47 protein-coding genes and 3 pseudogenes (1 of these 50 running past the window's edge) are annotated in these 57,671 nt (G+C 60.3%); 32 read left to right on the top strand and 18 right to left on the bottom strand.

Annotated features, from left to right (window positions below):
- Window positions 1-133: 133 nt before the first annotated feature.
- A pseudogene (chrA, locus tag P3T40_RS37310) lies at window positions 134-1,359 on the bottom strand (chromate efflux transporter).
- A gap of 285 nt (window positions 1,360-1,644) precedes the next feature.
- Between chrA and P3T40_RS37315 the strand changes: the two are divergent.
- The 10 genes from P3T40_RS37315 (at window position 1,645) to P3T40_RS37360 (ending at window position 12,366) form a co-directional block, all read left to right on the top strand.
- On the top strand, window positions 1,645-2,232 hold the full coding sequence (locus tag P3T40_RS37315; RefSeq protein ID WP_429272712.1) for a cytochrome b: 588 nt from the start codon (window positions 1,645-1,647) through the stop codon (window positions 2,230-2,232).
- A 480-nt stretch (window positions 2,233-2,712) separates the two neighbouring features.
- Entirely contained in the window at window positions 2,713-3,927 is a 1,215-nt protein-coding gene (locus P3T40_RS37320; RefSeq protein WP_429272713.1) for a phenylacetate--CoA ligase family protein, read from the top strand.
- Window positions 3,927-4,685: an enoyl-CoA hydratase/isomerase family protein gene (locus P3T40_RS37325; protein WP_429272714.1), complete on the top strand. Its 759-nt coding sequence runs from the start codon at window positions 3,927-3,929 to the stop codon at window positions 4,683-4,685. The genes P3T40_RS37320 and P3T40_RS37325 overlap by 1 nt, the downstream gene beginning before the upstream one ends.
- Window positions 4,686-4,687: 2 nt before the next feature.
- Window positions 4,688-5,386 (top strand): HAD family hydrolase, encoded by a 699-nt coding sequence (locus P3T40_RS37330; RefSeq protein WP_429272715.1) that lies wholly within the window; start codon window positions 4,688-4,690, stop codon window positions 5,384-5,386.
- 18 nt (window positions 5,387-5,404) lie between these two features.
- Window positions 5,405-6,544: a branched-chain amino acid ABC transporter substrate-binding protein gene (locus tag P3T40_RS37335; RefSeq protein WP_429272716.1), complete on the top strand. Its 1,140-nt coding sequence runs from the start codon at window positions 5,405-5,407 to the stop codon at window positions 6,542-6,544.
- An 18-nt stretch (window positions 6,545-6,562) separates the two neighbouring features.
- Window positions 6,563-6,961, top strand: a complete 399-nt coding sequence (locus P3T40_RS37340; RefSeq protein ID WP_429272717.1) for a thioesterase family protein — start codon at window positions 6,563-6,565, stop codon at window positions 6,959-6,961.
- Between the two features lie 144 nt (window positions 6,962-7,105).
- Window positions 7,106-8,935, top strand: coding sequence for a sigma-54 interaction domain-containing protein (locus P3T40_RS37345; RefSeq protein ID WP_429272718.1), 1,830 nt, complete (start codon window positions 7,106-7,108; stop codon window positions 8,933-8,935).
- Between the two features lie 518 nt (window positions 8,936-9,453).
- Window positions 9,454-10,197, top strand: coding sequence for an acetoacetyl-CoA reductase (gene phbB, locus P3T40_RS37350; protein WP_429272719.1), 744 nt, complete (start codon window positions 9,454-9,456; stop codon window positions 10,195-10,197).
- 618 nt (window positions 10,198-10,815) lie between these two features.
- Window positions 10,816-11,301: an adenosine-specific kinase gene (locus P3T40_RS37355; protein WP_429272720.1), complete on the top strand. Its 486-nt coding sequence runs from the start codon at window positions 10,816-10,818 to the stop codon at window positions 11,299-11,301.
- A gap of 111 nt (window positions 11,302-11,412) precedes the next feature.
- A complete protein-coding gene (locus tag P3T40_RS37360; RefSeq protein ID WP_429272721.1) occupies window positions 11,413-12,366 on the top strand; it encodes an ATP adenylyltransferase family protein in 954 nt (317 codons plus the stop codon).
- Window positions 12,367-12,395: 29 nt separating this feature from the next.
- Here P3T40_RS37360 and P3T40_RS37365 read toward each other — a convergent pair whose 3' ends face one another.
- The 5 genes from P3T40_RS37365 to P3T40_RS37385 form a co-directional block, all read right to left on the bottom strand.
- Complete coding sequence (locus tag P3T40_RS37365) at window positions 12,396-13,127, bottom strand: ABC transporter ATP-binding protein (protein WP_429272722.1); 732 nt, start codon at window positions 13,125-13,127, stop codon at window positions 12,396-12,398.
- On the bottom strand, window positions 13,115-14,923 hold the full coding sequence (locus P3T40_RS37370) for an ABC transporter permease subunit (RefSeq protein WP_429272723.1): 1,809 nt from the start codon (window positions 14,921-14,923) through the stop codon (window positions 13,115-13,117). Before P3T40_RS37370 ends, P3T40_RS37365 begins: the two co-directional genes overlap by 13 nt.
- A 3-nt stretch (window positions 14,924-14,926) precedes the next feature.
- Window positions 14,927-15,826 carry a branched-chain amino acid ABC transporter permease gene (locus tag P3T40_RS37375; RefSeq protein ID WP_429272724.1) on the bottom strand — a complete coding sequence of 300 codons (900 nt, stop codon included), beginning with the start codon at window positions 15,824-15,826 and terminating at the stop codon, window positions 14,927-14,929.
- Window positions 15,827-15,851: 25 nt separating this feature from the next.
- Window positions 15,852-17,045: a branched-chain amino acid ABC transporter substrate-binding protein gene (locus P3T40_RS37380; protein WP_429272725.1), complete on the bottom strand. Its 1,194-nt coding sequence runs from the start codon at window positions 17,043-17,045 to the stop codon at window positions 15,852-15,854.
- A 264-nt stretch (window positions 17,046-17,309) separates the two neighbouring features.
- Window positions 17,310-18,155 carry an urea carboxylase-associated family protein gene (locus P3T40_RS37385; RefSeq protein ID WP_429272726.1) on the bottom strand — a complete coding sequence of 282 codons (846 nt, stop codon included), beginning with the start codon at window positions 18,153-18,155 and terminating at the stop codon, window positions 17,310-17,312.
- A 235-nt stretch (window positions 18,156-18,390) separates the two neighbouring features.
- On the opposite strand from P3T40_RS37385, the gene P3T40_RS37390 reads away from it, so the two are divergent.
- From P3T40_RS37390 to P3T40_RS37450, 13 genes are all read left to right on the top strand, one after another.
- Window positions 18,391-18,615 carry a CDGSH iron-sulfur domain-containing protein gene (locus P3T40_RS37390; RefSeq protein WP_429272727.1) on the top strand — a complete coding sequence of 75 codons (225 nt, stop codon included), beginning with the start codon at window positions 18,391-18,393 and terminating at the stop codon, window positions 18,613-18,615.
- A 181-nt stretch (window positions 18,616-18,796) separates the two neighbouring features.
- Window positions 18,797-19,297 (top strand): universal stress protein, encoded by a 501-nt coding sequence (locus tag P3T40_RS37395; protein WP_429272728.1) that lies wholly within the window; start codon window positions 18,797-18,799, stop codon window positions 19,295-19,297.
- Window positions 19,298-19,950: 653 nt separating this feature from the next.
- Complete coding sequence (locus P3T40_RS37400; RefSeq protein WP_429272729.1) at window positions 19,951-20,310, top strand: hypothetical protein; 360 nt, start codon at window positions 19,951-19,953, stop codon at window positions 20,308-20,310.
- A 211-nt stretch (window positions 20,311-20,521) separates the two neighbouring features.
- Complete coding sequence (locus P3T40_RS37405) at window positions 20,522-20,890, top strand: hypothetical protein (RefSeq protein ID WP_429272730.1); 369 nt, start codon at window positions 20,522-20,524, stop codon at window positions 20,888-20,890.
- Window positions 20,887-21,213: a hypothetical protein gene (locus P3T40_RS37410; protein WP_429272731.1), complete on the top strand. Its 327-nt coding sequence runs from the start codon at window positions 20,887-20,889 to the stop codon at window positions 21,211-21,213. Before P3T40_RS37405 ends, P3T40_RS37410 begins: the two co-directional genes overlap by 4 nt.
- 686 nt (window positions 21,214-21,899) lie before the next feature.
- Window positions 21,900-22,187, top strand: coding sequence for a hypothetical protein (locus P3T40_RS37415; protein WP_429272732.1), 288 nt, complete (start codon window positions 21,900-21,902; stop codon window positions 22,185-22,187).
- A gap of 333 nt (window positions 22,188-22,520) precedes the next feature.
- On the top strand, window positions 22,521-24,251 hold the full coding sequence (locus P3T40_RS37420) for an AAA family ATPase (protein ID WP_429272733.1): 1,731 nt from the start codon (window positions 22,521-22,523) through the stop codon (window positions 24,249-24,251).
- 1,840 nt (window positions 24,252-26,091) lie between these two features.
- On the top strand, window positions 26,092-26,247 hold the full coding sequence (locus P3T40_RS37425; protein ID WP_429272734.1) for a hypothetical protein: 156 nt from the start codon (window positions 26,092-26,094) through the stop codon (window positions 26,245-26,247).
- A 1,770-nt stretch (window positions 26,248-28,017) separates the two neighbouring features.
- A complete protein-coding gene (locus tag P3T40_RS37430; RefSeq protein WP_429272735.1) occupies window positions 28,018-28,617 on the top strand; it encodes a hypothetical protein in 600 nt (199 codons plus the stop codon).
- 469 nt (window positions 28,618-29,086) lie between these two features.
- Window positions 29,087-29,578, top strand: coding sequence for a hypothetical protein (locus tag P3T40_RS37435; RefSeq protein WP_429272736.1), 492 nt, complete (start codon window positions 29,087-29,089; stop codon window positions 29,576-29,578).
- A gap of 459 nt (window positions 29,579-30,037) precedes the next feature.
- Window positions 30,038-30,247: a hypothetical protein gene (locus tag P3T40_RS37440; RefSeq protein ID WP_429272737.1), complete on the top strand. Its 210-nt coding sequence runs from the start codon at window positions 30,038-30,040 to the stop codon at window positions 30,245-30,247.
- 1,417 nt (window positions 30,248-31,664) lie between these two features.
- Complete coding sequence (locus P3T40_RS37445) at window positions 31,665-31,943, top strand: hypothetical protein (protein WP_429272738.1); 279 nt, start codon at window positions 31,665-31,667, stop codon at window positions 31,941-31,943.
- Between the two features lie 600 nt (window positions 31,944-32,543).
- Window positions 32,544-33,074: a hypothetical protein gene (locus P3T40_RS37450; RefSeq protein ID WP_429272739.1), complete on the top strand. Its 531-nt coding sequence runs from the start codon at window positions 32,544-32,546 to the stop codon at window positions 33,072-33,074.
- 741 nt (window positions 33,075-33,815) lie between these two features.
- On the opposite strand, the gene P3T40_RS37455 is transcribed toward P3T40_RS37450, so the two are convergent.
- From P3T40_RS37455 to P3T40_RS37510, 12 genes and pseudogenes are all read right to left on the bottom strand, one after another.
- Entirely contained in the window at window positions 33,816-34,430 is a 615-nt protein-coding gene (locus tag P3T40_RS37455; RefSeq protein WP_429272740.1) for a hypothetical protein, read from the bottom strand.
- 50 nt (window positions 34,431-34,480) lie between these two features.
- The gene (locus tag P3T40_RS37460) at window positions 34,481-35,650 is read right to left on the bottom strand and encodes an integrase domain-containing protein (protein ID WP_429272741.1); all 1,170 of its coding nucleotides are present in this window, start codon (window positions 35,648-35,650) and stop codon (window positions 34,481-34,483) included.
- Between the two features lie 835 nt (window positions 35,651-36,485).
- Window positions 36,486-36,866 (bottom strand): annotated as a pseudogene (locus tag P3T40_RS37465) (NAD-dependent epimerase/dehydratase family protein); the annotation flags it as partial.
- Between the two features lie 434 nt (window positions 36,867-37,300).
- The gene (locus P3T40_RS37470; RefSeq protein WP_429272742.1) at window positions 37,301-37,822 is read right to left on the bottom strand and encodes a hypothetical protein; all 522 of its coding nucleotides are present in this window, start codon (window positions 37,820-37,822) and stop codon (window positions 37,301-37,303) included.
- A gap of 3 nt (window positions 37,823-37,825) precedes the next feature.
- Window positions 37,826-38,173, bottom strand: coding sequence for a hypothetical protein (locus tag P3T40_RS37475; RefSeq protein ID WP_429272743.1), 348 nt, complete (start codon window positions 38,171-38,173; stop codon window positions 37,826-37,828).
- Between the two features lie 810 nt (window positions 38,174-38,983).
- On the bottom strand, window positions 38,984-39,457 hold the full coding sequence (locus tag P3T40_RS37480) for a hypothetical protein (protein ID WP_429272744.1): 474 nt from the start codon (window positions 39,455-39,457) through the stop codon (window positions 38,984-38,986).
- A 158-nt stretch (window positions 39,458-39,615) separates the two neighbouring features.
- Entirely contained in the window at window positions 39,616-40,230 is a 615-nt protein-coding gene (locus P3T40_RS37485; RefSeq protein WP_429272745.1) for a hypothetical protein, read from the bottom strand.
- A gap of 102 nt (window positions 40,231-40,332) precedes the next feature.
- The gene (locus tag P3T40_RS37490) at window positions 40,333-41,451 is read right to left on the bottom strand and encodes an integrase domain-containing protein (RefSeq protein WP_429272746.1); all 1,119 of its coding nucleotides are present in this window, start codon (window positions 41,449-41,451) and stop codon (window positions 40,333-40,335) included.
- A gap of 824 nt (window positions 41,452-42,275) precedes the next feature.
- Window positions 42,276-43,301, bottom strand: coding sequence for a UDP-glucose 4-epimerase GalE (galE, locus tag P3T40_RS37495; RefSeq protein WP_429272747.1), 1,026 nt, complete (start codon window positions 43,299-43,301; stop codon window positions 42,276-42,278).
- A gap of 12 nt (window positions 43,302-43,313) precedes the next feature.
- Window positions 43,314-44,468 (bottom strand): glycosyltransferase family 4 protein, encoded by a 1,155-nt coding sequence (locus P3T40_RS37500; protein ID WP_429272748.1) that lies wholly within the window; start codon window positions 44,466-44,468, stop codon window positions 43,314-43,316.
- Between the two features lie 24 nt (window positions 44,469-44,492).
- Complete coding sequence (locus P3T40_RS37505; protein WP_429272749.1) at window positions 44,493-45,341, bottom strand: glycosyltransferase; 849 nt, start codon at window positions 45,339-45,341, stop codon at window positions 44,493-44,495.
- Window positions 45,338-46,612, bottom strand: coding sequence for an oligosaccharide flippase family protein (locus P3T40_RS37510; RefSeq protein WP_429272750.1), 1,275 nt, complete (start codon window positions 46,610-46,612; stop codon window positions 45,338-45,340). The genes P3T40_RS37505 and P3T40_RS37510 overlap by 4 nt, the downstream gene beginning before the upstream one ends.
- 253 nt (window positions 46,613-46,865) lie before the next feature.
- Between P3T40_RS37510 and P3T40_RS37515 the strand changes: the two genes are divergently transcribed.
- The 9 genes and pseudogenes from P3T40_RS37515 to waaC form a co-directional block, all read left to right on the top strand.
- Complete coding sequence (locus P3T40_RS37515; RefSeq protein ID WP_429272751.1) at window positions 46,866-48,260, top strand: phosphomannomutase/phosphoglucomutase; 1,395 nt, start codon at window positions 46,866-46,868, stop codon at window positions 48,258-48,260.
- Between the two features lie 428 nt (window positions 48,261-48,688).
- Window positions 48,689-50,926 (top strand): TonB-dependent receptor, encoded by a 2,238-nt coding sequence (locus P3T40_RS37520; RefSeq protein ID WP_429272752.1) that lies wholly within the window; start codon window positions 48,689-48,691, stop codon window positions 50,924-50,926.
- A gap of 83 nt (window positions 50,927-51,009) precedes the next feature.
- The gene (locus tag P3T40_RS37525; RefSeq protein WP_429272753.1) at window positions 51,010-51,693 is read left to right on the top strand and encodes a Fe2+-dependent dioxygenase; all 684 of its coding nucleotides are present in this window, start codon (window positions 51,010-51,012) and stop codon (window positions 51,691-51,693) included.
- Window positions 51,690-52,415, top strand: a complete 726-nt coding sequence (locus tag P3T40_RS37530; RefSeq protein ID WP_429272754.1) for a PepSY-associated TM helix domain-containing protein — start codon at window positions 51,690-51,692, stop codon at window positions 52,413-52,415. Before P3T40_RS37525 ends, P3T40_RS37530 begins: the two co-directional genes overlap by 4 nt.
- Window positions 52,416-52,515: 100 nt before the next feature.
- Window positions 52,516-52,759, top strand: a pseudogene (locus P3T40_RS37535) (phosphomannomutase/phosphoglucomutase); the annotation flags it as partial.
- Between the two features lie 1,479 nt (window positions 52,760-54,238).
- Window positions 54,239-55,297, top strand: a complete 1,059-nt coding sequence (locus P3T40_RS37540) for an integrase domain-containing protein (protein ID WP_429272755.1) — start codon at window positions 54,239-54,241, stop codon at window positions 55,295-55,297.
- A gap of 89 nt (window positions 55,298-55,386) precedes the next feature.
- Window positions 55,387-55,776, top strand: coding sequence for a hypothetical protein (locus P3T40_RS37545; RefSeq protein ID WP_429272756.1), 390 nt, complete (start codon window positions 55,387-55,389; stop codon window positions 55,774-55,776).
- Between the two features lie 104 nt (window positions 55,777-55,880).
- Window positions 55,881-56,738 (top strand): hypothetical protein, encoded by an 858-nt coding sequence (locus P3T40_RS37550; RefSeq protein WP_429272757.1) that lies wholly within the window; start codon window positions 55,881-55,883, stop codon window positions 56,736-56,738.
- 185 nt (window positions 56,739-56,923) lie between these two features.
- On the top strand, window positions 56,924-57,671 hold the 5' portion of the coding sequence (waaC, locus tag P3T40_RS37555) for a lipopolysaccharide heptosyltransferase I (protein ID WP_429272758.1). Its footprint extends 254 nt past the window's final position; 748 of the gene's 1,002 nt are visible here — the first part of the coding sequence; it begins with the start codon at window positions 56,924-56,926; the stop codon falls past the right edge of the window.

The following is a 57,671-nucleotide window of genomic DNA, read 5'->3' on the forward strand; positions in this document are numbered from 1 at the left end:
GTACCACGGGGCCTTGATTCCCAAGGCGGCTTCAAAAAGTTGGGTCTGGCTCATCGGTTCAAGTTGTCTTGCAGGGCTGGTTGCCGCATTCTGCCGCAACCAGCCCTCTCTCAGCTTGCTTTTTCAACGCGCGTCAAGTATTCGCTTCGCCGGGCTGGCGCCCGTACTTGACCCGCCAATCCACCCATTGAGAATTTAAAAGAGGCAGAAAAAAGCCGGTGGCTGCGATGGCAAAGTCGAGTTCCGAGAGAACCGCACCAGTCCAGACCGGCGAGTACAGCGCGGTTGCCAGTAGTCCAACAACCGAAGCATTCACCCCTGCAAGCATGGCAGCCATTGACGGGCGAGCGCGCATGGCTTGCCAGTAGGGCAGCGCCGCAACCACGAGCAGCAGACCTGGCAGGAAGATGGCCACAGTGGCGAGCAACGCACCGGTCCAGTGGTTCGGCGCCTCGACCATCATCCAGCCGAGAAATGCTGCGAACGTGAACAAGGGACCGGGGACTGCCTGGGCGGCACCGTAGCCTGCGAGAAAATCATTTGACGAGACCCAGTTGGTTGCGACGGTTTCCTGTTGCAGGAGCGGAAGCACGACGTGCCCACCACCAAACACCAGGGCACCCGAGCGGTAAAAGGCTTCGAAGACCTTGACCGCCTGATCCGCATGGAATCTGACCAGCGTCGGAAGTCCGAACAGCAGGACACAGAAGAGGATCAGCGCGCAGGCGCCCACCGTGCGGGAAGCAGGGAAGTTGTGTGTGTGTTGGGGTAGGCGGCCGTTATCCGGCGACTCACTGTCTGACACAACGCGAGTCCGAGTGCGGCACCGAGAACGATGACAATGAGTTGCGCGTAAACGGTCGTCAGAATGCTGAGTACCGCAATCGCGATGAGCGCGATGGCAGCACGGCGTTGATCCGGACATAGGCGCCGTGCCATATCCCAAACTGCTTGAGCGACGACAGCGACAGCGACAAGCTTCAAACCATGTATCAAGCCGCCACCGACCCGGCCGCCAAGACTCGGGGCGATGGCCGCAAAGCCGAGCAACAGCAGGACCGAAGGCAGCGTGAATCCGGCCCAGGCCGCGAGTCCCCCCAGCCACCCAGCTCGCAAAAGACCAATCGAGAATATCACCTGGCTGCTCGCCGGCCCTGGAAGGAACTGACAGAGTCCGACCAGATCGGTGAAGGTTTCGTCATCGAACCAGCGTCGCCGTTCGACGAATTCCCGGCGAAAGTATCCCAGATGGGCAATGGGACCGCCGAAGCACGTCAGCCCCAATTTGAGAGAAGCCGCAAGAACCTCCGGGGCGGATCCCGACCGGGTCGGGTGTGCGGAGGTGAGCCCAGTTTCAATCATTGCGGTTTTCCAGGTTGAGAAGATCAGCACGCCTGCATGAAAATCCTGGTCATCCATTATATTCGGGCGGCGACAGCATTGAATTTCAATTATGGAGCGATCCTGTCTCACGGTGCGTCGCGCGAAGCGGGGCAGCGGGATCCCTCAGTGCGGCCCATCAGATTTCCTTAAGGTGCGATTGTTATCATTATTTGCTAGCAGCGGCGAGAATTTGCCGGCACTCGATTTGCCTCGCTGGCCGCTCGTCTTATCAAACACAGCGATGTCCGTGAACATTGGGGGATGGGAGTGCGTAATGTCCAGGCAAGTACACGCCCTGCTTATGACGTCACCGCGCGCACGCTGCACTGGTTAACCGTTTTATTGATCGCGATGCAGTTTGTGATCGGTTGGACGATGCCCGACATTCATAAAGGCACGCAACCCGTTGGCCTGATCGCCTGGCATCTCGGCGTAGGTTCGACATTGCTTGCGGTGATGGTGGTCAGGGTGATGTGGCGGCTGACCCATAAGCCCACACCGGACGACTTGCCGCCTGTACTTAGCATCGTCTCGCGTGTCACGCATTTTCTGCTCTACGCCGCCCTGCTTGTTGTGCCGCTGCTCGGCTGGATTAATGCATCCTCACGCGGCTGGACGGTTCGCTTGCTAGGTGTCGTGCCATATCCGTCACTGAGCACGCCAGGCTCGACGTTCGGCCACGCAATGGGCGATGTGCACGGCATCCTCGCATGGGTACTTTTCGCGCTGATCGGTCTGCATGTCGGCGCGGCGTTGTTCCATCGCCTCGTTCTGAAAGACCATGTGTTGCAGCGAATGTTGCCTCGAGCAGCGCCCTCCGGAAAGGGCCCTGCCGACCGGGACTATTGAGGTTCCGCATAAATGCGCGAAGGACATCGAGAACCTCATCGCATCGACTCAATTAGCTGGCTGCGCGGCGCAAACAATGACATCAACTAGACCGCTGCAGACTCCGTTCTGAACGAACGTTAAAAATCTTTACGTTTAAATTCGAAACGGTCCGGCGCCGGAGCAGCCGCGCATCACGCGCAGGGCTGCCAGCAGGGCCACCACCACCATCCCGCTGACCTTGGCACAGACTTTGCGTTTGCTGGGACCAGGGCCAGTCGGGCGCTAGTCAACCACGCGCTGGCCCGAGAACGCTCGAATCTTCTCCATTGACGAAATCAAATATTTTAGACGTACTAAAGGATTGTGGATATGAATACAGCGTCAGGCACTGACAGGAGAACCCCGCTTTTTGACGAAGCATTCGAGACCTTACCTCTGCCACAGGTCCGCAAACATCAGGACGAACTTTGGTCGAGGCAGTGGAACTACGTTCGCTCAATGTCGCCGTTCTACCGGACCAAGCTTGCCCACTGGATCGATCGCGATATCACCCTGGACTCACTGCAGGAACTGCCATTTACCGAGAAGGACGAACTCCGTATCAGCCAGGAAAACTGCTCCCCCTATGGCGACTACGTCTCATGCGGCGAGGCGGCAGTAGCGCGTTTGCACCGCACCTCCGGAACGACCGGACGTCCGCTGATCCTCGCCAACAGCGCGGCGGACGCGGGTCGCATCGCTCGAGTCGGTGCACGTTCCATGTGGGCGGCCGGTCTGCGTCCAACCGACCGCGTGGTTCATTGCCTGAACTACTGTATGTGGACGGGTGGCTTTACGGATCACACGATCCTCGAGGCGACTGGCGCAACCGTGGTGCCATTTGGCGTCGGCAACACCCGACTGCTGATCGACTCCATTGTGGGTCTTGGCATCAACGCCATCTCCTGCACGCCTTCCTACCCCGGCTTGATTGAACAGATCCTTCGCGAAACCGGTGAACTTCGGCCACGTGACCTGAAGCTCACGCTCGGCCTCTTTGGAGGAGAGGCTGGACTTGATAACCCGGACCTTAGAAATGCGATGGAGGAAAAATGGGGATTCAAGGTGCGCAACGCGAACTTTGGTCTCTCCGAGGTTTTGAGCATTCTTGGCGGGCAGACAGACTGGACTCACGACCTTCTGTACCACGCGAGCGATGTCGTGTTCGCGGAGATTCTCGACCCTCTCGCCCTCGAGCGTCTTCCGATTGAAGACGGAACCGTGGGTGAACTTGTCTGCACTCACCTCGCGAAGGAGTGTCAGCCACTGGTTCGCTACCGGACCCGGGACATCGTCACGGTGACCGGCGTCGAGCCGGGACCCGACGGTCGCACCGCCTGGCGGTTCAGGGTCACCGGCCGCACTGACGATATGTTCAACGTCCGGGGAATCAATGTTTTTCCTGGCGCCGTCCGGATTGCGGTCGACTCGGTGCCTCAATGGGCGTCCGGAATGTTTCGGATCGTTTTGAAGGGGGAGGGGCCCTATGACCGCATCACGATGACGGTTGAAGCTGCGCAGGGTCTCCCCGTTACGCGTTGGTCCGAAGCGGCGGAGCGGGTCGAGGCCGCAGTGCGGACGATGGTGGGTTCTACCACCAAGGTCACGATGGTTCCGTTTGAACATTTCCCGCGCACCGAAGGCAAGACGCGCTGGGTCGAGAAGGAGGCTTGATGAGCTACGCAACTGTCGAGAAGTCGGGCGCCGTCTCAACGGTCACGCTAAACCGTCCGGAACGCCTGAACGCAATCAGTGGCGACTTGCTGGACGACCTGCATGGCGCACTCGTGCAGGTCAACGCGGATGAGGACTGCAAGGTGATTGTTTTCACCGGTGCGGGACGTGCATTCTGCGCTGGCGACGATCTGAAGGAATTCGCGCGGCAGACCGAGAGCGACGCGAGCATTCGCAGTCACATCGAACGGATTCAGACGATCACACGCGATCTGATGTTCAACGGCAAGCCCGTTGTGGGTGCGGTCCACGGATTCGCGGTCGGTGGTGGCTTTGAGTGGCTGCTCAATTGCGACCTGGTCGTGGCGTCGGAAGAACTGGTGTGTTTCTTCCCCGAGATGGAGTGGGGGCAGTTTGTGACCGGTGGTGTGACCCAACTGTTGCCTCAAAGCATCGGGCACCAGCGAGCCATGGAGCTTTGGCTGCTTGGCGAGCGCCAGACTGCGGATCAATTGCACGCGCTCGGGCTGGTGAATCGGGTTGTCAAGCGGGAAGACCTGCTCGGTACTGCCAGGGAACTGGCCTCCCGTATCGCCGGGCGCTCGTCGTTCTCCGTTTCGCGACTCAAGCGTCTTCTTACGCAAGAGCTTTCCGGGGATTTGGGCCGCAGCCTTGAGCTGGAGCAGCAGGCAACCATCGCCGCATTTGCGACACCTGATGCTGCCCGGCGCGTGCAGACATTTTTGAAGAGGAAATGACGATGGACATCAAGGCACTGACGTTTGATTATTTCGGAACGCTCGTCGATGTCGACAAAGGTGGGATGGCCGGCATCGCCGAGGTCATGCGCGTCCTCGGGGTTGATTCTTCTCACTCGATTTTCAAGGTCTATCTTGAGTGGGACATGCGCAATGTCCGTTTGTATCGGGGAAGCGCATACCGTAGTTACCGCTCGGTCGCGCAGGAGGCGCTGACCAGCTGCTTCAACGACCTGTTTCCGCAGGCCCTGTACGGTCACGACGTTGAGAAGCTGACCGACACACTGCTCGCGCACCTGGTCGAGTCCTCGCCGCCGCACGCCGATGCGGTCAACTTCCTGGAGTGGGCTGGCTCCCGGTATCCGTTGATGCCGATTACCAACATGGACACTGACCTTTGGCGGCGCAGCCGGCTTGTGAGCTACTTCGAGCACGTCACGACGGCGGAAATGGCGAAGGCCTACAAGCCGTCACCTGTTATTTTCAATCTCGCGCTGGACCGGCTCGGTGTCAATGCCGGCAACGTCATGCATTGTTCGCTTGCCAGTTGGGCCGATGTCGACGGCGCGAAGCCGGTTGGAATGAACGTCGCCTGGATCAACCGGACAGCAGACAAGCTGGGGCCGTGGCAGCCTCGTCCGGATTTTGAGTTCAAAACGCTTTCGCCAGTTCGTGATCTTCTACAACAGTTGGAGTCCTAACGCTTCAGGGGAATTGAAATGAACCGCATTACCTTGATGTTTGCAGCGGGAACAATCGGTCTGGGCGCGCTTGCGGTGTCGTTATGCGCTGGCGCGGAAACAGTTGTGAAGATCGGTGCCGCTGGCCCGCTTACCGGAAGTTCGGCACAAAGCGGGAAGGACGACGAACGCGGTGTTCAGTTGGCGATCAACGAGCTTAACGCGCGGAAGATGATCATTGGCGGGCAGCCGGTCAGGTTCCAGCTTGAATCAGTGGACGACCAGGGCGATCCGAAGGTTGGGGTCAACGTTGCGCAGAAACTCGTGGACGATGGCGTGGCGGTGGTGATCGGCCACTACAACTCGGGCGTCAGTATCCCGGCCGCCCGCATATACAACGATGCGCATATCGTCATGATCACCGGGGCCTCTTCGAACCCGCAACTGACGAAGCTTGGGTTCCCTTATGTGTTCCGCCTCGCGACGAACGACAATGTCATGGGTGGGCGTATGGCCGACTACTCGGCCAAAGTGCTGCACGCAAAGCGCGCGGCGGTCATTGATGATCGAACTGCCTACGGTGCCGGTGTGGCTGACGTCTTCGTTGCGACAGCGCAAAAGGATGGCGTGCAAATCGTGGCGCGGGAATACAGCACTGACAAGACGACCGATTTCAAGGGAATCCTCACGCACATCAAGGCCGAGAATCCGCAGGTGGTCTTCTATGGTGGCTATTACGCCCAGGCGGCCACGCTCGCGCGACAAATGGTCGACCTCGGAATTACCGCGGCGCTCGTTGGCGGCGATGGCATCTGCTCCCCGGAGTTTGCGAAGCTCTCCGACAATGTGATGGACGACAAAATGTTCTGCGCCCAAGGCGGAACACCGCTCGACAGCCTGCCGGATGGCAAGAGCTTCCGTGAGAAGTTCAAGAGCGCTTTCAACGCAGACGTAGACACTTATTCGCCAGCTTTTTTTGCGGCAACCATTGTGGTTGCCGAGGCCATGCAGACGGCGAACTCCACGTCTCCGGAGGTGTATTCCAAGGTGATGCATCGTCAGTCGTTCACGAGCATGCTCGGGCCGGTGAAGTTCGACGAACAGGGCGACTGGGTCGATGCGCCCGTGACTGTGTACAAACTCACGGGTGGCAACCTGACGCCCACGGTCCTCAAGTAGCACGTCTATGGAGTTCATATGATTAATGACGGAGCCAAGGCCACCTTGAAGCGCCTTGTTGGAACATCGGATCTGGCCTCCGCATACGGCAACGATGCCGGGGAGCAATATCCGGAGGTCATGTCCACGCCGGCGATGCTTGCTCTGATGGAGCGTGCGTGCGCCGAAATCATGCGCAGCGAGCTTAAGGATGGACAACTATCGGCGGGGGTAAACACGCAACTGACGCACTCGGCCCCGACTCCGATCGGCGTTGAAGTATCGGCGACCGCCACCTTCAAATCGGTGGACGGGAATCTGTATGTTTTCGAGGTGGTCGCCAACGATCCCAAGGGGCCGGTCGGTCGGGGTACTCACGCTCGAGCGATTGTTGATCGCACAGCTATCGAGAAGCGCGCTGCGTCGCGGCGGGAGTGACGATACGGGAGCAAGGGGCGCGCGCAAGACCGGTATGTTGCAGCGGTGAGGGTGCAAGCTTTCAGCGAGGGGGTGGCAAGGGGTCGACATGACTATTTTGCCGCTGGTAATGTGAACAGATCAGCCACTGTTCTGTGAACGATAATGAACGAGCAAAATCCCTTTGCCGCCTTAACCGTACCGGACTTGCAGTCTGCGATCGACACGGCCTGTTGGCGCGAGGCGAGAAGCGCCGCAGCCCTCCGGTTTCACGCCTACGTGTTTACCTTGAGCGACGAGGGGATTCCCCTGGAATCTTCTGTACGCGAAGCGGACGAGCTCGCCGGCTTATGCGGCATTGATATCGGCACGATCGATTTTGCCAGCATCATTGAAACCGCAACACAGTCGGTTGTGCCCGGCGAGAAAGCGTCAATCGTTGTTCCGTTAGGCCAACACTCCCTGGAGTGCGCTATTACTCCCGTGGCCAGTGGCGCGTTTCAGGTTGTCCTCATTGCCATCCGGCATCGCCAGGCGAATGCACAACCGCTGGACGACCTTCTGGCGCTGTTGCGCGTAACACTGGGCGTTACATTACGAAGTCACCTCGATCTAGTCGCACATCAAATGCTGGTTGAGGAGCAGAAGGCCATCATCGACCACATCGGCGACGGACTGATGGTGCTTGGCCGGGGAGGGGTGGTTCGACATGCCAGCACCATGGCTGGCCGCATTCTCGGAATCGATCCGGTCGCGAGCATTGGCAAGCCGCTTGGTGATCTCATCGATTTCGAACCCATCATTGCCCCGATATTCATTGACGGTGTGGGCTATGTAGACCGGGAACTCATTATTGACTCCCCTGCGCGCCATCTGCACCTGATCGATACGGCCATTCCGATCAAGAACAGTTGCGGGGAGGTCGTTTCTGTCGTCAACACCTTCCGCGAGATAAAGCGCGTTCGCAGGATAGCCGGTAAGTATGCGGGCAACTATGCGCGCTATACCTTCGAGAGCATTGTCGGACAGAGCGAGAGCCTGCGCGATGCGGTGGCCGCTGCGCGCAAGGCGGCTCGCGGATCCGCGAATCTGTTGCTCAGCGGCGAGAGCGGAGTAGGCAAAGAAGTGTTCGCGCAGGCTATCCATAACGGGAGTTCCCGGCAGGCGCAGCCGTTTATCGCAATCAACTGCGCGGCATTGCCGCATGACCTGATCGAGAGTGAACTGTTCGGGCACGCACCAGGCAGCTTTACGGGTGCAACGAAGGAGGGGCGCCCCGGTAAGTTCGAGTCGGCCGACGGCGGGACAGTGTTTCTTGATGAGATATCCGAACTGCCGTTCGACGTCCAGGCCAAGCTCCTCAGGGTCCTTCAGGAGCGTGAGGTCACGAGGCTCGGCGACACCAAGGGCATACCTATCGACGTCAGGATTATCTGCGCGAGCAACCGCAACCTGGAAGTGATGGTGGCAGCGAAGGAGTTCAGGGAGGATCTGTACTACCGCTGCAATGTGATCGAGATATTCATCCCCCCGCTGCGCTCGCGTAAGGAAGACATCGACTCCACCGCGACCTTCTTCCTGCAAAAATATGCCGCCTTGCTCAGCAAGCGGATTTCCGGATTCAGTCAGAAAGCGATTGAGCAGATGAGCGCCTACTCGTGGCCGGGGAATGTTCGGGAACTGGAGAATCTTGTCGAAAGGACCGTCAATATGAACGATGACGGTGTGATCGACGATGTGGCCGCGCTCCTTCGTCCGCAACGTACCGGTAGCGTTGACGCATCAGGGCAGTCGGAGGCCGGACGGCGGGTTGATTCAGGAAGCGAGCAACCGGTTCAATCGCTGAAGGACATCGAGCGCGAGGCCATCAGTCACGCGCTCGCGGCCTGTCATTTCAATGTCACCCGCTGCGCCGCAATACTCGAAATATCAAAGCCGGCGTTGTACGCGAAGGTAAAACGATACAACATCAAGCTGGAGAGACCGCTACACTGAGCCGGCCGCCTCCGGTTTCGCTCTGCCTCGTGTAGGGTATTCCCCTACATTGATGCGTGCTGAATCCCTGTTTCGGTGCGTTAGAATGACTGCTCTAATGATGCGTCGCACAAACTGTCTGTGCCTCGAATCGATCGCGCGGCTGCGTGATCCCAGGTTTCCATCCAGTCTGGTATTTATCAGACATATGTTTAGTTCTGCTATGGAGAACCTGAATGAGCGTATTCATATCTGAACAAATTGTTTCGATGCGGCAAGGCAACGTTACCTGGCCGCTCGGGACTTTAAGGACTTAAGGCAGTGCGTCTGCGTGGCGGATTGTCGTCCGCAGGCGTATCAAACTTCATTCGCGCAATACCACAAGCCTACAAAAACCCGCGCAGTTCGATCAATGCCGAAGCCATCCCTCGCGCCACGCCGGGGATGTGAAGCATTGTGGCAAGCCGATGGCCCGGTTGTGCGGGACGGCCATTGGGTATTCATGATCCTCGCAGATATTACGATCACGGATGGATAGGATGACTAAGCGAATCGCTGTAGTGACGGGCGGCATGGGTGGCCTTGGAGAAGCGATCAGTACGAAACTGCATGACACCGGTTATGCAGTCGTGGTAACGCATTCGCCGAACAATACTGGCTCAGCCGAATGGCTGGCAGGCATGGAAAAGCAGGGCCGGAATTTCCGTGCGTACCCGGTCGATGTGGCGGACTACGACTCGTGCCAGCATTGTGCAGCCAGAATTCAGGCTGAAGTCGGACCTGTCGATATTCTGGTCAACAACGCCGGAATTACTCAGGACATGACCCTCAGGAAGATGGACAAGGTCAACTGGGACGCAGTCATTCGTACCAATCTGGATTCGGTCTTCAATATGACCAAGCCGTTTTGCGAAGAGATGGTCGCGCGCGGCTGGGGGCGCATCATCAACATCTCGTCTGTCAACGGCTCGAAGGGGTCAGTCGGGCAGACCAACTACTCCGCCGCGAAGGCCGGCATGCACGGCTTCACCAAGTCGCTGGCACTGGAGGTGGCACGCAAAGGCATAACCGTCAACACGGTTTCGCCGGGCTACCTCGCCACGAAGATGGTCACCGCGATTCCGCAGGAGATTCTGGACTCGAAGATCCTGCCGCAGATTCCGGCCGGTCGTCTCGGCAAGCCGGACGAAGTTGCAGCGCTGGTCGGCTTTCTGTGCTCGGAAGATGCAGCTTTCGTGACTGGGGCCAATATCGCCATCAATGGCGGCCAGCACATGCATTGATGCGTTGGCCTGTAACAAGGCGCGCGTCAGATCGGGCGTTCCACTACGTACACCGAAACAGAGAGGAAGGATTCGATGGTGCAGACGAAACAGAGCTTGTACCACTGCGCACTGACCACGACAACCGTCGTGATCAGTAAAACCTATGCTACGGAGCTATCAACCGAAAACGGCAATCGCCGCCCTTATCCAGCGCTTGTATTCCAGCAATGCAGCAATGCGAATGCGTGTCCCAAGCTAGAGCGATGTTCGCTTTGAGCAACTTCGGCAATTAAACGCTCGCGCTGCACGCGCACGACGCATCACAATGCGAAGGTTTCATCGGGCGGTTTCTGCGGCAAAAGTCAGCGGATCCCCAGCCGCCCGATTTTTTTTATTTACCTTCAACAAGGTGGCTGGCCATCGTTCATTGAGCCGGGCAGCTTCGCCGTTGCCGCCGGACCCGACTGCCACGACGCCCTATCCCCCGGCCGCGTCACGCTTCCGCTGACCGCCCGTTCGTACTAGTCTATGAAAACCGTCTACGCAGTCGTCCCTTTGAGAAATACGCCGCACCGACGCGGCCCAGCGACGACCGTCTGACTCCCGTGTCCTTACCGCAATAGAGCGAGGCCCACCATGCAATTGCTCACGGTAACAATCGTCAAACCCGAAGCGACCAACTTCGTCCTGGGGCAGTCCCATTTCATCAAGTCAGTCGAGGATCTGCACGAGGCGATGGTCGGCACTGTGCCGGGTATCAAGTTTGGTTTGGCCTTCTGCGAAGCGTCCGGTAAGCGCCTCGTGCGCCGGTCCGGCACCGACACCAGCCTCATCGAACTGGCGTGTCAGAACGCCACGGCCATCGGTGCTGGTCACAGCTTCATCATTTTTCTGGGCGATGGTTTTTACCCAGTCAATGTTCTGAACGCGATCAAGGCCGTGCCGGAGGTCTGCCGGATCTTCTGTGCTACGGCGAACCCCACTCAGGTTTTGCTTGCCGAGACGGACCAGGGGCGCGGAATCCTTGGTGTCGTCGACGGCGCTGGGCCGCTCGGCGTGGAAAACGAAGAGGACGTTCAATGGCGCAAGGATCTGTTACGCGCAATCGGTTACAAGGCATAGGCCCAACTGGTCTCATTCCGGGAGTCGCCCGCCGGCCCACCTGATCCGCAGGGCTCCAGTCGCGGGAAGGCTTCCGCTTTTCATCGTCCTCCGCGGTGCCGCGATCGAACTATGGAACATCTACGTCTTGAGCCCGGCACCCTGTGGCCGGCCATCCTGCGCCAAACGGAGCATGCGCTGCGTTGCGGTGCGCTGCGGCCGATCGAAACCACCCAGGAGCTGGCTGACGAAGGGGGCATGCGCTTTATCGTCCGCCAGGTGTCAAGTCTCGCTTGCAAGGAAGCAACCCGGCAGGCGACCAACGCCAAGCCGGAGGAGCGCAAAGCGGTCAATCCTTTCCTTCCTTATGACCCAGACCTGTTCGTTGCCGATCTGTCGGACACGCACGTTGCCTTGCTCAACAAATTTAACGTCATCGACCATCATCTCCTGATCGTCACCCGTCGTTTCCAGACGCAGGAAGCGCGGCTCGATCTGGCGGACTTTGCATCATTAGCCGCCTGCATGGCTGAGTTCGATGGCTTGGCCTTCTATAACGGTGGTGCGGAGGCTGGAGCGAGTCAACGTCACAAGCATCTGCAGATGGTGCCGCTACCGCTTGAAGGGTCGGGAGCGCCCCTGCCCATAGAGTCCGTTCTTGCTCACGCACGCATGGAAGGTGCGATCGGAGCGGTACCCGCGCTTCCGTTTCGGCACGCGTTTGCCCGTCTGGACCTGAGCCCTGACGCCTCGCAACCTGCAGCCCAGGCTGCTTTTGATTGCTACCGCGCGTTGCTCGATGCGCTCGGCCTGCAGGCGATCGAGGTGAACGACGAACTGCTCCAGCCGGCGCCGTATAACCTGCTTGTCACACGCCGCTGGATGCTGCTCGTGCCGAGGATTGCTGAGTGTGTCGAGGGCATTTCGGTGAACGCGCTGGGGTTCGTGGGATCGCTCTTCGTGCGCAACCCTGCACTGATGCAAGTCGTCAAGACGCTCGGCCCGATGACCGTGCTGCAACGCGCCGCTGTTTCGTCAGCCATGCCAGGCTTTCCGCGTTTATTGGGAGACGGTCAGCCGATTTGACTGCCAGCCCTTCCACATCTGGGCTGACATCACTCGGAGGCGACGGCGCCGCCGCCCAGATACGCTGCGCGAACCCGGCTATCCTGCGCGAGTTCGTGGGCTGGGCCGTTGAGCGCGATCCGGCCGCTTTCCAGCACGTAGGCCCGATGCGCAATGCGGAGCGCCTGACGTGCGTTCTGCTCGACAAGAAGGATCGATGTGCCTTCTTTGCAGATATCGGCAATCATGCCGAAGATCACGCGCACCAGCTTCGGCGCCAGTCCCATGGACGGTTCATCCAGCACGACGAGGCGTGGCCGCAGCATCAGAGCGCGTGCGATGGCCAGCATCTGCTGTTCGCCACCGCTTAGCGTCCCCGCCAACTGGCTGCGCCGTTCACCGAGGCGCGGGAAGGTCTTGTAAACGCCGGCTATCCGCTGTGCCAGCACGGCCCCGTCGCTACGGATCAGGTAGCCGCCGAGGCGCAGATTTTCCTCGACGGAGAGCGACCCGAACATGCGACGGCCTTCCGGCACGTGACCGAGACCCAGCGTAACAATCTGGTGGGCCCGCAGCCCGGTGAGCGGGTGTCCGTTCAGCACGATTTGTCCCGCTCGCGGGCGGACCAGCCCGGAAATGGCGCGTAGCGTCGTTGTCTTGCCCGCTCCGTTGCTGCCGAGCAACGCCACAATCTCACCCTCGGCAACGTCGAGGGATATGCCATGCAGCACCTCCACGTTTCCGTAGCTCACCTGCAGGTCGCGGATTTCTAGGAGTCCCACAACGATTTCTCCCCGCTGGCATCGTCGGCCGCTTCGTCTGGTTCAGCCGTCCCGAGATAGGCGTCGATCACGTGCGGGTCGGCCTGGATCTCGGAGGGCGTTCCCTCGGCGATGATCACGCCATGGTCCATGACGATGATCCGGTCCGACACGCCCATCACCAGCATCATGTCGTGTTCGATCAGCAGCACCGTCACGCCAAGATCGCGGATTCGCCGGATCAACTCCATCAGCGCGTGCTTTTCGGTCGGGTTCATCCCCGCGGCCGGCTCATCCAGCAGCAGGAGCTGCGGGTTGCTGGCGAGGGCACGGGCAATTTCCAGCCGGCGTTGATCGCCATAGGGCAGGTCGGCAGCACGCTCGCCCGCCCTTGCCGCGAGGCCGACGAAACTGAGCCAGCGCAGGCCTTCCGCCGCGTGATCCGCTGCCTCGGCACGCGCCGAGGGCAACGCAAGCAGTTCGGCGAGGAGCAACGTCCGCAGCCGATGATCCATGCCGGTCAAAACGTTCTCGAAGGCCGTCATGTTGGCAAACAGGCGAATGCCCTGGAAGGTGCGCGCCATACCGGCATGCACGATGCGATGCGGTGCGCCTCCGGCGAGCGACGTGCCGCGCCAGAGTACCTGGCCGCCTGTCGGGCGGATCACGCCGGTAAGGCAGTTGAACACCGTTGTCTTCCCGGCCCCGTTGGGGCCGATCAGGCTGAGGATCTCACCGTTGCGCACGGTAAAGCTGATACCGCCGACAGCCAGTACGCCGCCGAAGCGGCGCTGCATGTTGCGTACATCGAGCAGGATTTCGTCGCCGGCCACCGCTCGGGGGGCGCGTGCTTCAGCTCCGCCGGCGCGCTCGCGCGGTGGCGCCACGCGGCGCAGCGGCGCCGGCCACAGTCCTTGCGGCCGCAGCAGCATCAGGATGACAAGCCCTATAGCGAAAGCAAAGATGCGCCAGAGGTTGAGAAAGCGCAGCAACTCGGGCAGGCCCGCCACGATGACGGCGCCGAGTATCACGCCAGGAATGCTGCCCCGGCCGCCGAGCACGACGACAATCAGGATGGTGACGGATTGCAGATACGTGAAGCCGGTCGGGTCGATTGTCCCGAAGCGGGCGGCGAACAGGCTGCCTGCAAAGCCCCCGATCAGTGCACCCATGACGTAGGCGAGCATTTTGACTCGCAAGGTCGGCACGCCGACGGCTTCAGCGGCCGCCTCGTCTTCGCGGATGCTGGTCCAGGCGCGCCCAAGCCGCGACTGACCCAGGCGGATTGCGAACACCAGCACCAACGCGAGGAACGCGATGCCCAATTCGTAGACCGCCCGCGGCGAGCTGATTTCATAACCGAACAGGCTCGGCGGAGAGATGCCATAGATACCGTTCGGGCCGCCCGTGATGTCGAGATTGGTGGCAACAATGCGCGTGATCTCGCCGAACCCAAGCGTGACGATTGCCAGATAGTCGCTGCGCAGACGCAGGGTAGGGTAGCCGATGACGATACCCGAAGCCCCGGCAAACGCCAGGCTGAACGGCAGCGTTTCCCAGAACGAGAAATGCAGCAATGTCTCCAGCAGCGCCGTTGTGTAGGCGCCGATTGCAAAGAAGGCCGCATAGCCGAGATCCAGCAACCCGGCATAACCCACTACGATGTTTAGCCCGAGGCCCAGGATCGAATAGGTGGCGATGGTCAGGCCGACGTCGACGATATAGTTGCTGGCGACCGCTGGCAGCGCCGCGGCGGCAACCAGCAGAGCGATGCCAGTGGGCTGAGACCAACGCGATGACGCTAGCATCGTGCGCATGGGCTACATTCTCTCGACGACGCGTTCGCCGAACAAACCGGTCGGTTTGATCACAAGCACGCCGATCAGCACGCCGAACACGAGCACATCGGTCCACCGCGAGGAGACATAGCCGGCGCCGAAGGCCTCGAGCAGACCAATCAGGATGCCACCGGCCATCGCGCCCGGAATGTTGCCGATACCGCCAAGCACTGCAGCGGTGAATGCGCGCAGGCCGAGCACGAAGCCCATGAAAAAATTGATCTGCGTGTAGTAGAGCCCTTCCATGACGCCTGCCACGGCGGCGAGCGCCGAGCCGATGAAGAAGGTGAGCTGGATCAGCCGTTCGACATCAATACCCATCAGACGCGCCGCGTCCTGATCGATTGCCAGTGCGCGCATCGCGGTGCCGACGAAGGTGCGGTGAACGAAGAAATACAACGCGAGCATTAGCGCAAAGCTGGCCACGATGATGCCGATCTGGGCGAACGTAATCTGCACGCCGTGGAATTCGAGCCCTGCCTGGGTGAGAGCATGGGGATAGGTACTGAAGCCGGCGCCGTAGAGCAGCAGCACGCCGTTTTCCAGCGCTAGTGAGACGCCGAGTGCCGTGATCAGAATCGACAGCCGCGGCGCACGCAGCAGTGGCTGGTAGGCAACACGCTCGATCGCGAGACCCAGTGCGCCGGTGACCGCCATGGCGGCCACGAGAGCAATCAGCAGCGCCAAAGCGAGCGGCATGTGCGCTGCGGCAAGCACCGTCAAACCGGTCCAGCCGATGAACGCGCCGACCATGAACAGGTCGCCGTGAGCGAAGTTGATCAGCCGGATGATCCCGTAGACCATCGTGTAGCCGAGGGCGACGAGGGCATAGAACGAGCCGATTGTCAGCCCTTCGACCACAAACTGAAGGAAGTTGCTCATGGCGGGGAGCGGCGTGCTACAGGGACTATTTCATCGCCACCCAGTGTCCGCCGGCATCTTGCTTCTGGTAAGGCGCGAAATTGTCGCCGCGGACGATGATGGTGATATACACCGCCACGCTGCGGTCACCCTTCGGGTTGAAGCCAATTGTCCCGGTTGCGCCCTGATAGTTCGAGATCTTGTGCAGGGCAGCCGTTATCGCGGCGGGCGTGTCCGACTTGGCGTCTGCGATCGCTTTCGCCGTCACCCCGATAGCATCGTATTCGTAGACGGAATACGGTCCCGGCCCTTGCCCGTAGGCCTTTGTGTAGTCGTCGACGAAGCTGTGCGCGCCGCTCAGGAACTGCGCCAGCGGCGCCGTGGTAATGATCATGCCTTCGGCCGCCGGGCCGGCTGTCTTCATCAGCGTGGGGTCGTTGGTGCCGTCACCGCCCATCAAGGTCATCTTCAGCCCCAGTTGGCGGGCCTCCTTGACGATCAGGCCCGCTTCGGAGAAGTAGCCGGTGTAGTAGATCACGTCTGGATTTAGCGAGGCGACATGGGTCAGGGTTGGTGAGTAGTCCATCTGACCGGGCGTGATCGCATCGTTGTAGACGACATCGACACCGTCCTTTTTCAGGGCTTCCACGGTGTTGTCGGCGAGACCCTTTGCGTAGGTCGTGTTGTCGTTGATCACCGCTGCACGCTTCGCATGTAGCGAATTCTTGATGAAACCGGCGGCAAAGGGACCTTGCTCGTCGTCACGGCCAATCGTGCGGAACACGCCGTCGTACCCCATCTCGGTCAGCTTGGGATTCGTTGACGCATCGAGGACGTAGGGAATCCCGGCGCGATGAAATGTCGTCAGTTCCGGAAGCGCCGCGCTGGAGCAGTAGCCGCCGGCCACTGCGACGACCCCTGCATCGACGAGTTTCTGGGCCGCCTGCACGGCGGTCTGCGCGTCGCAGGCGTCGTCCTCCGGCACCAGTTCGATCTGCTTGCCTAGCACGCCGCCGGCCGCATTGATTCTGGCGGCGGCAAGCTTGGCGCCGTTGACAATGTCAGTGCCGGCATTGGCACTGCTGCCCGACAGCGGTACAGGAACGCCGATCTTGATGGTCTGGCTTTGCGCCGACCCAGGGGCGATGCCCGCGAGCACGGCCAGAGCGGCCAGGGTCGCGATTGTCGTTTGCCGCACGGCGCGAGCTGCGCCGGGCAATCCATTCTTCTGAGCATTCATGTTGAAGACTCCTTATTGTGACCTGCAACCCCGCAACTGGTCTCGTCGCAGCGCTACCATGAAAGCGCTTTTTTCATAATAGATCGCGCTGCACATTTGGGCCGTATAGGGTATGCGCGTATAGAACACGGTACAAAAAGGTTCGACAACGTACTATTTTTGAATGGCGAGCAGCTTTGCATGTGACGGGAGTAAGTGCGCTCGAGACCAGTTTTGCCGACGCCTGGTGGCGCCGGGGCACCTGCGCAAGGCCGCGCCCCAATCTCATTTCCATTGCGGCTGCTGCAGCGTCATCCCATGCTGCCCTTTATACGCAGCCACGGCGGGCGGCGTCCAGCCGTCCAGCATCTGCGGTGCGAGCCGGTAGATCTCGATGCCAAGCGGCCGGCATACCTCCAGCGGATCGCGCGCATCCGGTCCCCACATCGGCAACGAGAGATCGCCGCCCGGACAGGTCGACAGCGCGCAAAGCAGGTCGATTTCCGCGAAAAATTCGAGGTAGTCGCCTTTCTTTGCCGGGCATGCCTTCATGAAGTATTTGTCTTCGAGATTGAGGCCCGTGCACTGGAACACGTTTAGCACGTCGTGTACGTCGTATTCGGTCAGTCCGTACGGAGCGATCGCGCGGGTGAGGTTGGAGTGGCAGTGGAAATGAAAATCCTCGCCAGTCAGCATACGGTTCACGTAGGGATCGCAACGGGTGCCGAGCAGGTCGTGAACACGGCCGCCATGCTCGTCGACGCCGTAACCGGCGAGGCTGTCGTCGGTGATCGTCACCATCGGACGCAGGAACGGGAGCGTCGACCACAGACGGTCGAACGTGCTCACGTGCGCCTGCTGCAGCTGACGTGTGCGTGAGGCCCACATGCGCTCGCGCGGGTTGTGCTGGTTCCACATGTTCAGGTCGGCCACCTGCGGACCCTCGATCGTGACGATGCGGAACACATGGCCGGCTGGCACGGTCCAGGCTTGACCGGACCTGATTGGCACGACGATCGATTCGACCAGCGCGCGGGTGTCGTGCTGCGAGGCGATACGTTGATAGAACGCTTTGTCGACATCGAGTCCGGAACCCTGGGTGGATTGGTAGGCAGCGGGGTAATTCAACATGGCGGAGGCTCCTTTATCTGGCTCGCGGACAGGTCGCGCAGAGGCACGCCGCCGTTTCGCTACGGATCGCTTCGATCCTATCGCAGCGACGCGGTGTCCAAAAGCAGCTCGGCCACATCCGAGACCTGAGAACTCTCCGAAAGTACGCCCCGGCCCTCCGTTATGGGACCAAGATTAGGCGTCGGCCCCGCGAGGTCGAATTGTCAGTGGAATTTCATACTCATTGGAGGCTTAAATGGCGACTGCAACCATCATCCCCCGGAACGACGGTCCATATCACATCAAAGGCGACTTTAAGCTCATGACTCAGGGCGGAACACCTATAGGGGTGGATAAGGATGAGGTGTGGCTATGTCGATGCGGTCACTCGCAAAATAAGCCTTTCTGCGACGGTTCGCACAAGAAGGCCGGGTTTCTGAACAACCTCGACGAAGGGCCACAGGAAGGCCAGACGCCTTGATGCATCGCGCTCACGGCCGGCGTGACGTGCATCGTGTTTGTCACGGGTATGAGCTGCGCACCAGACCGTCGTCAGGGTGACTATACTGAAAGAGGCCGCCTTGATTCAGGTGTGCCTGGCTTGAGCGGCAAGCCTCGAACAGGATGTCAAGGCGTACTCGCCTGGCCGCGGGGAGAAACGTATGTTCAAGCATCTGCTAGTGCCGACCGACGGCTCGGCGCTCTCCGAAGCCGCCATTCAGATGGCGGTGACGCTCGCCATGGAAAGTGGCGCCAAAGTCACGGGGCTCCATGTCATACCGGAATTTCATGTCCTCGCGTACGGCACCGAAATGATCGCCGACGAAGAGGAGCGAGTCGTTCAGTCCAGCCGAAAGCGCGCGGATGACCACCTCGCGGTCATCGCCAGAGCGGCCGCGCAAGCCGGTGTCGAGTGCGATACGGTGGCGACGAATCGCGCCCACCCGTACGAGGCGATTATCAGCGTCGCGATGCAACGAAACTGTGATCTCATCGTCATGGCGTCCCATGGACGAAGCGGTATGCGCGCGTTGTTGCTCGGCAGCGAAACTCAGAAGGTCCTGACGCACAGTCAGATCCCGGTCCTTGTCGTCCGGCAGTCGACGCAGGCCGGCGTGCACGGTGGAACGGAATCCACCGAGCCGGAGTCGTACAGTCCTTGATTCGAGGCTGAAGCCGGAGAGTGCGGCAGATTCAGGCGACGAACGTCGAAGACTCGCCTCAGCGTCCTAGCCACTCCGCAGGGGTCACTCCGGGTGCGCCGCTCATTCGCTTCCGAGCCGCCCGCAGGGCTTGCGTCGGGTAGTGTATCGGGCCGACACGTGAACAGCTGCCCTGACGTTGGTCGAATCCTCCCAGAATCGACTCCGGGATTTACTGAACCATGCTGAGCCGATAGCACCGGGTACCCGAGGGTGTTGAAGGCGTCGACGAGTCACTTTCGCTCCCGCGTGGACAAATTCCTCTGCGAGCGCTTGACCCTCCCTATCGATCGCGCCTGTCCGCCTATCTACTGAGTGAGCCTCACGGCATGCGAGCAGATCTGATGTAGTGCATACCCGCGTCAGGCCGCTGCGGGCGCACTCCAGACGCACTTTCTGCGTCCTTCCTGCCACTTCAAGTTGCATCGACGCAGACGAGCGTTCCCGGCGATCTCCTCTGGAGCAATCGGCTCTCGCGTGTTTGATGTATCGCTTCGTGGCCCTGCGGCTCTCGTTTGTCGATTTGCATTGGTCACGGCGTACCCGAAACTGGATTCGCGAGTGCGGGCCACGACTACGCGATTCACGTTCTAACGCTAACCAGGAGAAATCACATGCAGAACCGTCAACGTTGTTCCCGCTTTTCTGTCGTCAATTCAGCGTACGCTGACCTGCCGCGCCCGGTTCATTGGGCCCTCAACAGCCTGGGCGCGTTCTCGCTCGCGGCTCCACACGTCTTCTCACTGCTTTCGTGGTTTCTGCTCACGTGGAGCATAGACATGTTGCAGGCAGCCTTTGGAATGGCAAGAGCCGGTGCAATCTTCGCGCTTTTCGACATGTTGAAACTCGGTACATCGCTGTTTGTGTTGATTCTTGCCCTTGATCTCTGGTCAAGCCGTGCTGAGTGGTCCGAAATAGTCTACGAGATTGTCGACGACAGTTCCGAGGACTTCGTAAGGCTGCTGCGGCGATAGCCTCAATACCGATCTCCGTTCGGATGTGTTGTGGTCGCGCCCGAAGATAGGCGCGGTCATTGACAGTGATCTCTGACGTTTTCGCGATGTACCAATGGGTCCCGTGCCGACCGCTTGTTCCGGTCCGGGGCCGCTTGAATTTTCGTTCACATGATATGGCAGAACGTGCGCCGAGAAGTGCGCGCGTTCCGTCACGCAGAAGGGAGTGACCATGAGCTTTCTCATCCTCGCAAATGTTCCGTTTGATGCCGCGCAAGAAAGAGTTGCAGCTGGCAGCAACGCCCGGTCCCATGGCTCGAAATTCGTATTCTTCGATGATCCGGGACGGCTTCTAAAGGCTTTGAGTCCCGAGCGGATGGAGATCATCAGGTTGCTTGGTGAAGAAGGTCCAATGACGGTGGAATCGATTTCGTCGTTCCTTGCTCGTGAAAAGCTGGCGGTCATGCGTGACCTGCAAACCCTCCTTGATCTCGAGATCATCGACCTGGATTGCGATGCGAGCTACCTGTTTGGTTTCAGCGGGATTCGCATCCTATTGCAATATCCGCCTTTCAGCTTTATGGAAAGGAAGACCGGATGAACGCGTCACGCGAGCCAACAGAAACGCAGCAGGAACCGGCCGGAGTGCTGATCGTGCATCTGGAGTATGAGTCAGTGCAGGAAGATGGAACGCTGCCAACTGGAGCGCTCATCGAGGTGGATGGCGCGTGTCGAGTCGGTACTGTGGCGGACGGATCTGGTGTTGACGGCTGCGAATCCGGTGCTACCCACTGGGCGCTCTTTCTCTTTCCGCGTGACGCGCTTGGCAACGTCGCGGGATGGTTCTTCCTGTTTCTTGATCAGTGTGCATTTATCGATGCATTGCCTGAAATTTACTTTGCTGGAACGCTGAGACTACATTGATGCGAAGGTTGGCGTCTCAGACGCGACGTTTCGACCCAGGCACGGCACGGCACGGTGCGGTTGGCGGTTCGTGCCTGCCAGGCCAAAGCCTCAAGGCAGGCAAGGCGAGCTCGGAAACGCTTGCCTGCAGCGCCAGCTTCAGGACGTTGAGGATCAGGATCCATCAAGGATCCGTCCTTTGGCAACGGTGTCGCTATACGTAATACGGGAGATGATGCGCCGGTTCCCTCCCCTTGATCCTCGCGATTTGCACACGCTAGACCCCATGGCATCCTGGTTATGTCGATGCGAGAAGAATTGGTGCGGCAACACGGCAGGAAGAATGTGTGCATCGAGCGGCTCGATACCTGATCCCTGCAACGGCACGCACGTGGTCCGAGGCAACCTTTCTGTCGCGCCTGGCCGGCAGGTCAACCTGAAGTGAGTTTACATGGCTGCTTCAAAAGCATGGCTGCACGTAGTAGGGATTTTTTAACGAGGACATGAGGAAGAACGTTAAACACTACGGCATGTATTTCTCGTGAAGTTCGGGCATTCATCAGGAATTAAGCTGGGTTCCTGATAGCGATCGCACGCTGCATACACGGACGAATGCGACGCTGCGAATGGTCCTGTCCTTTAAAAGACACCCTGCCGCCACGCCCGATCATGGTGGCGTGCATCAAATAACATTTTTAGGATAGCGAATGAAAAAGAAGCAATTCAGATCTGATCGAAGTGACGACGAGGTCGCCATGGTGGCGCACCGTAACCCCACCGTCTTTATCCCGACCTCGGTCCCCGTTGAAGTCATCGAACTCTGGTACAGGCGACTTGCAAGCCAGCTTGGGCGCCGGATTGGCCGCCTGCGGCACGCGGAACGGCGCTGGAAGCGGCGGCGGCTCGTACCGGTGCGTATCACGGCACGCGTGCGCATCGTCAGGAAGCGCGATAGAAGGCCAGTGCGACGATGGGACCCGATGCCGCGACGCTGACACTCGGCCTGGAACGGCACCAGGTGCGTTAGCTCCAGATTTCTATCGGTGGTTCCAGTAGCGCCCACATGGCCGGCGCTAGTTCTGGGCCTAAAACATCCAATTTGAGGTGAATCAATGAACGGGTTCAATCACCCCGCGTGGTTTGTCGTGCGCTGGACTTTCGTGGGACTTTTCCTGCTTGGGATCCTGAATTCATTTGCAGCGGGGTATCGGCTGGCTCCTGATGCATGTGCCGTGTTGCTGACACTTACCGTAATCGCGGCGTTGTCGGTGTGGGTGCAGAACCGGCACAGCTGGCGCTGGACTCAAGGGGCATTCCTGATACTGGGTATGGGCGTGCTGCGACTCCTCGTCGCCAGCAACGAGTTTAGCCGGTACGGTGCGGCTATCCTGATTGTGGCGGCCATTGCCATGAAGCTCCGGCATTACTGGCTTAATGGGCGACCCAGTGCAGGACGGTCTGCCGGGAATGTCAGAACGGAGGTGCAGGCTTCGGGCCATGCGGTGCGGCCGTCTCAGCCGGCTTATTCGTTTGACCAGAATGTGCAGAGGCCCCGCTACCGGTTTGCCGATGTGGTTGGCATGGCGGAGACCAAGAAGCGGTTGCTGGCGGCGGGTGAGGAAATCGTGCGCGGCGGTAATAGGCGCAATGGCGTAATCCTGTTTGGCGATCCTGGCAACGGCAAGACACTTTTTGCCGAGGCGCTGGCCGGCGAGCTGAAGGTGCCGTTCATGTCGATCACCTACGGTGACCTCGCGTCGAAGTGGATCAACGAAACACCTCAGAAGATCGATGCGATGTTCCGGGCCGCCCGCCAGATCGGCGTTTGCGTGCTGTTCCTCGATGAAGCCGATTCGGTCTTGAAGCCCCGCGACGACAGCGGCTCGCATTCGATGGATCGTGATATGGCCGCCGTGATGCTGACCAACGTCACTAACCTTCACGGCACGCGGGTCGTGCTGGTGGTGGCCACGAACTTCATCGACAAACTTGATGGTGCTGCGATCCGCGAAGGCCGTTTCGACTTCAAGATTGAAGTCCCGGCACCGGATATGGAAGCGCGCGAGGCGATTCTGCGCAAGGCGATCGGCGAGAGCCTCGGCTTCTCGGCGGTTGACGCAGTTGCAGTCACGAGCCTTGCGGAGCGTTGGGCCGGTTTCAGCGCAAGCCGACTTGCGAGCGTAGGCGGCCAACTCGCGGAAATGCGTAGGGATGGCAAGTTCGGGGCGGGAAAGGTGACTTTTGACCTTGGGATGCAGGCAATGCGCCTGCTTCAGGGGCGCAAGGGCAGATTGCCGGATGGCGTAAAGTCGATCGACGAGATCAACATGTCAAGCGATGTCCTGCGTGACATGGCCTACAAGATGAAGCAGGTTCACAACCTGGAGAAGATGGGTGGCAGCCTTCCCCCTGGCGTAGTCTTCTTCGGCCCGCCAGGTACGGGCAAGACGGAGGCCGCCATGGCGCTTGCCAAAGCCACCGGCTGGGCGTTCCTGTCGACCACTGGCGCCAAGCTCATCGCTAATCCCGACGCGTGGGCCACACTCGTGCGCGAGGCCAGGGATATCCGCCCGGCGATTGTCTTCATTGACGAGGCGGACCCAATTCTGCTGGACCGCCGCGTCTCGAATGTAGAAGTCCTCACAAACGAAATACTGACCACGTTGAGCGGTGTCGAGGGGAAAAACCATGATGTCATGTATATCGCGGCGACAAACCACTACGATCGTCTGGATAAAGCGCTGCTACGTGGCGGTCGTTTCGAGGAGAAAATTCATTTCGATGTGCCTAAGCGGGAGGATATGCGTCTGTACGTAAGCCGGAAGCTCGCAAGCGTGACGAGCAAGCGGTATGCCGTCGCTCCAGGTGTGCTCGATCGCTGCATCGTCTTACTGGACGGCAGGTCGATCGCAGATGCCGACGCGGTTGTTGCAAAGGCAATCAACTTTGCCGCCGTACGCGCCCTGCGGGGGAACGTCGCGCAGTTATGCGTGGCAGACGTGATAGCTGCGGCAAGCGTTGTATTTGCTGAGCACGTCGACGCAGCGGTCAGACGGTGATAGGGCGTTGCTTCATGCTTCCGGGCCTGCCGCTCGAGATGGATTGCAGGTCAGCGTAGCAATTGGCTGGAGTGATTTGCGGCCGGCATCATCGCATCGTATGGGTGGCCCCGTTCTCTGGCGACTCACAAATGCCGCCGCCGCCTCTGGCAACTTGGGTGCGGCAAGAGCAAGCACTGCCGTCGCTTGGCTGGTGTGATCGTCATTGGGATCAGCCTGACCGTTTTGTGACCGAGTGCCGCGCGGACACAAGCCGGCCGATGTGCAGGATGGTTGTGGCAGTCGTCCAAGGCGCGGTCCTCGCTGTCGAGTTGTCGTGAAACAGATAGCGCTGTTGCACGTGCTGGGTTTCGTGCCAGATTCCAGATTGCTCCATCTGAGCTGCCGCACAGGTCCTTCGTGTGAGGTCGCGAATTTAACGCCGCAGTGCTGGATCTGGGCGTCGTTCGCATGAATTTGCCTTCAGCAATCGACGCGAGACACTTGATTTGCGGCAGGCAGATGGGAGGTCCACTATCTGGTGTTCGCATCCACGTACAAATTAAAATGGAGTACTGATGAAATATATTCGTAAAATGTACAGGTATTTCTTTCACCATGACGGTCACGATATCTCGCTGTCGATTCTTGCGGCTGCAGTTGCAGCTTCTGGGAGCGGCATCGTTGCCGCAGGGTTATGGATTGCGCATGCGCATGCCCCTGAGGCGACAGCGACGGCGACGGCGAAAACGGCATACCGGACATGCTTTGAAAGCTGCTGGGCCCCGTGTAGCGGATATGTCCGGTAGTCGCGGTGTCTCAGGTACATTTTCAATCCAGCGAGGATTTATTATGCGATGCACTAGAAAGTACTGGCGTGTCTTCTGGGCAGAGTGCCACGAGATGTTTCTTGATTACGTCCAGCCCCTGATTGCGCTTGCGCACTGGCTGCGAGGTAAGAGATAGCACGTAGCCTCCCGCTATTTCAACCCCGCACCACACGAGGTGCGGGAGCTACAACGTCGAGTCCTCGCGTTCGACCACCTCACCTTTTATGCGTCGATTGCCCTGCGGTTTTGTCACAGTATCGATTCGGTGAGGTTGATACTCGACCATGGTTGCGCGGTTCGGCCAGGCGACGCGGCAGAAGTTCGGTTCGTCGTACTCGCGAAAATGAATGTTGTAGAGGGAGTTGCGTCAATTCCCGTGCCAGCGAGCGCGACAATGTACGTGCTGTCCGCTTGCGGCGAGCTAACCAGATACCCGGTACCGGTTCGAGTCGATGGCCCTGCGTGATGTAGCGGCAAGCGGGTCAGCAGGCCGTCTCTCCATCAAAACATGTATTGCGGCCACGGGTTCCGGGTCTCGTGACTTCCGATCCGCAGTCGTACAGGATTGCCGCGCTCTGTCTTGCACAGAAATCGAAGACGATCGGCCAAGATGGGGCGCAAGGCGACGGGTTTCATCAAACGGGCAGCGTCCGACCGACACCCATCTAAATTTGATCCTAAATTTGGTGCCCGTTTGTCCGATAGTGTATTAGGTCATCCGAAGCCGTTGTTGCGCACCGGGGGAGCGCCGATGCAGGACGAATGGAGTGGCGCGCGTATCTTGGCTTGTATCGTGGAATTGGCCGATGGGCGAAGGGCTCCGCAGGTTGGGAGACGTTGCCTGCGGCGGACCCTGCGTCAGTCGAAGTCCAGTTGTTAGGCTGTCAGTATTGGAGAAAAGGTTTATGACCAAGCCGTTTTGTTAACCAGCGCGGAATGCGGGGCGCTGGATCCTGGACTTTATTCCGGACGGAGTTTGCTCGGCGTATTCACCTTCCCGAGGGGTGGCATCCGCGATTGACGAACCGCTTATGATGGCCCTGATCATGGTGCTGGAAGGAGTGGAACCCTACACGCCCCGCGTGTGGCTTGAACCAATCGACGAGTTGGACGAGCGCGGAGCGTTGTTGTCGTTCGACATCGGCGACATTCTAGACAGGGCCAGACGGGCCTCGAGAGAGACGTGACAATCGCGTGGCTCGGGTAACCGCCGCAAGCATGTCCCAGTGAAATCGGCCGACTTCGCGCTGTAAATCTTATCCTGCACAAATGCCGCTGGAAACCGATAGAAGTTGTTGGGTGACTCGAGTCCGGTTCTACATTTCGGAGCGATGGAGGGTGCTACAAGGTACCCGTGATCTTGAATACCTTCGGCAGACGTCCGTTAAGAAAGAGCAAAGCGCCGCGCGTACAACTGTTCGGTTCAGTTCGCGCCGCGCAGAGCTCCTCTGGCAGTATAGCCATCGTTCAATAGCAAAATTCGTTGAGGAAGCTACGATGGCGCCTGGAAGGCGAAGGTACGCTCGAACGGGCAGGTGCCGCGACAGCGGTTGCCATCACGCTAACTACGGAGGTGGGGCACACGCAGGGAAATCACATGTCGGAGTCGCACAGACGCTTGTAGCAAAGCGAACCTGCGCTTGGCAATTGACTGGCTTTACCGGCCCAGCGGGCAAGTCGCGTACACGCCGGATGCTTGCTGAGCGAGGTGTTTCGCTGCGTAGCACGCGTCGCGCGCGTTAGTCGTTAGGCTCTGGCCGGTCGTCCGGGGATGTCCTTCGTCTCGAAGGTCGCCTCGAGGTAGGCCGAGTAACCGGCACGCACGACTGCGCCGTCGATGACAGTGAGCATTCCTCTGTAACCTTCCGTCGAGCTTCGTCTGTAACCTGACGTAATTAAAGTCGCGGAATGGGTCCCGGAGTGAGTATTGCAAAGCTGCAACGATCTATGACAGAATTCATCGAACCCTTGGCATTGTCGTCGCGAAGTCAAGTAGCACGGGTCGGCGGAAAGGGTTGTTTTCCCATTTGCGGGGGTGAAGGTTAGCGCCCGCATGCAGGCACTCGGCAGACTGAGATGTATTCCCCGCTCTTGCGGGGGTTGAAGGTCAACGCCCGCGCGTGCAGGGAAGACCGAGAAGTGTTCCCCGCTCACGCGGGGGTTGAAGACGTTGATGAACCGATAAGATTTAACTGGCCGTGTTCCCCGCTCGCGGGGTTGTAGGGCAACCGTGAGGTTGCCCTTTTTGCTTTGCCTGCTACGATTCATTCCCGGCTGACAGTGTCGTGCCAGCTAAAACGCCAGATGCGCAAGCGGACACGGCCGCCACGCTTAAGCGGATGTGCGCCTGTAATCACCGTGAAGGAGATTCCGAGCGGCAGCACCGGTGCAGGGCCACGCCTGTCAGAATCGTCCCTTGTCATCCCATTCGCGCTCGGGATTCCAAACCAACCTGAATTTAGAACACGCGGCTTTCAGCTAAGTCGCGCGCGACGTCAGGATTGCAGGTTACGGCGATTTTATCGGCTGCCGTTCTCTACGGTCGCGACACTGACGCCCACTCTAGTGTTGCCGGGCTCGTATCTGTGCGACGACACGCCAGCCGTCCTGCTTGACGCGGTCTCGGGGGAGTAGCCAGTACAGCCCGCCCGTCCATTGGCACGCTTGACCCGCATACCTGCCTGAAGGACTTTTCTCACGCGGTTGCTCCCACAGGGCCAATGACATCGGTGCGTCGCTTCGGCATCGATGGCAGCCGACGGTGAATCTTGCGCTGGCTGGCGCATTTGGCCAGGATGGTATTCTTACAAATTGCTTCAAACTGGTCTGCTATGCAATTCCGTACTTGCGTTGCACGGCACCATGGTATTTTCCCCAGAAAAATCAATGGCCGTCGCCAGGCGCGTGTCGTCCGGTGCGACAAAAGGGCGACATCCGGGAAATGCGTGACACCGCGAATGCAACTTGCAGGCTGGGCGCAAATGTTCGAAACGATCAAAAGGAGGCCAATTCAGGCCAATATTCAAACAGATGGGCGGGTCTTCTCCACAGAGAATCTTCGTGACCACAAACAGGTTGCGGTCACGACCAGAGGAGAAACAATGAAGACCACAAAGAGCCCGTTTCACGTCGGGGGGAAATGGACGTGGGAAGCGCATCAGCTTTGCTGCACCAAAGCGCTTGAAGAAACGACCGTCGCACACACGGTCGCGCTTGACCATCTAGAGGCCCTCCAGCAAAGAGTATTGAAGTTTCGAACGGCCTTGGCCCCCGTGGCAGAAAAGGTGGGGCTCCTGTCATGTGCTGGTAGTCTCGACCCAGACGCGCTTACGGACGTCATTGGCGACCTTGTAACACTGGTGGAGGCGGGAGGACAGGAATTTCGCAAACAGGAGGAGCTAATCCGGGCGATCCTTCCATTGTTCCCGCTCCATGCTGATCGGCGAGCCTGCATCAATTCGCGTGGCGGGGCGCGCAAAATCCTGAAGTTCTCAGGATGCGCGCTTTGCGTGGCATGTGTGTTCCCCTTGATCCTGCGTTTCGTGCACGGATTCTAGAGGCTCGCGAAGGTCAGTGCGGACGCACCACGGCAGCGTAGTGCCGCACGGTTGGCATGGCCGGTCAAAGTCTGCCGGATGTGCTGACTGCCTCGGTGAGGCGGGCGCGGTCATGCTCAAATCATGGACGGCACGACGCCGCAGTATGTTGTGGCGGGAGAAAGCAGCTTGTTGCCACGTCGGATAAGTTCACGACTGATCCCAGCGACCGCTCGTTGTTGCAAATTTTGCGCTCGACGACACGGTGACGAGTCGCACGACTCGGCTCACGCTGCTACTGGTGAAAAGAGGACGCCTCGGGGCCGGAGCGCCAGCGCCGCTGCCACGATGCACTCGCTACTCGGCGCGGCTCGCCGAACGGTTGAGAACTTTATGTGCGGTTCAAATACACGTTCGAGAAGCTGCCGTCGTATCCTGTCAACCGCATGCACGAACTGTTGCCGCTTGCCCGATAAACACCTTATCGCTCATGGGCATTCTCGACTCGCTTCGAAAGGCGCCCAGCGCCGAGTTGTATCGGCTCTATCTCGCCATTGGCAAAATGCTGGACGACCCGCGACGTATTCTCGAGATACGTCAACGCCTGCATCTGGGAATGGAGGTCAGCTTTATCGGGGCCGATCCGCTCGCACCACCTTCGCGGGGAACGGTGGTGGAGCTGAGGCAAACCCAGGCGGTGATCCAGGACAACCTGAGCCGTCAGCGTTGGTCGGTGCCATACGCGGCAGTTTCCCTTGACACTGCGAGCGGCCCAATTCACGCGCCTCCGTCGCCGTCACCCCGAGCCCAGCGAGAGGAATTCTTCATTGGGGACACCGTTGGATTCACCGACAAACATCTGAGCGAGCGAGTCGGCATTCTCGTCCGACTCAACGCGAAAACCGCGTCTATCGCCGTCAATGATTCAGAAGGTCATTGGCGGGTCTCGTACGCTCTGCTGCGAAAGATTGTCGACATCTAACCGCGCGATCTCGCCAACATTGTTCGAGTCTTTCCTCGAGGATATCGGGAGCGTGTTGGACGAATATTGCAACCGCGCTGGGGACAGACGCTCGCACGGCTCGTAGATACCCTGGCAGACCGGTCGAGCTTTCGTCGACGATCAGCTGTCGATCTGATTCACGAACGATTCGATGCTGCTTTCCGGATCAGTGATCTGGCCGATAGCGGACTCATTGCGACGCCTGGGCGCCGTACAGGTCGAGGTTATGCGCTTCGCCGAAGTACCTCGAATCCCGTCCCCCTGCCAGACTTCTGGCGGCCCCACGAATGTCGTCGGCTCTCTCATCCAAAAATCAGCAATCCTCTTGAAAGTGTTTCGACTGAGACAGGGTTTGTCCCACCTGGAGAAAATAATGATTTCGCTGGGCGCGCTGCGGTTCGCCTGGGCAAGCAGTCAATTTAACTTCAGGGTGAACATATGCCGATTCAATATATCAGTGATTCGCGCTTTAACACGATTGGTTCGATCGAAACTACTGCGCGGGGGGAGCGTATCGCTTACAGCAAGAATCGGGAACGTCTCGGCGACTTCGATCCGAAAGCCAACCGGACCTATGACCCGCGTCGTCGCCAGGTGGGAACGGGTGATCAGCTTGCCACGTTGATTGCAAGCGCGAATCTTAAATAACAGGTCTTGGACGTAGACGGGCGGTGCGCACGCGCTCCGTTCGTCGTTTGTCTTACGGGGGCTCTCACAATACTAGCGTCGCGGTCGCAATAGAAAGTGCCGCCAGACGCACACCGGACTCGGCGAGGTTTCTGTCACGGGTTCCATGACAGAAATCAGCGTCTGATTGCATGCATCGAAAGTTCGGCAATCCCGACCTTTCGCAGGCGGCAATCGTCAGCAGGAGCCTCCGCGGTTACCCCCTTATGCATCAAAGTGCGTCGCTTTAAGCTATGACGCGACATACCAATTAGGTGTTGATCACCCATCACCTAGGTTCGCGCTGATACTACCAGACGTCTCCCCGCAGGCATGCCGGGCGACGTCAGTCGCTCGGTTAGACACGGGGCCTCTGATTTGTAAAGGATTTTTGGTGGCCCGGCTTCCCATTCGGGGTGAGAGCCGCATAGCAGGGGGGTTTGGTTTGCCCTCGCACAGCATCATCGATACACCAAAAACCTGTCGCTGCTGAAATTTCAGGTCGCACCCGTCATGGGTTTGCTGCCGATGCTCGGCACAGTTCGAATCAAGAACTGTTGCAGTACGCGGATCGGTGCCGCGTTTCGCAGTGGTGCGAAGGCAGGCCGGACCGGGCGCCCGTAACGGCGCCGCTACATCACGGCTTGTGCCGGGCATCGCCCTGTCACCCGACCGTCCGCGATATCCAGTACTGTGACGCCATCGCGCACCTGCACGAGCGTGGCAGCGTGGGCCCGGGTACCAAGGCCTCTGGCTCCCCCACACCTGCTCCCAGCAAACGCGCACCGAACCGTCCCCGGTTCGCCAATAGTCGGACGTAGCAAGCAACTTCGTCAGCGCCTTGTTGTCGATGGCGCGGCCTGTCATGGTCGCCGACATCCGCTTTACGACCGGCCATGACAGACAGAACAAACAGTGCCAGTGATCGAGGGATGGCCATCGGCGCCCCCTGGCTCGCGTGCTGTCAAGGTCGGAATCCCGCGTCCTGCCAGAGCGTGACCGCTAGCGCGAGCTGGGGCGTGGGCGGCCGGTCGCATCAGATCGCTGGACTGGGATCGATTCATCCCGATTACCAGGTTCTACGACGGCAAATCGGCCGACGGCAGCGGCATTTGTGCGGGCTCCCATTGGCGAACCGCCCACCGAAGCGCAGCAGCGCAGCAGGAGAACGCCATGACGGCACGAGCGACCGCCTCATAGGCCACGGTATTCCGCAAAAGATGCGAGTCGCAAACCTGCTCCGCGACATCCCCGGGCACGGTTCGATTCCATAGCTTACCAGCGTCGTTTCCAAAATTGGGTGCAAAAGACCCCCCAAAATCGTGTGATTTTCGAGCCCAACGGCGCCCATGCCCCTTGTAACCTGTGTGTGTCAGCAGCTCATTTGAAGGAGATACAGATGGTTTACCAGGTGCGAGTTTTCCGGCTGTCAAATGGCGCGCTAGCAATTGCATTTTTGCTAGCGAGAACAGTCATCGCTGTCGTCCCGAGCGCAGTAAAGGATCTTGTCGATGCGGTCCTGGGTGGCGTTTCAGGTGATCGTGCTTCACTTGACCAGATCCTGTCGGGGCCACACAAAGGGCGTTGGACTCTGACCATCCTCGGAAGTGTGTTCCGCATGGACGAATGCGACGTCATCGCCCTCCGGGCCGAACTTGGACGTGAATTCTCTCACTGAGGATTGCCAGGTTGGTCTGAGCGCCTGCTTTGAGCTTCGTCCAGAGCAGGCGTTCAATTGGCGCGGCTATAGAACGATCGATCCCGTAAGCATGTGGTGTTCTTTCGCGTATTCGCGTCATTTTCCCGAAGGATAGAGTCGACTCCAGGGTTTCAGTCAACAGCAGAAACCTGCGCGTGCTACGGCCCTCTCCAAGGGATGGACTTGCATCTTGATCAGATTCTTATATACACAGGACAACGAATCGTTATGAATCGCACGGATCAAAACCAATTTTATCGGACTGATTGCCGAAACGACGTCCATGCCCGACGGCGCATCGCACCGCGGCATCCGGGTCTGTCGTAATCCAAACGATCCCGATAGTCTTAGCTACGGAAGAGATTATGTCCGAGCAGACCACCGGATCCTAACAGTAATCAGTGCCGTGCCAGACAGCATGTGCACTGGTGGAAGACGGGCAATCCTTGATGACGCTCGGCACAAGTCTCCGGATCGCCCGCCCACGCACCTGGAATCAATCTTCTGCGTTGTCACAACCGCGTGCTTACGGCCGAACATTGGCCATTCATTTATTTGCATCCACCGGGGAGAATTCAATTGAAAATCGACTTTGTCACACCCGTCAAGCAGAAAATCACCACGCTCGATCAGGTCGGCGTGCTGCGGCTTCAGGCCCAGCATCTCGGAATTGCCTACTTTCCGCAAGCTGACGAGACGGTGGTCGATTCGTTGCTCACCTGGCGTCTTTGGGATGAACGCGGGGTGCAGGCGCACTGGATGCCTAAATTCGGGTTGGCCGCAGGCGCCTACGTGAATTTAAACGGCGCTGAGCTGCAAATTATGGCTATGCAAGAGGCAAGTCACAGCGAATTTGAAAATGCCTTCGAAGAGGCGCTTGCAGACCCGTTGTGGGTGGCAAGACACGCGGAGATTGCGCGCGAATCGATGCTCTCGAAGGTTCAGTTTGCGGCCATGTGCATGGAATTTGCGTGGCAAAGGGCCATGAATATTCCTGAAACCCGTCCCCTGGAACGTTGGCGGGCGATGTCCATATCCGGGTTCCTGCGCAGAGCCTCGTATTCGCATACAACAGTTGCATTGCGCGCAGATCGACCTCATCAAGGTTGACACCGGACGCCCGTTGCAAAAGCCGGAACCGGCTGCCCGCGTCGTAAGGTCGACAGTTGCCGACCTTACACCGGAGCCGACGCTTGCTAGCAGGCAACTCAGGGGACCCTCGTCTGTCGGCATCGATCCTCGCCGCTTCAGGCGACGATCGTACGCACGCGGGAACGTTTCTGCAAGACAGACCACATGCGTCTGGATCAAGGTTTTCCTCGATTGAAACATCCGCAAGAAGCACCTGCACACAGTCGCGAACACGTTTCTGCATAGCGTCTCTTCGTCAAAGCTTATCCGTTGGAATAGCGCTTCTTTGAGGTAGCAACCTGCCCTGTCCGGATGGCGAATGATCGAATTGAACGTCTGCTTTCCAGGCCGCGACAGTCATTTAATAAGGTATACAAAACAATCAGACGGCACAGCGTACCGGTAACACATCCGCTAATGTTGGTGCCGATGAACGCAGCGCCGGGAGGGGATCCCCAGCGCATGGGAAAGGAACGCGCAACCGCGAACAACCCGGACGGCGCGGTTTCCCCACAAGAGCCAGGCCAACGATAGCAGACCACGGGAAATACGACCAGGTTTATCCCATAAGACACAGGGACCATTCTCAACCGCCGCGGACGCGGAGCACACCTTCAACCCTCGGCCCATGGGGAGTGCCAGACAGGGCGATAGAAGCACGGAAGGCCGGTGCAATGATGACGTTGTAACGTCGCCACCTGACCTGCCTTCCGAGCGTGTTCAACACTCGTTTTCTGAATTGGCGCGCCCCCTTGCGTGCGGCTCCACGAGCCGCTTCTCATGGCTGTATTTGCCGTTACGGGCATTCTGCACGCGCTTTCGCCGTACCGCAGCTGTCAACGTCGCGAGCACGCGCCGGTTATACCCGGCATGCACCAGAAGGCTGCCCAGCATGGTAAGCATCATGAGGAGGGCATCGATATTTTGCTGTGCGGACCGGGCATGCGCAACGAACCGGGCCAGATCCGCAGGGCTGATGTCCTCAAGCCGTGCCGGTAGCGTGCCGCGCCGCTCCGTGAAGGTGCGGTACGCAGTCCAGGCCTCAAGCAGGAGCCCTTCCGTGTGTGTATTGCAAGCGATATCGGCTGTCGCTGTCCTTACCTGTATATCTATCTGTGATTGCTGCGACGTTGGGCCTGCGTCAGTGCCGCCGGAACCACCGCTCAGCGCTGTCTCGGAGCACGTGAGCTTCCCGTGCGTCCCGGGCGGCGCACCGGCAGCGCTGACCTTGCAGAGCGTGGCGGGGGTGGTGGGCGCGACACTGGACGGCAGCCCCTGCATCGGCAATGGCATGCTGGCCGGTGCGATGAACATCTGTTTATCGCGGCGTTTCATGGAAAGTTTGGTATCCTGTCTATCTGAATGAGTGATCGACTACACAGCCATCAGCTGTGTCCGTGTGCTGCTGCTCCGCTCGTAAACCGTGTCGTCCGTGAACTTTTCAAAGCGTTGTTCGGTGAGACTTTTACCCTGGTCCCCCGGGCAGCAGGGGCGTCTGTCACAGGCAAGGCGTTCGTTGGGAAATCCATGCGGCCGACGGGAAACCCGCTCATGCGCGCATGCTTGAGCTTTGCCTCACGCCGTGCTGCTGCGCGAGGCACTTTGGTTGCCGGGCTGCGACGATGCGCTTCGCTTTTGTGCAGCTTCATGCAGCCCTTGAAGCGGGACGCAATCGGCTGGCAGTAATAGGCGAGGATCATCTGGGCCCTGGAGCTTCCGTGGCCAAGTGAGGCGCTCAGCCTGACCAGGCTCTCGTAGGGCGCGACGCCGCTATCCAGCAGCTGACGTGACAGGTCCAGGGAGTAGGTGTATCTGAGGCTGTGGAAAGATAGCTCTCCGGTCATTCCTGCCCGACGCAGCAGGGCCTTGAGCCGGTTAAGCGCTGATTCGAGCGTCCTGCCGCGCCCGGTGATCAGTTCATAATCGCGCGCAACGGCGAATTCGAGCGCGGCTTCGATTGCCGCGAGGGTTTCGCCGCGCTGAGTTTGCAGCACTTCGACCTCGCGGGGGCGGAGGTTCTTGGCTCCCCTCATGATGTGCAGGGTGGTTTTGCCGTTGAGCAGGGCGTCGCGCCACATCCTCAGATCCCGGGCGCACATGAGGGCTTCCATCCTGCGCAGCCCCAGCAGGCGGGCGAGCGCAATGAGATGCACCAGCCCCTGATCAATGCGGGCGGCACGTTCGAGGAGTGCCTCGATTTCTTCCTGCGACTGCGCGCGGCGTGCACCCTTGCGCACCCGCAGTGGCAATCCGAGCTGCCGGTTGCTGCAGGTCTCACCGAGCTCATTTCCGAGCGCCCGGCAAACCACGCGGATGGCTGAAAACTGGTTCTCCATATGTCCGGGTTTCGCACCGGAAATGATGCAGTGCACCGCATACATGCTGACGAGCTGGGGCCTGATATCGGCAAACGAACGCGTCAACACCTTAAGTTCACGCAAAAATCGCAGAAACGGCGTCACGAGGTGACGACGGTTTTCCTGATGTTTGACGCTGCCGCCCAAAATGGCGTTCGCCTCTGAGATCTGGTGAACAGCGTCGCTAAGCATGGCCATATGTAAATCCTCCTCTCAAACCAGCAAACCAGCAGTTGTCAGATATGCGTCGCGGGCTGGCGGCAAGTGCAGGCGCATCCCCCAGGATGGCGCGGACGTGCCGCGCCATATGACCACGGCCTTTAGCCGTGTTGATTCACGCTGGTCATGCAGGGGCGAAACGGCCAGCTGTGGTGCCTCGGAGGCGTTGCTGGTTCATGAGGAGGCGGGCTAGAAGACACACCAGAAAAAAGGTGTTGAGTTAGGAGATCCGGTGTTTTGGATAAAGGCGGTCTGCTTGCTTGGGAGTGGGAAGCCCGGAATTGGCTCCACCTTGCGTGCGACTGCTGGCGCAGATGGCACGTGTCAAGGCAGAAGTCCGGCACGCATGAAGCGCACATGGGCTATTGATGTGCCGGAAAGCAGCACGATTGATCGAATGCGGGGGGGCTGAGGGGACGCTGGCGCCAGCGGTGGCGCGAAGCAGACCGGTCGATCCTCGAGAGGCACGCCGACGGCGGCCTATGAACAACACTCGAAATCAACAGGCAATGGCTTGCCTGTCTTTTGGATCGATGCCCAAGGCACAAGGCCGAAGGCAAAACAGCGCTTGCTGTTAATACCCTGAAGATCGGGGGTGAGTCATGCCGTAAACGGCGAGGAAGCGCATTGATACTAACGTATGGAACTGTCCGCGCGCAAGTGGTCGAGAATTTATTTTCAGCTGCTGCTTGCGGGACCGCGTCGGAACCCAGGGCAGCGCCCAAACGCGCCAGTGGTTGCCCCGGGCCAGCGAGCCGACGCATCCCGGGCCTGCCGGGACGCATCGGCGCTGCTCAACGGTGACCTTCAGACGTTACGCTGCAAACCCCCGCGGATTCCTCTCCTGCCACCGCCAGTGGTCCCCATACATCCGCTCGATGCCAAATTCTGCCTGCCAGCCGAGCAGCTTCGCCGCCGCAGCCGGATCGGTAAAGCACGAGGCCACATCACCGGGCCGCCGCGCGACGATCTCATACGGCACCAGCCGGCCCGACGCCTTTTCGAAGGCGCGCACCACGTCGAGCACGCTATACCCCTGGCCTGTCCCCAGGTTCACCACAAAGCTCGCGTCGTGCTTCGCGAGCGCATCGAGCGCGGCGAGGTGACCACGCGCCAGATCCACCACATGGATGTAATCGCGCACGCCCGTGCCATCCGGCGTGCCGTAGTCGCCGCCGAATACGCGCAGCTTCTCGGGCAGCCACGTCAGTACGGTTTCGGCATCATCAACCGTCCGGCACCAGTCGAACTCGGTTTTGCCCGTCGCACTTACCGACCGAAATCAAAAGACAGCGGAAATCGCGCCACATTCGCGCCGAACAGCGACCGACGATGCCTTAGACTGATCCCTATTACTGGCCCTCAAAAAAGTTGAAAAATGGTCGATCGGGTACGGTCCTGCAAACTACCGAATGGTGTGCTCGTGCTTGGCTGGGCACCTTTCTTTCAGCGATAGCAGGTAATAGGCAATCCGACCCGCCGGCGGCATCCCCGTGACCATCGGACAACCACAGTGCCATGCTGTACACGGGCACCACGGCGGGCGCGCCGAATATCCACGCGGCGATGAGGTCTTACTGTTTTCGTGATGCGTAGACCGACCCGTTGTGTGACCGGGTACCAGTCGGGTTATTTCGGCGGAAACCGGAGTTGCGAGAAGTGCCGCCCGGCCCGAATCGCCCGGCGCTCGACATCGGCTGCCGATTCGATCAGGGTCCGCTGTTCCAGGAACAGCAGGAACGCACGGGTTGAAACCTTGCGGCAATTATCGGGTAACAGAAAGCTGGCGCGCGCGATTTTGTGGTCCTCGAACAAAAAGACGCCGGTTCGTTCGGCAGCAAGACCGAACCCGTTCATCGCTTCCTGTATCGCGAGTTCACCGAGATTCGCTTTGCGGCCGGTCGGGGCGGCGCGCGATTGCGTGAAGTGCCGATAGACGTTTGTTTCAACAACCGGAGCACCACGTTCACGTGCCCAGGCAGCAATTCGTGCGCTCGTTGGCGTCTCATTGCGAGTGACCTCATGCAGCACCATGTCGACCAGGCCAATTGACCATCCGGGTTTCAACAGGAGATCGAGCGCGTCGGCGTAAGCGAGCGTGATTAGGGGCCCCGCATCCGGGAGTAGGGTAACCGTCGTGTCGGTCTCCATCTGCTATTTGGGCAGCGCGCTCAGGTCGTCAACCATGCGACGCGTATTAAGCTCGGGCAACCGTGGCATCGGCAGGTGGGCTTGAGCCATAAGCAGGAACAGGTCTTCGTCGGCGTCAATACCCAGCGCCTGCATCGCCTGCCTGTCGTCGACGCGACCAAGCGAGAAATCGAACAGGGTTCGAAAGTTCTGGTTGCCACTGGCTTCCGCTGCCTCGAACGTCTCGACCAGATAGCGTAATTCGGCATTAAACAGCGCGTTCACGGACGTGTCCGACTTTGCCGCGAGGATCTTGGCGCGCCTGAGCAGGTCGCGATCGACTGCGCCTGTGAAATTAACGGTTTCCGCCATGATGACGACCTCCATACAGAATCATTCAAACTGTAACACACATATATATGTGTTACACATATTTATGTGTATGGCCTTCCAGAGTCAGCGACGTACGGTAGGGCGGTTCGGCAACCGGGGGCTCTGGGCAGGTCCGATACGACCCAGTCGATGATGAAGGGTACCGGGCTGGTACGGCCCGCGTCGCATGTATGCTTGACGCACTGCTGATCAGTCAGGTGCATGACTGGATCGTCGAAGATTATCGGAAGATCAACCGGTATTCCCGGCAGCGTAAATTGCACGATGGTGTGCGGCGTTGATCCGGTACGACCCGAGGCGCGAACTTTCTACTCGGACCTACCCTTGGCAAAAAATACATTAAGGATATCTAATGAATTAATCGATGCGTCATAGATTGTCTGCCTGCCGAATGCTTTTGGTGGCCGGTTCTCCCAATAGGCCGAAGCTGAAGGTGCTCTCCGCGTTCACGGGGGCGATGTTCCCTGTATCTAATGGGATAAATCTGGTCGTATTTCACCGGGGCAGTGCGCGATGCATTGGAAGGCTTATAGCATTCATGTTGTTGCTGTTGTTGCCGTGGCCTTTTGGAGGAGACCCGCCGCCCAGGTCGTTTGCGACGGCGCGTTCCTTTTCCGTGCGCGGGAGATCTCCTCCCGGCGGTCCGTTCATCGGCACCGGCATTGGCGGGCGTGTTAGCTGACCTTTCGAGACAGGTACTCAGGTGCCGATTTCTGTCACGCAACCCATCTCAGCAGCCTCGCTAAGTCCGGTTTGTGTCTCGCGGTCGCTTTTGTCGTCGTCCTGAATCTAATACGGCTCAGCATGCCTGGACGTTGCCGCCCACCGCTCCGATTGACGGGTTTCAGGAATTTTCATCACGATTTCCCACATGATTTCCATCACAAACGCTGCATCCCGAACCGCTGCGCGCATCGCCTCCCGTGCGACCCTGGCGTGAGTTGCGACCCACACTGCATCTGCAAGCGCCTCCTGGAATGCATTCTCGTATTTGCTGCAGGTGGCGCTTCGCGAACTCATCAGCCACCACGTAGCGCAGTCTGCACTCACGCACGCGCTCACGCCAAGGCCGTACTGGCGCATCCAATGCTCCTGCACCCCAGGTTCACGCAACAGATGCGGTGTGAGCAGAGGGTCGACCACCGTCCTGCCTTTAAGAGGGAAATGCATCATCCCAGATTGATTAGCGGCGAGTTTCAGCGTGTTGACCGGATCGAGTGCGCAAATTGTCGTATCGATCGCGGTGGCATAGTCGGTGTTCATTCGTGTTCTCCCGGTGAGTGCATTTGAAGAGAGGGTTAATGTTTGCCCGGAAGCGCGCGGTCGCTTGAGGGCGGTTGCCAGCGGGCGGAAAGAGGGCGGAAGGGCGCCCCTCGTAATCGCGCTTTCACGTTGCCACCGGGTGAGCCTTCCGCACGTTTTCAGACCTCGTTTCCTGAATCGGTATACGGTCCTGAAGCCGGCTCGGCGAGCCGGCGCTCATACGCGCGTTTGCCGTTGGGGGCATTCTGGACGCGCATTCTCCGGACAGCAGTAGTCAATACAGCGAGGACGCGCGGGTTATGCCCGGCATACACCAGGAGGGTGCCCAGCATGGTCAGCATCGTGAGGAGCGCATCGATATTCTTTTCGACAGATCGGGCGTGCACGACGAACCGGGTCAGCTCGTCGGGACCGATGTCTTCAAGCCGTGCGGGCAGCGTGCCGTGCTCTCCAGCGAACGTGCTGTATGCAACCCAGGTATCAAGCAGGAGTTCGCCCACGTGTGCATTGCAACCTGTGCTGTTGATGACAGTCTGTACCTCTACATGTATCTGCGGTTGCAGCGACGTGGCACCGGTGTCTGCGGCACCGGTGCCAGCAGATAGCGCTGCCTCGGAGCATGTGGGCGTCCCGGACATCACTGGTATCCCGGGCGTCGTCTGGATCGCGGTGATCGTGGAGGGCGTGACGGGCGTGGCGCCCGACGTCAGGCCTTGCACGAGCAATGGCGTGCTGGCCGGTTCGACGGAGACTCGTTTATCATACTGTTTCATAAAAATATCGGTATCCTATCTATGTGAATGGGTGATCGGGATGCAGATCCATCAGATCGTCTGTGTGCAGCTGGTGAGATCGTGAGCCATGCGTCAAACTTTTCAAAACACGGGCTGGCGCCGGCTTCCACCGGTACGCCTGCGGACAGTGGGTGCATCCGCCACAGGTAACGCGTTCGTTGGGAAATCCATCCGACCGATGGGAAATCCACTCAGGCGCGCGTGCTTCAGCTTTGCCTCGCGCCGTGCTGTTGCGCGAGGTACTTTCGTTGCCGGACTGCGGCGATGCGCCTCGCTTTTACCAAGCTTCATGCAGCCCTTGAAGCGCTCCGCGATCGGCTGACAGTAGTAGGCACAAGTCATGAACGTACGACTCGGACCATGACCCATCGCACCGCTCAGGCGAACCAGTGTCTCGTAGGGAGCTACGCCGCTATCCAGAAGCTGATGTGCCAGATCGAGCGCATAGGTGTACCGGAGGCTATGGAAAGATAGTTCTCCGACCATCCCTGATCGACGCAGCAGACTTTTAAGTCGGTTAAGCGCTGACTCCAACGTCCTGCCGCGCCCCGTAATGAGTTCATAGTTATGCGCGACGGCATACTGCAGGGCGGCTTCAATCGCCGCGAGGGTCTCGGCACGGTGGCTCTCCAGCACTTCTACTTCCCGGGGGCGCAGGTTCTTGGCCCCCCTCATCACGTGGAGTGTGGTTTTGCCGTTGAGCAGCGCATCGCGCCACATGCGCAGATCCCGGGCGCACATGAGGGCTTCCATCCTGCGCAGCCCCAGGAGGCGAGCGAGGGCAATCAGGTGCACAAGACCGCGGTCGATGCGGGCGGCACGCTCAAGCAGCGCCTTGATTTCTTCCTGCGACTGGGCGCGGCGGGCGCCCTTGCGAATGCGAAGAGGCAGGCCGAGCTGCTGGTTGCTGCAGCTCTTACTGATGTTGTTCCCCAGTGCCCGGCAAACGACGCGGATGGCCGAGAATTCGTTCGCCATGTGCTCAGGCGTCGCACCTGCAACAATACGATGGACCGCATACATCTTCACATGCCAGGGCCTGATGTCGGCCAAAGAACGCGTCAGAGCCTTCAATAGATCACGCAGGAAGCGCAGAAACGGCGTAACCAGATAACGCCGGTTTTTCTGATGTTTGACGCTACCACCCAAAATGGCATTCGCCTCGGAGATCTGGTGGATGGCGTCGGCAAGCATGGCCATAGGTATATCCTCCTCTCAAAGCAGCAAGCCAGGCGGTGGCAAATGTGCGTCGCGTGCTGGCGGAAAGCGCGAGCGCACCCCCCGGGGCGCGGACGTGCCGCGCCATATGACTGCGGCCTTTTAGCCGTGTTGAATCACGCTGGTCATGCAGGGGCGGAACGGCCAGCTGTGGTGCCTGGGAGGCGTTGCTGGTTCATGGGGAGGCGGGCTAGAAGACACACCAGGAAAAAAGTGTTGAGTTGGGAGATCCGATGTTTTGGATAGGGGTGGTCTGCTTGCTTGGAAGTCTGGCGCCCGGAAGTGGCTCTGCCTTACATGCGGCGGCTGGCGCCGATCGCATGTGCAAGGTAGAAGGCCGGCGCGCATGCAGCGCGCGTGGGCTGTTGATGTGCCATAAGAAACGGCACGATTGATCAAATGCGGGGAGAGCTGAAGGGACGCAGGCGCCAGACGTGGCGCGAAGCAGACCAGATCGATCCTCGAGTAGGGCGCGCTTACGGCAGCCCATGGACAACCACTCGAAATTGACAGGTAATGGCTTACCTGTCCTGTGGATCGACGCCCGGGCGCAGGGCCCAAGGCGAAACAGCAGTTGCTGTTGATACCCTGAAGATCAGGGGTGAGTCTTGCCGAGAACGGCGGGATAGCGAATGGATGATATCGCATAGATCCGCCGGCGCGCAAGCCGGCGAGAATTTATTTTCGGCGACCTCTCGAGGGCTGCACCCGAACGCGAAAGTGGTTGCGCCTGGGCTGGCAAAGGCTGACGCAGCCCGGGCCTGCCCAGGCAGTCAGCGCTGTTCAACTGGCCCGGTTCGAGACGTTTACACGTTGTATCCCCGCGGATTCTGCTCCTGCCAGCGCCAGTGGTCGGCACACATCCGCTCGATGCCAAACTCCGCCCGCCAACCGAGCAGCTTCGCCGCCGCCGCCGGATCGGCGTAGCACGAACCCACATCCCCCGGTCGCCGCGCCACGATCTCATACGGCACCAGCCGGGCTGACGCCTTTTCGAACGCGCCTACCACGTCGAGCACGCTATACCCCTGGCCCGTCCCCAGGTTCACCACAAAGCTCGCGTCGTGCTTCTTCAGCGCATCGAGTGCGGCGAGGTGACCACGCGCCAGATCCACCACATGGATGTAATCGCGTACGCCGGTGCCATCCGGCGTGTCGTAGTCGCCGCCGAATACTCGCAGTTTCTCGAGCTTGCCCACTGCCACCTGCGCGACATACGGCATCAGATTGTTCGGAACGCCGGCCGGATCTTCGCCAATCAGGCCGCTTTCATGCGCGCCCACCGGATTGAAATAGCGCAGCGTTGCAATGCGCCAGCTCGGGTCCGACACTTCGAGATCGCGCAGCACCTGCTCGGCGATCAGCTTCGACTGTCCATAAGGGTTCGTTGCGGACAGCGGAAACGACTCATCGATCGGTGAGCTCTTCGGCACGCCATACACGGTGGCCGACGAGCTGAACACAAACTGCTTCACATTGCGATCGCGCATCACGCTAAGCAGCGTGAGCAGGCTGCCGACGTTGTTGCTGTAGTACTCGATCGGCTTCGCCACCGATTCGCCCACTGCCTTCAACGCCGCAAAGTGAATCGCGCCCGTCACCGGATGTGCGTCGAAAATGCGCTGCAGCGCTGCTTCGTCGCGCGCGTCGGCTTCGTAGAACGTCACGGCGCGGCCGGCGATCTGTTCGACGCGCCGGAGCGATTCGCGATTGCTGTTCACGAGATTGTCGATTACGACGACGTCGTAGCCGCCGTTCAACAGTTCGACGCACGTATGCGAGCCAATGAAACCCGCGCCGCCCGTTACCAGAATCGTGCCCTTCGTGGCCATGCTGTTGCTCCGTTAAAGTGAAACGCCCGTTAAGTTGCGAACCAGGTCCTTATATTTTTCTACCACCACACGCTCGTCGAACTCGGCGGCAACTTTCTGCCGGCCGCGTTCGCCCATGGCGCGGCGTGCATCGCCGCTCATGTCGAGCATCTGTGCGAGCCGATCCGCAAGACTCTCCGCGTTGCGGACTTCGCACAGCAAACCATTGACGCCATCTGCGACCACTTCCCGGCAGCCGGGCACATCGGTCGCGACGATCGGCCGGCCCATCGCCGACGCTTCCATCAACGTGCGCGGCACGCCCTCACGATACGAGGGTAATACGACGCAATCGGCTGCGGCGATAAACGGCCGCACATCGTGCGCCTCGCCGAGGTATTCGATCACGCCTTCCTGCTCCCACGCGGCCACTTCTTCCCGCGTGATCGCACTGGGATTATCCACGCCCACCGGCCCGAGCAGACGAAAGCGCGCGTGGCGGTAGCGCGCGCGCAAGCGTCGTGCTGCCTCCACGTATTCGCCCACACCCTTGTCCCACAACAGCCGGCCGATCAGCACGAAGTCGAAATGCGCCTTGTCCGGCAGCGGCGTGAAGGCGAACTGCTCGAGATCCACCCCTTCGCCATGCAGCAGACGGGCCCGCTCGGGATGCACGAGCAGCTTCTGATCGACGAAGGCGGCCTGATCGTCGCGATTCAAAAACCAGACTTCGCGCGGGAATCGGAACGCAAAGCGGTACAGCTTTTTAGCCACCTGCGCCGCGCGGCTGTGCTGGATGAAGACGTAGCCGAGCCCCGTGGTGACCGCGACCGATTCGACGCCTGCCAGCTTAGCCGCAATCGAGCCGTAGATGTTCGGCTTGATCGTATAGTGAAACACAATGTGCGGCCGGATCGTCCGGTAGTGGCGGTAAAGCGCCCACAACGTGCGCAGGTCATCGCGCGGACTGGTGCCTTTCGATGCCACCGGCAGTTCGATGCAGCGGCAGCCCATCGCGCTCAGCAGATCGAAGGTGCGGTCGCGCGGCGCGAGCACCGTCACCTCGACGCCATGTGCCACCAGCTCGCGGATCAGTCCTTGCCGGTACGTGTAGATTGCCCACGCAGTATTGCAGACGAGTGTAATGCGCAGCGAAACTTTGGAAACGTTGTGACCGTTGGGCTTCATGGAGGTTTTACGGGGGCTTCAGTTTCAGTGACCGGCACGCGGCGCAAGCAGCCTGCGTTTGACGGCCCGCAACGTGCGATAGGGCATGACGAGATGCAGCAGGTTCTTCGCGAGCCCCAGCCAGTCGTACAGGTTGCCCGCGTTGAAGTAACGCAGTTGCAGCCGCAGCGTCGACATGACCTGACGGCGCCGTTTGGTCGCGCTAATGCCGCCTTCGTTCAGCTCGTAGTACAGGCCCAGTTCAGGCAGGTTCGCGCAGTCATAGCGTTCCATCAGACGCAGGAACAGATCCAGGTCTTCGGCCGAGCGGTAATCCGCGCGATAGTTGCCCACTTCGCGCACCGCGTCGATCCGTAGCGTCATGGAGGGGTGCGCGAGGCAACTGCGGTAAAAGCGCAGGCGGCGGATTGCGTCCGGTGCGGCGGGCGGCGTCAGCATGAACAGCGGCTGGCCATCGCGCGTGACCACCTGGGTCCACATGCCGAGGCCCGCCACCCGCGGGTTCGCTTCGAGATACGCACGTTGCCTCGCGAGCCGGTGCGGCACGGTCAGGTCGCCCGCGTCGATGCGTGCTGCATAGCGAAAGCCGCGTTCGGCGAGGGCGTCGATGCCGGTCTGCAGCGCTTTCTCGATGCCGCCGTTCTGCGGCATGCGCAAGACTTCGATCTTCAGGTTCGGCAGGGCAGGCGCAACGATCGGCGGCGTGCTGCCGTCGTCGACAATCAGCACATGGACAGGCGCGTCTTCGCTAAACGACGCGAGCGTACGGTCGACGTCGGCCTGGCCGTTATAAGCGGGTATCAGCACGGCGACGTCGTCGAGCGTGCCGGGCGAACCAGTAAAGGGATGCGCGGATGCGGATGAATTCGTCATGAGCGCAGCTTGAAACGGATGTAGTAGAGGTTGACCGAAGCAGCGGCCAGATAGCCCACCGCGAGTCCGACCAGCGCGCCATAGGCGCCGAGGCGTGGGATCGCCAGCAGATTGACGACGAACGCGACCGCTAGTGCCAGCAGCCACTTCGACAGCAACACGAACTTGGCCTGATATTTCAGCACGATCAAGTTGCCGATCGCCTCGATGCCGGCAGGCACGGAGAGCCACACGGCCCAGCGGAAAATTTCGATGGCGCCTTCGTAGGCTGGCCCGAACACGCGGCGGATGATGATCCCCGCCAGCAGATCGAGCACCACCGCGCCGCCGATCATCAAGGCCGCGGTCATTGCCGTCAGGCGCCACATGTTGCGGCGCAGGTGAGCGGCCTCCTGCACCCGGTAGACGAAGGCCGGTGCGATGGTTTGTGCGAGCATCAGCGCGAGTGTGATCCAGTTCTCGTTCAACTGCTGCGCGGCCGAATAGCGGCCGAGATCGGCAAACGAAATGGCCCGCTCCAGCATCAGCCGGTCGAGTTTCAGAAACAGGTACATGCAGATCAGGCCGAGCCAGAACACCGTGCCGGCCGTGGCGAAATGCTTGAAGAGCGACCGGTCGAGATGCCAGCCGAGCTTGCCGCCATGGCGCCCGATGTAATACACCAGCAGCACGGCACCGATCGCCGCCGACTCCAGTGCCCACAGCCAGCCGAAGCGCGACGGCGTGGTCGCAGCGCGCACCAGCAGATACACGAGCCCAGCCTTGACGACGGCGGTGCTCATGCTGGTAAGCAATTGCGGCTTGCTGTAGGTCATGCTCTGCAGCCACGAATTGATCACGCCCACGAACGGCTCGCGAAACAGCATGGTCACGGCCAGTCCGGCGAGCATTGCGCCCACCAGCGGATCGGTGAGGCCAGCGGCAATGCCGATCCAGGTGAGCAGCAACGCACCGGCCGAGACGGACAGGCGCAGCGCAAAGGCGCTGCCGAGTACGGTGCCCAGTTGTTCAGGCGGCCGCTTGACGATGGTCGGCACGAGAATTTCGGCGCCGCACACCCAGGTGATGGGCGAGAGCACCAGCAGCAGCGTATTGGCGTACTGCCATTTGCCGAAGGTATCCGGGCCGAAGTAGCGCGCCAGCATGCCGCTGATGACGATCGCCACAGCGATCTGCGTGACCCGTTCCAGCCCGAGCCAGACGATATTCGCAAAGGCCCGCGTCACGTCGGGATTGGCGAAGCGCGCGGATAACCGTTTAGGCGTCAGCATCCAGCGCCTGCCCGCATAGCCAGATGTGACACGGCTGTCGGTGCGATTGCCCACCTCGCCGTCTGCAGCGGCAACTTTGTGAGAGGAGGGCGTCTAAGCATTAGAATAGTCGTCTGTAAGGCGTGTCTGAAAAGCGCAATTATAAGTTGGAACCGGAGTGCCTCCGGCAAGGGCGCAGCGCGATGACCACTCATGACGCGGAACACCCCATCAGGTGCCGGTCAACTTTTCCAATGCACGCAAGTGAGCCAACATGATCTCCAAATCTATCTTCAAGGCGTATGACATTCGTGGCGTGATCGGCAAGACACTCGACGCCGATACCGCCCGTCTGATCGGCCGCGCGTTCGGCAGTGAAGTGCGTGCACAAGGCGGCGACGCCGTCGTGGTGGCCCGTGACGGTCGCCTGTCGGGCCCTGAACTGATTGCAGCGCTGTCCGATGGCCTGCGCTCGGCGGGCGTCGACGTGGTCAACGTCGGCATGGTGCCGACTCCGGTGGGCTACTTTGCCGCGAGCGTGCCGCTCAAGCTGGCAAGCGGCGAGCGCCGCGTTGACTCGTGCATCGTCGTGACGGGCAGCCACAATCCGCCGGACTATAACGGCTTCAAGATGGTGCTGCGCGGCGCCGCCATCTATGGCGAGCAGATCCTGGCGCTGCATCAGCGCATCGTCGACGATAACTTCGCAAGCGGCAGCGGCAGCTATACGGACTACGACATCGCAGATGTGTACCTCGATCGCATCGTCAGCGACATCAAGCTCGCGCGGCCGCTGAAGATCGTCGTGGATACCGGCAATGGTGTGGCCGGTGGTCTTGCGCCGAAGCTGTTCAGGAAGCTCGGCTGCGAACTCGTCGAACTCTTCACGGAGATCGACGGCAACTTCCCGAATCACCACCCGGACCCGGCTCACCCGGAGAATCTCCAGGACGTCATCAAGGCGCTGAAGGAAACCGACGCCGAAATCGGCTTCGCGTTCGACGGCGACGGCGACCGCCTCGGCGTCGTCACCAAGGATGGCCAGATCATCTATCCGGACCGTCAGTTGATGCTGTTCGCTGAAGAAGTGTTGTCGCGCAACAAGGGCGCGCAGATCATCTATGACGTCAAGTGCACGCGCAATCTGGCGAAGTGGGTGAAGGACAAGGGCGGCGAGCCGCTGATGTGGAAGACCGGTCACTCGCTGGTGAAGGCGAAGCTGCGCGAAACCGGTGCGCCGCTGGCGGGCGAAATGAGCGGCCACGTGTTCTTCAAGGACCGCTGGTACGGCTTCGACGACGGCCTGTACACGGGCGCGCGTCTGCTGGAAATTCTCGCCCGCGTGGCCGATCCGAGCGCGCTGCTGAATTCGCTGCCTAACTCGCATTCCACCCCCGAACTGCAGCTGAAGCTAGAAGAGGGCGAGAACTTCGAACTGATCGGGCGTCTGCAGAAGAGCGCGCAGTTCACCGGCGCCGATGATGTCGTGAAGATCGACGGCCTGCGCGTCGAGTATCCGGATGGCTTCGGTCTGGCCCGTTCGTCGAATACGACGCCGGTGGTCGTGATGCGTTTCGAGGCGGACAACGACGCTGCACTCACGCGTATTCAGGAAGACTTCCGCCGTGTGATCCTGGCCGAGAAGCCGGACGCCAAACTGCCGTTCTGACCGCTTGTCGCTGCGTGAGGCGCGTATCGCGCGCCTCGCCAGACCGAAGAACGCCGGCTCGATGCCGGCGTTTTTTATGGCGGTCGACGTCAAAGGACGCTTAACGTCCTGCGTTTAATCGCGTTCCCGGCGAGTGCTGGCCATCAGCGCGGACATTACATTTTCATTTCGCCGGGCGGCCGAACAATTACAAATTACTTTCAGTAATAATTCGAAACGATTTAAATAGGGCGCATGAATTCCTTACGATTGAAATGTTTCGAAATATATGAAATGATAGTGATTCTCATTAACAAATAACGCCAGCCCACCGTTTCCTTCCCGTCAACCGGAGGACCGGCTAGCCAGCCGCCGATTCCTTGATCACACAAAACGCTGCCGTCGGCGCATGCGTTTTCTGACAAGGACCTTCCACCGACGAGATTTCTATGTTTAATAAAACGCCGCTGGCAACAGCGCTGGCGCTAGCTTTGTCCGTTCCATTTGCTGCGCCGGCGTTCGCGCAGACCGCTCCGTCGACCCCCGCGCAAGATACCGCGCAGGCGACGCCTGCGGGCGGGTCGTCCAATGCATCTCCAGGCGCGTCTGCCAGTGCGGCGTCGACTAACGGCACTAACGGCACGCTGCCGACCATCGCCGTGTCAGGCCAGACGGATCAGGGGGATTTCCAGGCGGAGCGCTCGACGGTAGGCGCGAAAACACCGACCGCCCTACGCGACATTCCCCAAACGGTCACGGTCATCAACAAGGCCGTGCTGCAGTCGCAAGGCGCGACGTCGTTTCAGGACGCGTTGCGTAATGCGCCCGGCGTGACGATTGGCGCGGCCGAAGGCGGCCAGATCGGCAATAACGTCAACCTGCGCGGTTTCACGGCGCAGAACGACATCTATCTTGACGGCTTCCGCGACCGCAACCAGTACTACCGCGATACGTTCGACCTCGAAGAGATCGAGGTGCTGTATGGCCCGTCGTCGATGTTGTTTGGACGCGGCTCGACGGGCGGCGTCATCAACCAGGTCAGCAAGAAGGCTAACCTTCAGGAGTCGGGCGAAGTGTCGGCGACCGTCGGCACCAACGACCGCTACCGCACCACCGTCGACGTGAACCATCCGCTGACGGATACGTCCGCGATCCGGATCAATGCGTTCGGTCAGAGCCTGGGTTCGACGCGCGATGTCGAGAAGAACAAGGACTACGGTATCGCGCCTGAAGCGCGCTTCGGCATCGGCACGCCGACCGAGGTCACGCTCTCCGCGCTGATCCAGCACAACTACGACATGCCGGACTACGGCGTCCAGGCGCTGAACGGCCATCCGTCGCCGGTGCCGAAGAACACGTTCTACGGCCTGACGACCGACCGCACCATCCAGGATGTGCAGACGTTCAACGCGGGCATCAAGCACAAGTTCTCCGACGACTTCACGCTGCGCAACCAGACGCAAATCTCGCATTCGATGACCGATGCGCGCGAAACCGCGCCGCAAGCGGTGCTGACGGGGCCGCTTGCGACGAGTCCGGCGCTTTCGAACGGCAACTACACGACGCTGCCGCCGTCGGACCTGTTCATCAAGCTGCAGAGCCACGACCGCGTGATCCAGAATCACTCGATCTATAACGACACGACGCTCGAATACAAATTCAACACCGGCTTTATCAGGCACGACCTGATTGCCGGTGTCGAAGTGGGACACGACAGCTACACGAACCAGGCCTACACGCGTAACAACCTGCCGATCGTGTCGATGATCAACCCGGCCTATCTGTCCAACCCGCCAGGGGTGACGACCACGACAGGGAACTACGCGGACTCCGGGTCCAACGAAATTGCCGGCTACTTCAACGACACGGCCTCGCTTGGCGATCACTGGAAGTTGATTGGTGGCCTCCGCTGGGATCGCTTCCAGGCGCAGATCCACAACACAATCAGCGCACCGTCGTACGCCACTCAGACCAACTATTTCACCAGCGTGCGCGCCGGTGCGATCTACCAGCCGACCGACTGGCAATCGTATTACGTCTCCTACGGCACCTCGTTCGATCCTTCGCTCGAAGCGCTGACGGTGACCAACCTGACGCAGAATCTGGCGCCGGAATCCACCCGTTCGTATGAAGTGGGCGGCAAGTGGGACCTGCTCGGCGGCAACCTGTCGGTCACGTCCGCGTTCTTCCGCGAGGAAATGACCAACGCGCGAACCCAGGTCTCGCCGACCGAGTACGAGCTTGACGGGGATATCCGCGTCGACGGCTTTCAGGCGGGCGTGACCGGCCACATCACCGACAAGTGGCAGGTCTACGGCGGCTACACGTACATGGACGCCATCATCCTGCAGGCGGCCGATGGCACCCAGGGCCACGTCCCGGCCAACACGCCGCGCAACACGCTGACGTTCTGGACCACGTACTCGCTGACGCCTCACTGGGAAATCGGCGGCGGTCCGAGCTATATGTCGCCGCGCTACGCGTCGAACACGAACTACGTGGAGGTCGGCGGTTATACGCGCTGGGACATGACCGCGGCCTATCACGCGAAGAAGTTTGACGTGCGCCTCAACCTGCTGAACATGACCAACAAGACCTACTACGATGCGCTGATTCCGTCCGATGGCGGCCGTTCGGTGCCCGGCATTGGCCGCACGCTGCTGGCCACGGTCGACTACCGGTTCTGATCGAGGCTTGCGTGAACTTCCGGGGTCACCGTGTTGACGCAACCTGTTTGTACAATGCGGCGACTCCGCGAAAGGATTGACTGATGCTGCTGCAGATTCCGAATGTGCTCAACGAAGAGCAACTGCGCTTCGTACGGGAACGGCTCGATACGGCGGGCGATGCCTGGGTCGATGGCCGGGCCACCGCCGGCTATCAGGGCGCGCCAGTCAAACGCAACCAGCAGATCGAGCAGTTCTCGCCGCTCGCGCGCGAACTGGGCGATGTGATTCTCGCCGAACTCGAACGGCATCCGCTCTTTATCAGCGCGGTGTTGCCGAACCAGGTCTATCCGCCGCTGTTCAACCGCTACGAGGGTGGCATGCAGTTCGGCAGCCACGTGGACGGAGCGGTGCGCCTGTTGCCGAACGGCAGCAAGGTGCGCACGGACGTTTCGATGACGCTCTTCCTCTCGGCACCGGATGAATACGACGGCGGCGAACTGATCATCGAGGATACCTATGGCGTGCAGCAGGTGAAGCTGGCGGCCGGCGACATGATCGTCTATCCGGCCACCAGCCTGCATCAGGTTGCGCCCGTCACCCGCGGCGTGCGGCTCGCGAGCTTCTTCTGGGCGCAAAGCCTCGTGCGAAGCGATACGCAACGCGCGTTGCTGTTCGATATGGATACGGCCATTCAACGCCTCAACTCAACCCAGGCCGACGACGCGGCTCGCCGCAGTCTCGTTGGTTGCTATCACAACCTGTTGCGTCTTTGGAGTGAAACATGAGTACACCGGTTATCGACGATACCGGCGTTGGCTCGGGCCCCGCGCTCGACAAGGCTGCGCGGCCGCCAGGCCCGCAGGGTGCCGAAGCCGCCCGGCAGCCGAAAAGCTCGCGGCGTATCACCTTCATCAAGTGGCTGCGCAAGGTGCACGGCTGGATCGGCCTGTGGGGCGCGGCGCTCGGCCTGCTGTTCGGCACCACCGGCTTCCTGCTGAATCATCGCGGCGGCCCATTGCGCATCTCCACCGGGGAGCCGGCGGTTTCCACCGTGCAGGTGCCGCTGCCGCAACCCGCGCCCGAGACACCGCGCGAGCTGGCCAGGTGGCTCAAGCAGGAACTGAAGCTGCCGGGGAACCCTGGGCGCATACAGAACGAGCCGGCGCATCCGGTCGCGTGGGGTGAGCGCAGCCTGATCCAGCCGGAGCAGTGGCAGATCAGCTTTGCCTCACCAAAGGAGAACACCGCGGCTGAGTACTGGGTCGGCAACGACTTCGTCACCGTGAAGCGCACGGAAAACTCTTTGCTTGCGACCCTTACCAACCTGCACAAGGGCGTTGGCATGAGCGTTGGATGGGTACTGGTGATCGATACGCTTGCCGGTAGCATCATCCTGCTGTCGCTGACGGGCGTGATCCTGTGGACCGAATTGAATCGTCGCAGGACGGTGGGCGCGGTGCTCCTCATCGGCTCGATCATGGTGGCGCTCTGCGCTGCACTGATCTGAGTCGGGCGTTCGCCGGTTGATTCAGCGAGGACTGAAAGGAGGCGCGCCCACGCGCGCCAGGCTTGATGGTCGCGCGGCGCGGCGCGGTGTCTACTTGCCAGCGCCGCTGGCGGGCGAAATAAGCGGTCACGTGTTTTTCAGGGACCGCTGCTACGGCCTCGACGGCGGCCTGTACATGGGCGCGCGTCTGCAGAAGAGCGCGCAGTTCACCGCCGGCGATGACGTCGGGAAGATCGACGGGCCTGCGTGTCGGGGACCTGGACGGTTTCGGTCTGGCCCGTTCGTCGAACACCACACCGGTGTTTCTGGCTGAGAAACCGGACGCCAGCTTTCCATTCCAATAATGCAGCTGGAGGCAGGCGCGGACCGGCGACGCTGTCCATTTTCTTTTTCCACCGGTCATCTGCGCGCGCGGCTCGCACGTGTTGCCTTGCAGTCAATCGTGAGGCGGCCGGTGCGGCCCTTTCTGTTAGATCCGCAGCCCCTCGAGGGACGGACTTCTGTTGCGTCACTGCAACGCTTGGCGCATACCCCACGTCCCCATCTTGCGCATCTGGTGACGTTCGTTATATAAACTGGTCCGGCAGATACAGTTTTACCCGCCCATCTGGGCATGAGCGTGACACTCCAGGTCCTTGCGACCTGGCATTAACAGAGCAGCAGGCAGGCCGGTGATTGACGGACTTCGCCCTTACGCGAGGAACCCGCTCATTCGGGTATTGACACTTCCGGCAGATACAGTTTTACCCGCCCATCTGGGCATGAGCGTGACACTCCAGGTCCTTGCGACCTGGCATTAACAGAGCAGCAGGCAGCCCGGTGATTGACGGACTTCGCCTTTACGCGAGGAACCCGCTCATTCGGGTATTGACACTTCAAGGGCGCCAGTCCAAGGAGTGAATAACCGATGTGCTGACAGGCGCATCGATGATGCCATGGCTATCAAACCGCAAATCCATCTGGTTCCAGAAATGGTCCCGGCGCACACGCACGTGAGCGCCGCAGCCCTTGGGCGGTTCTTCGTCCGGATATTGCCCTCAGCAGGGTAAAGAAGTCAGGGCGGCCGCAATGCCTACCGGCGTTGTCTTGGGCCGCGCCCGCATCATCCATCAATCCGGCTGCGTGCAGCGAGCAAGAGCGGCAACGTTGCGCCGATCCTGTTCGGCGCTTCGCCGCACTATCACACGTGCTCCTCGCGCGCTCTTACAGTCGTCAAACGCGTCTACCCCCAGGCGCTCAATGAACCCATCCATGCACCCACGCGTCCAGCGTGCGCGTGCTAGTCGCGTGCCGTTTCCGGCATTCCCCGCGGCTCCCATGAACTGAACCCCAGGCGTCCAGATGTCCAGCCGGCAAGCCCGGTTCCTTTAGCTTAACCGATGCCTTTATCCCGCGCGCGACCTTCCGGCGTCGCGGGCCGCAACGAATTTCCAGATTCCCGTTCCCTTTTCTGTGGCGCCCTGGGGACCTGAATCTCTCGGTGTTCCCTCCCCGGGAGGGATGCCGATGCGCCATGCCTGGCGCAACTCCGGGGCGCCGCGTCAACCTGACGGGTGGGCAACCACCTGTCCTGTTCGACTAACGATGGGCTGCATGATGCCTTGCTGTGCTTTCTGCGCACCACCAGGTGCGATGTCTTATCTCCGTTCGCGAGCCGCTGGACTTCGGCGACGCGTGCCGGCCCACAGATGGGCCAATGGCGATTCGGCCCGACGCGCTCCCCGATGGGGGCGCGCACCAGGACCCTGGAGTGAAAAATCGCCGGGACCGACGCAATCAGGTCGGCGAATGCAGCCCGTTGTCTCACACAAGGGAAATTTGAAATGAGCAGGAAAGGCAAGCTGGTGCATCAGGCCTGTGAGGCACGACGCGGGCCGCAGGGTGCCTTTGAAAGCTGGAGAAACACGAGGGATGTCTGGGTCGAATTTGTCCGCTTCCTGGCCCAGCATGGGATGCTGACGCGCCGCATCCAGGACGTGACGGTCGCATCGGTCGAGCTTTATCTGCATCACTGTGAGGCCCGGGGCCTCGCGCCCTCCACGACGAGAAACCGTTCGACCGAACTGCGCGTCACCCTGTGGCGCTCGGGGCGCAATGTCGACCAGATCACCAACAAGTTGTTTGGTCTCACGAGGCGTTGCAGGGATGGCAAGAAACGGCCACCCACCCGCAAGGAGCTTGAGAAGGCATACAGGCTTGCGAGGGCCATGCACGAGGGCTTTTATCTGCTGCTCCGTCTGCAGGAACTTCTGGGACTGCGGCGCATCGAGGTGCTGCGCAGCGCGTGTGACCTGGACCGCTGGCTGCGCCTGCTGCTGGACGGCGCACACGCGCTGCCGCTTCGCAGCGGGGGCAAGGGGGGGCGGCGTCGGCGGTTCCGGATCCTGGAACACCGGCGCACCGAGACCGTCGCCATACTCCAGCAGGCCGTTGCCTACTGCCGCGCGCACGACGGGCGCCTCATCGAGGGGCGGCGGAAAAACCTGGAGAGTGCAAAACACAGCCTCGCTGCGAGGTACCGGGCGGTGGGTCTGAAGGGGGAGATTTCCGGACACAGCCTGCGGTACCTCTATGCCTGTGAGCTGGCAACCTCGGAGATCGAGCGGGGCGTGGACGAGTGTGAGGTGCTGCTCGGGGTCGCGGCAGTCCTGGGTCACGGTCCACTGACACGGGCACGGTTCACCCTGCGCACATACCTTCTGAGCGTGCTGCCACGCTTTGCACGGATTCTGAAGAACGGACAGTTGATTAGCATTCCAGAGGAACTGAAGAGGGACGAACGTTTCCGTGCGCCGCCGCGGATCAAGGAAAAGGGGGCACGGGCCTACTGGCGAACCCATATCCGCAACCAGCGGGCCGGCGAGGGCAAACGTGGCGTCTAACCTGGCGGGTGCGAGCACCACGGCGCGCACCCTTTTGTCTGTAACCGCGCCGCACGACAGGCGTGCGCGCACAACCGAGGAGAAGCAGCATGGATGAGACCGCGCTGGCGCAGGAAGCCGCCGCAACCTTTGACACGATCCAGGGAGGGGCCGCGGTACGCGTCGCGATCATGCCACTCTGGATGATTTTTCAGGGCTATCTGAAGGAGCAGTACGGGACGTTGCCGGCGCGTCTCGAACAGGTGCCCCAGGCGAGTTTCGCGCGCTTTGTCAGTGCCTGTGAGGACCGTGGCATGCCCGACAGCGAACTGCATCTGATGATCGCGGGTATGCGCATGATCCTTCTGCGTTCGGGCTGGAAGCCCGCGCGCCTCGCGGAACTCGTCGCGCCGCGGCGGCGGGTACGCATTGCCAACAGCCCGACAGGCAAATACCAGTTCATGCTGGTACCAAAAAGGCGAAAGCGCCCGCAAGCCTGACAGGGAACGCTTGATTCGCAATGTAGCACGACGCGCGGCCTGCGCATGGCGCAGGCCTGCCAGGATTTCACCCAAGAAGCGCAACACCAACCTGGAGAAACAGCATGACCCGCAAAACGGTTGTCTACCTTCGTACGTCGCACAAACCCGAGCAAGCCCTCGGCGCGCCGCTGGTCCAGTCGCAAATGGGCGGCGAGATCCTGCGTGTCGCACGGCAGGTGCATGCCGACTCCCCGCCAGGCACGCGGACCTATCGCGCCGACAGCATCGAAAGTGCCCACATCGCCGCGACGAGTGCGTCCCGCGCGGTGCTGGACGTCGCCAGGGAAAGCTGGCCTGCCTTCCTCCGGTTGCTGAAGGACTGTCCCGGAACGGCTGCAGACTACCAGATGTGTGTGCTGAGCACCACGCCGGACGACGACTCGCAGCGCACAACCTTCCAGATGGCAAATGCAATGGTGGACGCCGGGATGGACCCCACGCAGATCCGTTTCATCCGTGTTGCTGAACGGTATCAGGCAGGAGATGTGGCATACCCGCTTGTCGCGAAATTTTGTGACCAGCACGGGCTGGACCACGGGCACGCTGCTGCGATCCTGCGTGATACGGACGTGCTCCTGCAAGCGCAGCGCGATGGTGTGTCGCTTGGCGAGTTGCTGCACGGCAAAACCGATTTTCAGGCCAGGCTGGACGAAGTGCGGCATGCGGAGCCGGACGAAGGCCACTTTGGCGCGCTGATGCATAAAGTCCTGCGGCAGCGCAAATTCATCGCGATCCGGGAGAGGGTCGCCCAGGTGATCGATCCGCTCGACCTGCCGCGTATCACCTCGGCGCAGTGGATGGAGGAAGCGGACCGTTTTGCCGCAGCCGCACGGTGCCGGTTTCCGCACGTGTGCGCAGGCGGGGAGACCTTCGCTGACGTGAGCCCCACCGCACCGGAAGCCGCACAGGAAGCCGTGTAGTCAACACGGTCGGGCGGAATGCCGGCCCCGGCCAGCGGCACGGCCATGCGAGAGAGGCCGGATCGTTGCCCGTGCGGCGCGGTATCCACTTACCGCGCCGCGTTTTTTCATGGCTTTTGCACGCGACGCGCTAAAATTGCCGTCCTTTCAACGCATCTTATCGCCGGATTGCCGGCGATCCCCACTTGAGCGTGCAAAAGATACTGATCGTGAGGGTGTCGTCGCTGGGCGACGTCGTTCACAACATGCCGGTAATCGCGGACATTCGCCGCCGGCATCCCGATGCGCAGATCGACTGGCTCGTCGAAGAGAGCTTCGTCGGGCTGGTGCAGCTCGTGAGCGGCGTGCGCCGGGCGATTCCGGTGTCGCTGCGGCGCTGGCGCAAGCGGCTCTTCTCGCTTGAGAACTGGCGTGAGATCGGCGCGTTTCGCCGCGCGCTCGCCGCCGAGAAGTACGACCTCGTGATCGATTGCCAAGGGCTCATCAAGACCGCATGGGTCGCCAGCATGGCCCGCGGGCCGGTGGTGGGCCTCGGCAACCGCACCGACGGGGCGGGCTACGAATGGCCCGTGCGCTTCTTCTACGACAAGCGCGTGCCAATCGAGCCGCGCACTCACGTCGTGGAACGCACGCGTCAATTGGTCGCCGCCGCCTTGGACGACCCCAAGCCCCAACCCACTGACGACATCGATTTCGGCCTCGATACGGGGCGCGCTGCGCTGGCCTTGTCCGAGGCGAATCTGAACCTGCCGGTGCCGTACGTGGTGTTCGTTCACGCCACCTCGCGGGCCGACAAGCAATGGCCCGACGCCGCGTGGATCGAGCTGGGCCAGTCGCTGGTATTGCGCGGGGCATCGATCGTGCTGCCTTGGGGTAGCGACGCCGAGCGCGTGACCAGCGAGCGGCTCGCCAAGGAGTTTGGCGCCGCGGCGA

Source organism: Paraburkholderia sp. EB58 (assembly GCF_050436665.1).
Taxonomy (GTDB): domain Bacteria; phylum Pseudomonadota; class Gammaproteobacteria; order Burkholderiales; family Burkholderiaceae; genus Paraburkholderia.

Excerpts from the sequence above, each read along its gene's own strand:
- P3T40_RS37315 (WP_429272712.1), top strand. The coding sequence starts at position 1,645 with ATGGGAGTGCGTAATGTCCAGGCAAGTACACGCCCTGCTTATGACGTC.
- P3T40_RS37320 (WP_429272713.1), top strand. The coding sequence starts at position 2,713 with ATGTCGCCGTTCTACCGGACCAAGCTTGCCCACTGGATCGATCGCGAT.
- P3T40_RS37325 (WP_429272714.1), top strand. The coding sequence starts at position 3,927 with ATGAGCTACGCAACTGTCGAGAAGTCGGGCGCCGTCTCAACGGTCACG.
- P3T40_RS37330 (WP_429272715.1), top strand. The coding sequence starts at position 4,688 with ATGGACATCAAGGCACTGACGTTTGATTATTTCGGAACGCTCGTCGAT.
- P3T40_RS37335 (WP_429272716.1), top strand. The coding sequence starts at position 5,405 with ATGAACCGCATTACCTTGATGTTTGCAGCGGGAACAATCGGTCTGGGC.
- P3T40_RS37340 (WP_429272717.1), top strand. The coding sequence starts at position 6,563 with ATGATTAATGACGGAGCCAAGGCCACCTTGAAGCGCCTTGTTGGAACA.
- P3T40_RS37345 (WP_429272718.1), top strand. The coding sequence starts at position 7,106 with ATGAACGAGCAAAATCCCTTTGCCGCCTTAACCGTACCGGACTTGCAG.
- phbB (WP_429272719.1), top strand. The coding sequence starts at position 9,454 with ATGACTAAGCGAATCGCTGTAGTGACGGGCGGCATGGGTGGCCTTGGA.
- P3T40_RS37355 (WP_429272720.1), top strand. The coding sequence starts at position 10,816 with ATGCAATTGCTCACGGTAACAATCGTCAAACCCGAAGCGACCAACTTC.
- P3T40_RS37360 (WP_429272721.1), top strand. The coding sequence starts at position 11,413 with ATGGAACATCTACGTCTTGAGCCCGGCACCCTGTGGCCGGCCATCCTG.
- P3T40_RS37370 (WP_429272723.1), bottom strand. The coding sequence starts at position 14,923 with ATGCGCACGATGCTAGCGTCATCGCGTTGGTCTCAGCCCACTGGCATC.
- P3T40_RS37375 (WP_429272724.1), bottom strand. The coding sequence starts at position 15,826 with ATGAGCAACTTCCTTCAGTTTGTGGTCGAAGGGCTGACAATCGGCTCG.
- P3T40_RS37380 (WP_429272725.1), bottom strand. The coding sequence starts at position 17,045 with ATGAATGCTCAGAAGAATGGATTGCCCGGCGCAGCTCGCGCCGTGCGG.
- P3T40_RS37385 (WP_429272726.1), bottom strand. The coding sequence starts at position 18,155 with ATGTTGAATTACCCCGCTGCCTACCAATCCACCCAGGGTTCCGGACTC.
- P3T40_RS37390 (WP_429272727.1), top strand. The coding sequence starts at position 18,391 with ATGGCGACTGCAACCATCATCCCCCGGAACGACGGTCCATATCACATC.
- P3T40_RS37395 (WP_429272728.1), top strand. The coding sequence starts at position 18,797 with ATGTTCAAGCATCTGCTAGTGCCGACCGACGGCTCGGCGCTCTCCGAA.
- P3T40_RS37400 (WP_429272729.1), top strand. The coding sequence starts at position 19,951 with ATGCAGAACCGTCAACGTTGTTCCCGCTTTTCTGTCGTCAATTCAGCG.
- P3T40_RS37405 (WP_429272730.1), top strand. The coding sequence starts at position 20,522 with ATGAGCTTTCTCATCCTCGCAAATGTTCCGTTTGATGCCGCGCAAGAA.
- P3T40_RS37410 (WP_429272731.1), top strand. The coding sequence starts at position 20,887 with ATGAACGCGTCACGCGAGCCAACAGAAACGCAGCAGGAACCGGCCGGA.
- P3T40_RS37415 (WP_429272732.1), top strand. The coding sequence starts at position 21,900 with ATGAAAAAGAAGCAATTCAGATCTGATCGAAGTGACGACGAGGTCGCC.
- P3T40_RS37420 (WP_429272733.1), top strand. The coding sequence starts at position 22,521 with ATGGGCGTGCTGCGACTCCTCGTCGCCAGCAACGAGTTTAGCCGGTAC.
- P3T40_RS37425 (WP_429272734.1), top strand. The coding sequence starts at position 26,092 with ATGATGGCCCTGATCATGGTGCTGGAAGGAGTGGAACCCTACACGCCC.
- P3T40_RS37430 (WP_429272735.1), top strand. The coding sequence starts at position 28,018 with ATGCAACTTGCAGGCTGGGCGCAAATGTTCGAAACGATCAAAAGGAGG.
- P3T40_RS37435 (WP_429272736.1), top strand. The coding sequence starts at position 29,087 with ATGGGCATTCTCGACTCGCTTCGAAAGGCGCCCAGCGCCGAGTTGTAT.
- P3T40_RS37440 (WP_429272737.1), top strand. The coding sequence starts at position 30,038 with ATGCCGATTCAATATATCAGTGATTCGCGCTTTAACACGATTGGTTCG.
- P3T40_RS37445 (WP_429272738.1), top strand. The coding sequence starts at position 31,665 with ATGGTTTACCAGGTGCGAGTTTTCCGGCTGTCAAATGGCGCGCTAGCA.
- P3T40_RS37455 (WP_429272740.1), bottom strand. The coding sequence starts at position 34,430 with ATGAAACGCCGCGATAAACAGATGTTCATCGCACCGGCCAGCATGCCA.
- P3T40_RS37460 (WP_429272741.1), bottom strand. The coding sequence starts at position 35,650 with ATGGCCATGCTTAGCGACGCTGTTCACCAGATCTCAGAGGCGAACGCC.
- P3T40_RS37470 (WP_429272742.1), bottom strand. The coding sequence starts at position 37,822 with ATGGAGACCGACACGACGGTTACCCTACTCCCGGATGCGGGGCCCCTA.
- P3T40_RS37475 (WP_429272743.1), bottom strand. The coding sequence starts at position 38,173 with ATGGCGGAAACCGTTAATTTCACAGGCGCAGTCGATCGCGACCTGCTC.
- P3T40_RS37480 (WP_429272744.1), bottom strand. The coding sequence starts at position 39,457 with ATGAACACCGACTATGCCACCGCGATCGATACGACAATTTGCGCACTC.
- P3T40_RS37485 (WP_429272745.1), bottom strand. The coding sequence starts at position 40,230 with ATGAAACAGTATGATAAACGAGTCTCCGTCGAACCGGCCAGCACGCCA.
- P3T40_RS37490 (WP_429272746.1), bottom strand. The coding sequence starts at position 41,451 with ATGGCCATGCTTGCCGACGCCATCCACCAGATCTCCGAGGCGAATGCC.
- galE (WP_429272747.1), bottom strand. The coding sequence starts at position 43,301 with ATGGCCACGAAGGGCACGATTCTGGTAACGGGCGGCGCGGGTTTCATT.
- P3T40_RS37500 (WP_429272748.1), bottom strand. The coding sequence starts at position 44,468 with ATGAAGCCCAACGGTCACAACGTTTCCAAAGTTTCGCTGCGCATTACA.
- P3T40_RS37505 (WP_429272749.1), bottom strand. The coding sequence starts at position 45,341 with ATGACGAATTCATCCGCATCCGCGCATCCCTTTACTGGTTCGCCCGGC.
- P3T40_RS37510 (WP_429272750.1), bottom strand. The coding sequence starts at position 46,612 with ATGCTGACGCCTAAACGGTTATCCGCGCGCTTCGCCAATCCCGACGTG.
- P3T40_RS37515 (WP_429272751.1), top strand. The coding sequence starts at position 46,866 with ATGATCTCCAAATCTATCTTCAAGGCGTATGACATTCGTGGCGTGATC.
- P3T40_RS37520 (WP_429272752.1), top strand. The coding sequence starts at position 48,689 with ATGTTTAATAAAACGCCGCTGGCAACAGCGCTGGCGCTAGCTTTGTCC.
- P3T40_RS37525 (WP_429272753.1), top strand. The coding sequence starts at position 51,010 with ATGCTGCTGCAGATTCCGAATGTGCTCAACGAAGAGCAACTGCGCTTC.
- P3T40_RS37530 (WP_429272754.1), top strand. The coding sequence starts at position 51,690 with ATGAGTACACCGGTTATCGACGATACCGGCGTTGGCTCGGGCCCCGCG.
- P3T40_RS37540 (WP_429272755.1), top strand. The coding sequence starts at position 54,239 with ATGAGCAGGAAAGGCAAGCTGGTGCATCAGGCCTGTGAGGCACGACGC.
- P3T40_RS37545 (WP_429272756.1), top strand. The coding sequence starts at position 55,387 with ATGGATGAGACCGCGCTGGCGCAGGAAGCCGCCGCAACCTTTGACACG.
- P3T40_RS37550 (WP_429272757.1), top strand. The coding sequence starts at position 55,881 with ATGACCCGCAAAACGGTTGTCTACCTTCGTACGTCGCACAAACCCGAG.